Consider the following 56,400-nt stretch of genomic DNA (forward strand, 5'->3'; position numbering starts at 1 on the left):
TACTTTCCTCATGATGTGTATGGAGGTCGCGAAGTGGTGGACCAACGCTCGCGGCGTGGCGTTGTTCTGATGAACACCACTCGTATGGGTGCAAGAGGGCATGAGAGTGGAGGAGAATGGAGGAAATGGGGTGAGTACGGGCGAAAGTAGCCCTCTGTCGAGGTGTGATCACCCTCCGATCGGAGCGGTGTGATCTGCCTCTACTGCGCTGCCGAGGACGGGAGTTGAGGGTGGACGCAGGTCACCGATCGGTCTCGGTCGGTGTGTATAGTCGGGCGCCAGAGGTCCCCTACGTCAAGGAAAGACGAGGTCGCGCGGTGAAGAAGCTTCTCCTGGTCGCACTGGCCGCCATCGGCGGGCTCCTCGTGTACCGCCAGATCCAGGCGGATCGCGCCGAGCAGGATCTGTGGACGGAGGCTACTGACTCCGTGCCCACGGGTTCTTGAGTCGTACCGAAGACTGAGCAAACCCCGGCCGCCGCTAGCGGTCGGGGTTTTGTGTTGCGTGATCCCCGGGCTGCGTTTAGAGGCGCCCTTTTCCGGACGCTCGTAGCGGATACGCGGGTGACACGCGCGCGTGCGGGGCAGGATGGCCCACGTTCGGTCGAAGGCGAGGGGGCGGGGTCGATGGCCCGGCGGGCGGGGCGTACGAGGTGTGTGGGGTGTGGGGTGGCTGTGTGGCAGGCCGTCCTGCGGATCACTGCCGTGGGAGCGGTGCTCTGCGCGTCGTCGGCGGCGCTGCCCGGACCGGTCGCCGTCGCCGCGCCGGACGTCCCGTCGTACGCCTTCGCCGACGACGTCCGTAGCGCCCCGGCGGCGACGAGCACCTCCGACGCCGTACGTCTGGAACCCGGCGCGACATACCGGAGCTCCCTCCAGGGTTCGGGGCAGGGGCAGGAGAAGGGTGCTAAGGCTTACTTTCGGCTTGCGCTCGATGGTGTGTCGAACGTGTACGTCTCCGTGACGGCCATCCCGCGCGCGGGGGCCACTCTCGCCGTCGGTGACGGGATCAGCGTCTCCGTGCAGGACGCCGACGGCGCCCGGTGCTCCAATGACTCGGCGAGCGTGGGCGCGTCCACGAGCTCGCAGCCGATCACGGCGTGGGGTGCGCGCGAGTTCGCGCCGGGCAAGGGGCTGTGTCAGGACGCTGGGACGTATTACGTCGTCGTCGAGCGGACCAGCAGCAGTGGCGTCGGTACCGGCGGGGAGGACTGGGAGCTGGAGCTCGCGCCTGTTTCCGAGCCGCCGCTGAAGAAGGCGGCCGCCACGGGCGTGCCCGAGACGTGGGACTCCGCGACGCCGGCGCCGCCCGTCGACGAGCCGGTGGCGGTCCGGGGCGGGGCCGGCTTCGCCAAGGCGACCGGCGTGGAGCAGGGTGTGTGGAGCGACGAGATCGTTCCTGGGCAGACCCTCTTCTACAAGGTGCCCGTCGACTGGGGCCGGCAGGTGTCCGCCACCGTCGATCTGGGCAGCGCGGAGACGGACTCCGGGTCTGCCGGGTCCTCCGGTGGGTCTCCCGGGTATGTGGTCGACGCCCTGGACATGGCGCTCTACAACCCCGTGCGAGCAGAGGTCAAGGACGCGAGCGTCGGCTACGGCGGCACCCAGAAGTCGGCCTCGCTGCCACCCGTCCCGCCGGTCCGGTACGTCAACCGGTACGCGCTCACCGATCCGATGAACTCGCTGCGGTTCGCCGGCTCGTACTACCTCGTGGTGCACCTCGCCGCACAGGTGGCCGAACGTTTCGGCGAGGGACCCTACGGGCTCACCCTGCGCGTCCGGCTCGGCGGCAGCACGCAGGCCGGTCCGGGGTACGCGCAGCAGTCGGCGCCGCGCGGGTTCTTCGACGTCGGCGCACGGGACCAGGGGGTGTCGGTGGATGCCGGCGCGTCGAGGGGCGGTGTGTCGGGCGGTGACTCCACGATGACGGCGGTCGCCGTGGGCGGCATCGGCACCGGGAGTGTGCTGGTGGCGGTGCTCGGCGTGTGGACGCTGACCGCCCGGCGCAGGGCGACCGCTCAGATACGCGCCAACGCCCAGAACCCCACGGCGTAGCAGACCAGCGCGAGGAACAGCAGCGGCACCGCGACCTTTGCCGGTGGCCCGGGACGCACCCGGCGAGCGGCACGATGCCCACGCCGACCGCCCTGCCGTGCGCCTGGCTGTGCGACTGACTGTGCTGCAACCGCCTGCCGTGCGTGTGCCTGCGGGTCCTGGGCGGTGTACGAGGCGGTGGACTCGTACGGGGGCTGCGGGGGTGTGGGGGAGGGGAAAGACGTGGCCGTCGGTCGGGGAGGCGGCAGGTGGAAGGTTCCGGTGTCCGACATGGAGGAGCCGGCGTCAGAGCCGGAGCCGGAGCCGGAGCTGGAGTTCGCGTTGGCGTTGGGCGGGATGACGGGCCGTGCGGGAATCCCGGTTGCCCGGGAAGGCAGACCGCCCGTGCCCGGAGGGGCCGGATCGGGGAGTGTTTCCGGACGGGCGGGCAGGGAGCCGGTACGCCGGCTTGGTATGGGCGGGCCGTCGGGGCCGAACCCCTTGGGCAGCGGGCCGAGTTGGTCGAAGATCTCGATCGACTCGTCGTCCGGGCCGGGCTCGGGCAGGAGTTCGGCGGCTGCCGCGAGCGCCTTGCGCGCCCCCGTGGCCGTACGGAAGCGCGCCTGCGGGTCCGGCTGCAGCAGGGTCGCGACGACCTGCCACAGCGGTTCCGGAACGCTCTTCGGAGCGCCCGGCGTCCCGTGTTCCGTGAAGTACTGGACGAGCGCCTTGGCGTCCGGCTTGGCGCCCTCCAGCAGGAACAGGGCGACCAGGCCGACGGCGAACAGGTCGGCCGGGAAGTCCGGGTCGGCGCCCATCATCTGCTCGGGCGCGAGGTAACCGGGCGTCCCCACCACGAGGTTGGTCTCGGTCAGGCGCGGCTCGCCCAGCCGCATCGCGATGCCGAAGTCGGAGAGTCTCAGGCGCGGCCGGGCCGTTCCGGTGGGCTCCAGCAGGATGTTGGCGGGTTTGATGTCGCGGTGCACGACGCCTTCCGCGTGGACCGCGGCGAGCCCGGAGAGCAACTGGTCGAGCAGGGTGCAGACGAAGGCCGGGGGCAGCGGGCCGTAGTCGCCGACGAGATGGACCAGCGAACCGCCGCCGACCAGGTCCATGGTGAACAGGACCTTGTCGTCGTCCGCGGCCCAACTGGCGGGCGCGAGCACATGAGGGTGGTCGATCCGCAGCGCCTGCTCACGTACGAAGCGCAGCAGCGCGTGCGCGTCGCTCTGCTGGAGCACCTTGGCGGCCACGTAGCGGCGGCGGCGATGGTCCCAGGCGCGCCACACCGCGCCGACCCCTCCGCGGCCGATCGGGTCGGCCAGTTCGTACCGTCCGGCGAAGACCTCACCCATGGCAGTGCGTCGCTCCTCCCCCCTGGGCCCCTGGTCCTGCTGGTCTCCCTGCCCCCCTGGGTCCCCCCTGAACCTGCCGACTGCCCGGTTGCCGAACCCCCTTCGGCGACCGGGCCGACGGCTCAGCCCTGGTGGGACTGGTAGTGCGTGACCGCGTCGGAGGTACGGCCGGCGCCGTACACCCGGAGGAACTCTGCCAGTTCCGGGTGGGTCGGGGCGAGGGTGTCCGCGGCGTCGATGATGTCGCCGGCGGCGGCCACCGAGCGCAGCAGGGACTGGATCTCGCGGACGACCCGCTTGACCGTGGGCGCCCCCGAACTGCTCGTCGTCTGCGTGGTGTTGCTGAGCACCGAGCCCCCCTGCGACCGTTTGATCTCGTCCATGCGCTCGGTCGCCTCGGCGGCGCTGACGCTGCCGTCCGCGACCTGCGCCGCCAACTCCTGGAGCAACTGCACCCGCTGCACCACAGCCGGGTTGCCGATCTTCGCCCGCTGACCGCTCATCAGCTGCGACAGCATCGGCGCCGACAGTCCCAACACCCCCGCGAGACGAGCCTGGTTGAGACCAAGATCGTCGATGAGCTTACGGAAGAGCGCCCCCAGCGGCTCCCCGTACCAGTTCCGCTGCAGTTCCCGCGCTCTCGCGGTCGCTTCCTGCTGTGCGGCGTCCATTGCGTCTCCCCATCGCTTCCCCAGAAACCGCGGTTCGCGGTAGCGAACCACGTCCGAGCATCTTACGGAGAGTGGTCATCCGCGGGGACCCCAATCTTTTTGCGAGATACCCCCGGTGACCCGGTACTCTGGTCTGCGACGCCCGCCGGTGCGAGGTTTCTCCGGCCGGACGTCTCTTGCGGGGCCTTAGCTCAGTTGGTAGAGCGCTGTCTTTGCATGGCAGATGTCAGGGGTTCGACTCCCCTAGGCTCCACGCACAAGACCCCTCCCACCTGCGGAAACGCAGAGGGGAGGGGTCTTTTCGTGTGTGGTGTGTCTTGTCGTCGGGCCGTTCGGTCGCGCTTCAGCTGCCGTCGTTCAGCTGCGGTCGTCGCGGTTCGCGGCCTCGTTCTCGGCGTCCTTCTCGGCTTCCTTGGCCTGGACCTCGGGGTCGAGGACCGAGGGGTCGGCGCTGCCGTCCACCGAGGTCAGGCCGCCTGCGGCGGGGACCTCGGTGGCCGCCGGCGGCTCGACCAGCCAGTCCGGGTTCGCCTGCTTGTCCCACCACTTCCAGGCCGCGTAGGTACCGCCGGCGATGACTCCGAGCACGGCGAGGGCCTTGGCGAGCTTGCCCGCCTTGGCGTGCCGCCGGTGCTTGCGCGTCAGCTTCTGGATCTCCTTCGGCGTCACCTGGCCGCGCAGGGCGGCCAGCGCGGCGATGCCACGGGCGGCGGCCTCGTCCTTCACGGGGCCGGCCGCGGCCACCGCCTGTTCGATCCTCGGCCGGGAGTACTCTGCCGCCTGCCGTGCGGCCAGACGGGTACGGGCGGCCGCTTCCTGCGCGGCCAGGTCGACCTTCGGCGGGACGTGTGTCTTCGCCTGTTCCAGATAGGGGACGACATGGGCGTCGTACTGGACGCGGGCCTGTTCGGCGGCCTGGGACACCTTGGGCGCGAGCCGTACGCGGGCCTCATGCGCGTACAGCGCGGCCCGCTCCTTGGCCGTGTCGGCGTAGGGCGCCACCACTTCCGCGGCGTGCAGCACGCTGCCCTTCGCCGAGCCGGTCGCGGAGCGCACGCTGTCGATGCGGGTCACGGGATCCTCCTCCTCGGTGGCGTACGGTATTTCGACTTTCCACCCTTTTACGGATCATGCCTGCCGAGGGCCGTCACGGCATGTGTGGACGGGCATATGGTCGACAGGCTGACAAAGCCGACGATGCCACGGATCGGCCCCGACCGCCCCCGTCGCGGCCGACTCGGGTGCATTTCCGTACCGGTCCGGACCGTTCCGTTCCGTACAGGTCCGTACCGCTCGGGGACCAGAACCGTCGGTTCCGGTCCCGGAGCGGGCCGTCCGGCGTCGCACCCTGTGGGGCGTGCGAGGATCGTGGGGTTTCACAGGACGACGGAAGGCAGATCGTGGCCGAGCACCTGTACGCCACCCTGAAGACCAACCAGGGCGACATCGAGATCCGGCTGTTCCCGGACCACGCCCCGAAGACGGTCAAGAACTTCGTCGACCTCGCCACCGGCGGGCGGGAGTGGGTCAACCCGGCGACGGGCGCGAAGTCCGCGGACAAGCTGTACGACGGCACGGTCTTCCACCGGGTGATCAGCGGGTTCATGATCCAGGGCGGTGACCCGCTGGGCAACGGCACCGGCGGTCCCGGCTACCAGTTCGAGGACGAGTTCCACCCGGACCTGCGGTTCGACCGTCCCTACCTGCTGGCCATGGCCAACGCCGGGCCGGCCACCAACGGCTCGCAGTTCTTCCTCACCGTCTCCCCGACGGCCTGGCTGACCCGCAAGCACACCATCTTCGGCGAGGTCACCGACGCGGCGAGCCAGAAGGTCGTGGACGCCATCGCGACCACCCAGACCAACCCGCGCACCGACCGTCCGGTGAAAGACGTCGTCATCGAGTCGGTCGTCGTCGAGACCCGTCAGGTCTGAGACGGACGCCCCCGGCGCACCATGGGGAACCAGCGCCACGGGGAACAGCGTCATGGGGAACCAAACGCCCTGCTCGTCCGTAAGGATGAGCAGGGCGGTTCCTTTCCGACCCCACGACTCCGACCACGACTCCGGGTACGACTCTTTAGGGGAGCCCATGGACCAGGCGCCTGGCAGCCGGCAGGACGACGCGCACAGCGGCCTGCCCGTCTGCTACCGGCACCCCGGCCGGGAGACCGGCATTCGCTGCACCCGCTGCGAGCGTCCGATCTGCCCCGAGTGCATGGTCAGCGCCTCCGTCGGCTTCCAGTGCCCCACCTGCGTCCGCGAGGGTTCCGGTACGGGGCACGCGCCCGGTGCCTCGCAGCCCCGCACGATCGCGGGGGGCGCGATCGCCGCCGATCCGCACCTGCTGACCAAGATCCTCATCGGCCTCAACCTGGCGATGTTCCTGGTCCAGCAGGCAGTCGGCGACGGTTTCACAGACCGGTTCGACATGATCGGCCGTGCGATCATGCCGGCCCTCGGGTTCGGTGAGCTCCAGGGTGTCGCCGAAGGACAGTGGTACCGGCTGCTGACCTCGATGTTCCTGCACGGCAGCTACATCCACATCCTGTCCAACATGCTCAGCCTGTGGTGGATCGGCGGCCCTCTCGAAGCGGCCCTCGGCCGGGCCCGCTTCCTCGCGCTGTATCTGGTCTCCGGTCTCGCCGGCAGCGCGTTGACGTACCTGATCGCCGCGCCCAACCAGGCCTCGCTCGGCGCCTCCGGGGCCATCTTCGGTCTCTTCGGCGCGCTCGCCGTGCTGGTGCGCAAGCAGCGCTACGACATGCGGCCGGTCATCGCCCTGCTGGTGATCAACCTGGTCATCACGTTCGGGTGGAGCGGCATCGCCTGGCAGGCCCACGTCGGCGGTCTGGTCGCCGGTGTCGCCATCGGCGTCGCCATGGTCTACGCCCCGCGCGAGCGCCGTGCTCTCGTGCAGTACGGGACGTGCGCGCTGATGCTGGTCGCCGTCGTGGTCGTGACGCTCCTGAGGACCACCCAGCTCACCTGAGCGCGCTGTTGTCCACAGTCTGTGTCGAATCTTGTGCACAACGTGCGGGAACAACTGTGCCCCCTGTCACCGACCCGTGTTTGCGCAGGTCAGGCAGGGGGCGAACAGTCTTTCGGGTGAGGGTGACGGCCGGTAGTTACGTCACACCGGCGTCAACCTCCGATGAGTTATCCACAGATCGTCTTTCTTTTCCCCATGTGGAAAACTGCTGTGGATAACTCAGGGGATAGCCCTGGGCAGAGGTAGGGCGGAGCCCTACTTCCACTGCGTGGAGACGCCGAACCCGGCCGCGATGAACCCGAAGCCGACGACGATGTTCCAGTTGTCGAGCTTGTCGATGGGCATTGAACCGTCGGTGACGTAGAAGACGACGATCCAGGCGAGTCCGATGAGGAACATCGCCAGCATCACCGGCGCGACCCAGGCACGGTTGGTCAGCTTGATGGCGGTCGCCTGCTTCGCCGGAGGCGGCGTGTAGTCGGCCTTCTTGCGGATACGTGACTTCGGCACGAGGGTCTCTCCTGTCGATGCGCTGCGTGGCCGCGCAGGTGCTGGGTCGGGCTCGGGGGCTGTGTATGGGGGACTGAGGGGCTTCCCCGGGCGTCCGTTAGCGTAGTGCTTCTACGGCGCCGAAGGAGATAAGGGTACGTTGACCAATTCTGCCGACTCCTCCGGGACAGATACAACGGATTCCGGCTCCGACTCCGTCACGCTCTCTTCTTCCGGCACTCCCGACCCCGGCCGCAGGGGCCGCTTCCGGCCCGTTCGGGTGCTCACCGTGGGTGTCTTCGCCCTCGCCGGCCTCCTCTTCGTCACCAGCTTCAACACCGCCAAGGGCACCAATATCCGCACGGACGCCTCCCTGCTGAGGCTGTCCGACCTCATCGAGGAACGCAGCCAGAAGAACGGCGAGCTGGACGAGGCGAACGGGACCCTGCGCGACGACGTGGAGTCGCTGGCCGAGGCCGACGACGGCAGCACGAAGGCCCAGGACGACAAGCTCGCGGGCCTGGAGAAGAACGCGGGCACCCAGAAACTCAAGGGCGAGGCCCTCACGGTCACCCTCAACGACGCCCCGCCGAACGCCACCGCCAAGCTCCCCGGCTACCCGGAACCGCAGCCCGACTACCTCGTCATCCACCAGCAGGACCTCCAGGCCGTGGTGAACGCGCTCTGGCAGGGCGGCGCCCAGGGCATCAAGGTCATGGACCAGCGGCTGATCTCCACCAGCGCCGTCCGCTGCGTCGGCAACACCCTCATCCTCCAGGGCCGCGTCTACTCACCGCCGTACAAGATCCAGGCGGTCGGGGACCCGGAGAAGCTGCAGCAGGCGCTCGCGGAGGCCCCGGCGATCCAGAACTACATGGTGTACGTGAACGTGTACGGCCTCGGCTGGAAAGTCACCGAGGACGGGACGGTGACTCTGCCGGGCTACTCGGGCACAGTGGATCTGCACTACGCGAAGCCTGTGGAGTAGCCAGTCCGTCCTTATCGTCGGAGCCGCCGGTGCGGGTGATCGTCAGGACGTTCAGCGAGCTGTGCATCACCGTCGGCGCCGTCATCGTGCTCTTCGTCGTCTACGCCCTGTTCTGGACCGGCGTCCAGGCCGACCGTGTCATGGACGACCAGATCGACGACCTGCACGACCAGTGGGCGCAGCAGACCGCACCGCCCGCCCCGAGCGCGAGCCCCACTGCCGCCGCACCGTCGGCGCCGACGCCGTACAAGAGCGGCAGGCCCTTCGCGGTGATGTACATCCCGCGTCTTGGTTTCACGTGGAACAAGCCGGTGCTCGAAGGCACGGCGACCGGGACCCTGAAGAAGGGGCTGGGGCACTACACCGGGACGGCGCGGCTCGGGCAGACCGGGAACTTCTCCGTCGCGGGTCACCGCCGTACGTACGGCGACCCTTTCAAGGACTTTCCCGAGCTCAGGCGGGGGGACGCGGTGGTGCTGACGGACGGGACGACCTGGTTCACGTATCGGGTCGACAAAGGGCCCTACAAAACCGTTCCCTCGGACGTCGAGGTGATCGACGCTGTGCCACGTAAGTCGGGGTACACGCGTCCGGGCCGGTACCTGACGTTGACCACGTGCGATCCGGAATGGGGGCACAGTCACCGGCTGATCGTCTGGGCGCACCTGGACTCCACACAGCCCGTGGAGGCAGGCGAACCGAAGGCCCTACGCCGTTAGTCTGGTGGCGTACGGCGTGAGTCAGGTGCCGTGGTGCGACGGAAGGGACGGCATGTACGGCTGGATCTGGCGGCATCTGCCGGGAAACGCGTGGGTGAGGGCGCTGATCTCGCTCGTGCTGGTCGTCGCCGTCGTGTACGCGCTGTTCCAGTACGTCTTCCCATGGGCCGAACCGCTGCTTCCCTTCAACGATGTGACGGTGGACAACCAGTGAGCGCGCGCATTCTCGTCGTCGACAACTACGACAGCTTCGTCTTCAACCTGGTCCAGTACCTGTACCAGCTGGGCGCCGAGTGCGAGGTCCTGCGCAACGACGAGGTCTCGACGGCCCACGCCCAGGACGGCTTCGACGGCGTCCTGCTCTCCCCCGGCCCGGGGACGCCCGAGGAGGCCGGCGTCTGCATCGAGATGGTCCGGCACTGCGCGGCCACCGGCGTCCCGGTCTTCGGCGTCTGCCTGGGCATGCAGTCGATGCAGGTGGCGTACGGCGGGGTCGTGGACCGGGCGCCCGAGCTGCTGCACGGCAAGACCTCGCTGGTGGAGCACGAGGCCAAGGGCGTCTTCGCGGGCCTGCCGACCCCCTTCACCGCGACCCGCTACCACTCGCTGGCCGCCGAGCCCGCGACGGTCCCGGCCGAACTCGAGGTCACCGCCCGTACGCACGACGGGATCATCATGGGCCTGCGCCACCGTGAACTGCCCGTCGAGGGCGTCCAGTTCCACCCCGAGTCGGTGCTGACCGAGCACGGGCACCGGATGCTGGCCAACTGGCTGGTGGAGTGCGGCGACCAGGGCGCGGTGGCGAGGTCGGCGGGGCTCGCCCCGGTGGTGGGCAGGGCCACGGCGTGACCGCGCTGCGCCCCGAGCGCGAGGACTCGTACGGCACCGCGCCGTACGAGTCGTTCGGCGGTGATCAGTACGGAGCCGGCCCCTACGCGGGTGAGCGGTACCAGCCGCCCGTCGACGAGGAGACGGTGGCGCTGCGGATACCGCCGCCACCGGTGCCGTCGTCCGCGTTCGGCGGTGGGCCCATATCGGCCTCTGGCGTCCCGGGAGCCTCTCCCGCCCCTGGATCCCCGGCCGGTGGCCGTGCGGCCCGCAGGAAGGCCGCCAAGGGTCGTCATGGGCGCCATGGTGGTCCGGGCGAGGTGTCGGAGTCGTACAACGGGGCCGACGCGCCGGCGCAGGACGAGCGGCCGCTGTCGCGCGTCGAGGCCCGCCGCCGGGAGCGGGCCCGTAAGCCGAGCGCGGCCGTGCTCGCCAGCCGGGCGGTCGGCGAGGTGTTCATCACCACCGGTGTGCTGATGCTGCTGTTCGTCACCTACCAGTTGTGGTGGACGAACGTGCGGGCCCACGCGGCGGCGGACCAGGAGGCGAGCAGCCTCCAGGACGACTGGGCGAACGGCAAGCGCAACCCCGGGACCTTCTCGGCCGGGCAGGGCTTCGCGATGCTCCACATCCCCAAGCTGGACGTGGTGGTGCCGATCGCCGAGGGCGTCAGCAACAAGAAGGTGCTCGACAAGGGCATGGTCGGGCACTACGGCGAGGCCCCGCTGACGACGGCGATGCCCGACGCGAAGACCGGCAACTTCGGGCTCGCGGGCCACCGCAACACGCACGGCGAGCCGTTCCGGTACATCAACCGGCTCGAGCCGGGCGACGAGATGGTCGTCGAGACGCAGAGCGAGTACTTCGTCTACAAGATGACGTCCTCGCTGCCGGTGACCGCGCCGAGCAACACGAGCGTCCTCGATCCGGTCCCGCCGGACTCCGGGTTCACCGGGCCGGGCCGGTACATCACGCTCACCACCTGCACCCCGGAGTTCACCAGCAAGTACCGCTTGATCGTCTGGGGCAAGATGGTCGAGGAACGGCCGCGCAGCAAGGGCAAGCCGGACGCGCTCGTCGAGTAGACGGGCGGTCGAGTAGGCGTGCAGTCGAGTAGGGGCGGATTGAACGTGGCAGCGACCACCGGCGACACCGAGCACGAAGAGCACGCGCGCGTGGACGCGTCCGAGCCCGCGCCGCGGCGGCGCGGAGGCGGGCGGATCGCGCTGGCCGTCAGTGTCTTCGGGGAGCTTCTCATCACGGCCGGCCTGGTGCTCGGCCTGTTCGTCGTCTACTCCCTGTGGTGGACCAACGTGGTCGCCGACCGGCACGCGAACCGGCAGGGCGACAAGGTGCGCGACAACTGGGCCCAGGAGGACACCGGCCCCGGGGCGCTCGACACCAAGGACGGCATCGGCTTCCTCCATGTGCCGGCGATGAAGAACGGTGAGGTGCTGGTCGAGAAGGGCACCTCGTCGAAGATCCTCAACGAGGGCGTCGCCGGCTACTACGTCGACCCCGTGAAGGCCGCGCTCCCGACGAGCGGCAAGAAGGGCAACTTCACGCTCGCCGCCCACCGCGACGGACACGGCGCGAAGTTCCACAACATCGACAAGCTGGAGAAGGGCGACCCGATCGTCTTCGAGACGAAGGACGACTGGTACGTCTACAAGGTGTACGCGGTCCTTCCCGAGACGTCGAAGTACAACGTCGAGGTCCTCGGCCAGGTCCCGAAGGAGTCCGGCAAGAAGAAGGCCGGCCGCTACATCACCCTGACGACCTGCACGCCGGTGTACACGAGCCGCTACCGGTACGTGGTGTGGGGTGAGCTGGAGCGGGTGCAGAAGGTCGACGCGGACCGGACACCGCCGAAGGAACTGGGCTGAATTGACAGGCACCTTAGAGGGGGCCTGTCACCTAGCATGACGAAGGCCCGAAGCCGCAACTTGCCTTTGCGGCTTCGGGCCTTCTGCCTGCTGTCCTGGTTACCCGAGAACCGCCAGGGCCGCCCCAGCGCTCCACTCCTCCAACAGCCCACGGTGCACGGCGGTGATGCCGGTCTCGGCGGCGATGTTGAGGGCATCACGGGTAAAGGGACAGGTCGCCACGAACAGGGCCACCTCGGAGTCGTGCAGGACCTTGGCGGCCCCGACGAACTTCTGGAGCTCCGGGCTGGTGATGGAGGTGTGGGGCGCGAACCTCTTGCATTGGACGACGAGGCGTCGCCCGTGGGCCGTGAGGGCGGTGATGTCGACGCCCCGGTCCCTTCCACCGCCTTGCACGACGACGTTCGTGCAGCCGTCGCGGCGCAGCAGTGTGGCGATGTGTTCCTCGAACTCGCGCCCGTTCATGGCGTCCATGGAAGCCATGACTCCGGCGAGAGGCCGATCCTCGCGTGGGGCTTCCAGCCGCTGCAGCCTGGCGTGGTGCTGCCGGAGCCGCTTCTCGATCCGCTGGACGCCTGACCGGAGAGCGATCAGCTCCCGCTGGTGCGCGCCCGATGTTTCGATCAGGACGTTGAACATGGGTACGACGGTCTTTCCGAGGACGTGGGTGATGCGCTGGTCGATGCGGTCGTCGAGGGAGAGTGTGGTGCTGTGGACGGAGTTTTCCACAGGCTTTGGGCGGGATGCGTGCTCTACGTCCAAGAGATACACACGCACCTGACGTGCGACATCGCTGTCCCGGAGCAGCATGGCCACGTTGAGGACGGCTCGGCGGGAGAAGAGAGCCAGTGAGCGTGTACGTGACTGGATGCCACTGAGGTTCTTGAAGGACCTCAGTTGCTCGCCGGTCAGCGAGTGGTAGCCGTTGGCTTCCAGTTCGCTTCGGTGGTCCTTGACGAGTGACTTGATGGCTTCCAGACCCACCTCGAAGTACGCTGCCACCATCGCCGTGGTCACATGCATCCCGTCAGGCAGCAGCGACAGTGCCTTCACCCGGTCGAGTACGTCGGTCTGTTCGAGCACGCTGTCGCGCAGGCTCTTGGATTCAAGCAGTACCAATTCGTTGATCACGTCTGCCCCTCTGTTCGTGGTCGGGCCGTGTGGCCAGGGCGGCGCTGTGACATCACAGCTCACCCCAATGGATCAACGAGTCGGCAGATATGAAGACACGATCATTTTGTGGGCGTGGGCTGCGGTTGGTCGAAGTAAAAGGGTGGACCGTGCGGGACGCGTCCAGGGACACGTCGATCACTGTGCCCCTGGCGTCGGCCCCTCGCACCGCGACGGACACGGTGCGAAGTTCCACAACATCGACAAGCTGGAGAAGGGCGACCCGATCGTCTTCGAGACGAAGGACGACTGGTACGTCTACAAGGTGTACGCGGTCCTTCCCGAGACGTCGAAGTACAACGTCGAGGTCCTCGGCCAGGTCCCGAAGGAGTCCGGCAAGAAGAAGGCCGGCCGCTACATCACCCTGACGACCTGCACGCCGGTGTACACGAGCCGCTACCGGTACGTGGTGTGGGGTGAGCTGGAGCGGGTGCAGAAGGTCGACGCGGACCGGACACCGCCGAAGGAACTGGGCTGAGCCGACCGGAAGCCGAGTGTCCAGACCCGAAAGCGTGGGCCCCACCGGATTCATCCGGTGGGGCCCACGTCGTTCACCGTCGTTCACCGCGAACGGCTAGCCGTTGTTACCGCCGAAGAAGCCGTTGCCGTCGTCGCCGTTGCCGTTGTTGTTGCCGTTCTTGAAGGCGATCAGGTTGACCGTCTGCCCCTTGTTGACGGTGCTGCCGGGGGCCGGGTCCGAGCTGATGACCTGGGCGTCGTCGTCCGAGGATCCGGAGATGTTGCCGACGTTCAGGCCCGCGTCCTGCAGCGCCTTCTTGGCGTCCTTCAGGGACAGGCCCTGAAGGTTGGACGGCACCTGGGTCTGGGTGCTCCTGCCGATCTGGATCTGGACCGTGGAGCCCTTGTCGGCCTGGGAGCCGATGGCCGGGACGGTCTGGACGACCTTGCCGACCAGGTTCGGGTCCTGGGTGTCGACCTCGACGCAGTTGCCCTGCAGGTTGTTCTGCTGCATCTGGTTCTTGGCGTCGTCACAGCTCTTGTTGGAGACGTCCGGGACGGTCGCCTTCTCCTCGGCCTTGGCGATGGTGAGGGTGATGGTGGTGCCCTTCTCCACTTCCTTGCCGAGCTCCGGGTCCTGGTTCAGGACGGTGCCGGCTTCCTCCGTGGAGACCTCTTCCTTCGTCTTCACGGTGAACTGGTACTGGTCGCCCTCCAGCAGCGTCTTGGCCTCGTCCAGGGTCTTGCCCAGGACACTCGGAACGGCCACCTTCGGTGCCCCCGTCGACACGACGAGCTTGACGGTGTCGCCCTTGTTGACCATCTTGCCGGCCGCCGGGTCCTGCGAGCAGATGCTGCCCTTCGGCTGGTTCGCGCAGGCGCTCTCGGTGGACTCCACGGTCAGTTCCGAGTTGTCGGCCATCGTCTTGGCGCGATCCAGGGTCTGGCCGACGAAGATCGGGGCCGCGAAGGGCTTGTCCGCCGCCGCGTCACCGCTGAACACCCACTTGCCGATCAGCACCGCGCCGACCAGCACCAGCGCGGCGGCGACGACCAGCAGGATCGTCGAGGCGTTGGACTTCTTCTGGTTCTGGCGGCGCCGGGGACGGTCGTCGTAGCCGAAGCCGCCGTCGTCCGGGTTCATGGGCGGCAGCATCGACGTGGCGCCCGCGTCCGCGGAGCGCATCGCCGTGGTCGCCTGGTCGTCGCCGTAACCGCCGTAGCCGACCGAGCCCATGGACGCCGTCGCCGCGACCGGCTGGCCGTCGAGGCAGGCCTCGATGTCCAGGCGCATCTCGTCGGCCGACTGGTAGCGGTAGTCCGGGTCCTTGACCAGAGCCTTCAGGACGATGGCGTCCATCTCGGGGGTCAGCTCGGGGTCGAAGACGCTCGGCGGCTGCGGCTCCTCCCGGACGTGCTGGTAGGCCACGGCCACCGGGGAGTCGCCGACGAACGGCGGCCGTACCGTCAGCAGCTCGTAGAGCAGGCAGCCCGCCGAGTAGAGGTCGGAGCGCGCGTCGACCTGCTCGCCCTTGGCCTGCTCCGGGGAGAGGTACTGGGCGGTGCCGATGACCGCGGACGTCTGCGTCATCGTCATGCCGGAGTCGCCCATCGCGCGGGCGATGCCGAAGTCCATGACCTTGACCTGGCCGTTGCGCGTCAGCATGACGTTCGCCGGCTTGATGTCGCGGTGGACGATGCCGGCTCTGTGCGAGTACTCCAGGGCCTGGAGAATGCCGATGGTCATCTCCAGCGTCCGCTCCGGCAGCAGCTTGCGGCCGGAGTGGAGCAGCTCGCGGAGCGTGGAGCCGTCGACGTACTCCATGACGATGTACGGGATCGAGACCCCGTCGATGTAGTCCTCGCCCGTGTCATAGACCGCGACGATCGCGGGGTGGTTGAGCGAGGCGGCAGACTGGGCCTCCCGGCGGAACCGGGCCTGGAAGGAAGGGTCGCGCGCGAGGTCCACGCGCAGCGTCTTCACCGCCACGGTGCGGCCGAGGCGGGTGTCATGCGCGAGGTAGACCTCAGCCATGCCACCACGGCCGAGCACGTGGCCCAGCTCGTACCGGCCGCCGAGGCGACGTGGCTCTTCCATCAGAGTTCTTGCGCGGGTGCTACAGCCTTCGGGCCGGAGGGACAGAACGCTTCCGTCGTCTTCGATGCAGGCATCGCAGACCGATGGAACGCTCTGCTACCGCGCGTCCTCCTTCCTGGTGGTGTAGGCGTATCCGTCGCCTCGCTGAAGCAGGCGCAGGTTGCGATGGCTGGTATCCGCGTACCCGCCGGGAACGGAGATGCGATGAGTGCCGGAAGCGCGGACCGCCACGCGACCGGTGTACGTGCCTTGGTATTTGCCGCGCGGGATGTGGGCGTGTACCAGATCGCCGGTGGCGAAGCCATGATGCCGCTTCTGACGGGGCAGACGCAGTCGGGGAAAGCCGTGCTTGTCAGTGCGCGTGCGTGCGTAGGAGCCACGGCCGCACGCGGAGGCGACAAGTACCGTCTCCGGATGCCTGACGATCCGGGTGACGTCGTCGATCTCGCCGACCGCGAGTGCATCAAGGGTGTGGGTTTTCGCTAGCCCCTGCACGGCACGGTTGTACTTGGTACGCCCTCCGGACCAAGCGGACACTGGTAGTCCCAGGCTCTTGAGACGATGCCAGAGCTGCCAACGGGTGGCGTTCATGGCTGCCGCATCCTTGAACGGGGCCTTTGCTCCCACGAGGAGGCGCACAAGCAGCGCGGGCCTGTCTGCCAGGAACTCCTCCACCGACCTGGCGGCCTTGGCCTGGTTGCAGGGACCGCAGGCGAGGGTCAGGTTACTGATGCGGTCGGAGCCGCCCTTGGCGCGGGGATGGATGTGCTCGACCTGGAACGGAAGGTTCTCGCCCCCACAATAGGCGCAAGCACGTTCCCACTTCTCCAGCAGGAACTCACGGACCTCATACCCGGCAAGCGAGCCTTGCTGGTACTCCACACCGTCCAGTGCTTCACGGCCGAGGCTCAGTGCGTGGGTGTCGAATGCAACCCGTTCGACGTGGAGTTCGTTGACGGGGAACAGTTTCGTGAGCCGAGTGACGGTGCCCACCGTGGTGTCGACTCGATGCCGGAGAGACGGCGCGAGCCATCCTGCCGGGCGGGATCGGCTGTCGAACCTGGGCGAACGGTAGCGGAGATTCATGCCGCGTCGCCTACGACGGTAGTTCGCCCGCTTTTGCATGCTGACGCGAATAAGAGTGCCGCGATGCCGGAGTTCGATGGCGCAGAGGCCATGACGGCTGGCCGTGACCTCTCCAGTGACCGTGTCGATGTGATCAACATCGACAGTGACGGCGATACCTGTGCCTTTCGAACCCGGGTCGATCCGTACTGCGACCCCGGCCACGTCGGAGTCCTCGGTCACGCGATCTTTCAAGCGGATCGCGAACGGAGTGGCTTTCACGACAACGGCACGGCCCCGAGAGAGGAGCTTGCGGGCGCGGGCAGGATGGCAGGGCATCAGTGGATGCCCCTTCCGGTCGAGGACCGCGACCATCTGGGCTCCCGTCCCGACCGGGCTCATGTCGGTGTTCGGAATGCTGCTCTCACGAGCAGCGTTCACTCCCTCGACCACCGTGGATGCGGCGGTGTCGGGGTGTCGCCGTACGCCGGGAGGTGACGTGCGCACGGTCTCCCCTCGCCCATGTTCCATACCGGCTGCATCACGCTGACGGCTGATGCGCCCGCGGCCCGTTTCGCCCCTGCTCCCGGGGTTGTCTGCTGCCGCAGGTTCCAGAGCCTGCCGCTGAGGAAGCACGGCAGGGTGGGTCTGCTCACCTGTATGAAACGTAGTCACCAAACACCTCCATTCGCTGATGACTCAGGCTGGTCAACCATGGGCTTGACTGTGCGGGCAGGCAAGCCCCGACTTTGTAGGCCGGGAAGCGGCTGACAGCTACCTACCAGCCCTTTTGCAGGATGCTCTCCGCGCATACGGTACCTGGCTTGTCCTACGTGGCCGGGTCACATCCCTCACCCGATACAGGACCGGTATCGCAACGTGCACCTATGTGCAGGCGACGTGATGGGGGTCACTTCTTGCTGTCGATGACTGCCTTCATCACGTCCCTCGCGATCGGACCGGCCAGACCGCCGCCGGTGATGTCGCCGCGGTTGGCCGAGCCGTCCTCGACGACGACCGCGACGGCCACCGGCGCGCTGCCGTCGGACAGCTTCGCGTACGAGATGAACCAGGCGTACGGCTTCTCGCTGTTGTTCAGGCCGTGCTGGGCGGTACCGGTCTTGCCGCCGACCTTGACACCGCTGATCTTGGCCTTGCCGCCGGTGCCCTGCTGGTCGTTGACGACGGACTCCATCATCTCCTGCAGCGCCTGTGCGGTCTTGGCCGAGACGGCCTGGGACAGCTCCTGGGGCTCTGTCGTTTCCAGGGGGTCCACGCTCGGGGCCAGGATCTGGTCGACCATGTACGGCTTCATCAGCTTGCCGTCGTTGGCGACCGCCGAGGCGACCATGGCCATCTGCAGCGGGGTGGCCGCGTTGGAGCCCTGGCCGATGCCGTCCAGCGAGTTCTGCGGCCGGTTGTCCTTGGGGTAGATGCTCTTCGCGGCGCGCACCGGGGTGTCCAGTTCCGCCTCGTTGAAGCCGAACTTGTTCGCCTGCTCGATCATCTTGTCGTTGCCGACGTTGTCGGCCATCTTCGCGAAGACGGTGTTGCAGGACACCGTGAGCGCGTAGCGCAGCGTGGCGTTCTCGCAGGCGCCGTGCTCGTTGGTGAGCTTGTTCGTGGACTGCGGCAGCGGGAACGGGTCCGGGGTGTCGGTCTTGGAGTCGACGCCGTCGACCTCGCCGTTCTCCAGCGCCGCGGCGGCCGTGACCACCTTGAACGTGGAGCCCGGCGGGTAGGTCTCGCGCAGCGCCCGGTTGAGCATCGGGTCGTCGGCGTCCTTGCCCTTCTGGACCGCCTGCCACGCCTCCTGGTCCGCGTTGGAGGAGCCGGCGAACTTCGACGGGTCGTACGACGGTGTGGAGACCAGCGCGAGGATCTTGCCGGTGGACGGCTCGATCGCGGCGACGGCGCCCTTCTTGTCGCCGAGGCCGTTGTAGGCGGCCTTCTGTGCGGCGGCGTTGAGGGTGGTGACGACGCTGCCGCCCTCCTTCTCCTTGCCCGTGATCATGTCCAGGGTGTTGCGGAAGAAGAGCCGGTCGTCGTTGCCGCTGAGGATGCCGTCCTCCAGCTTCTCCAGCTGGTTGGCGCCGAACGCCTGCGAGGAGTAGCCGGTGACCGGCGCCCACATCGCGCCGTTGGACCAGGTGCGCTTGTACTTGTAGTCGCCGGTGGTCTCCACCGAGCCGGTGATGGCCTTGCCGTCGACGATGATGTCGCCGCGCGGGGTGGAGTAGCGCGTGATGTTGACGCGGCGGTTCTTGGTGTCGCTGGCGAGGCTGTCGGCCTTGACGTACTGCAGGTAGTTGTCGCGCAGCAGCAGTGTCAGCACGAGGAGGCCGCAGAAGATCGCGATCCGGCGCAGGGGCTTGTTCATGACGGGCGGACCACCTGGGTCATCTCGGCGTCGGGGTTGGAGGCGGGGGCGGGTGCCGGGCGGCGCGCCGTGTCGCTGATTCTGATCAGGATGCCGATCAGCGCCCAGTTGGCGATGACGGACGAACCGCCGTACGCCAGGAAGGGCATCGTCATACCGGTCAGCGGGATGAGGCCCATCACACCGCCGGCGACGACGAACACCTGGAGGGCGAAGGCGCCGGAGAGGCCGATGGCGAGCAGCTTGCCGAACGGGTCGCGGGCGGCGAGGGCGGTGCGCACGCCGCGCTCCGCGATCAGGCCGTACAGCAGCAGGAGCGCCATGATGCCGGCCAGGCCCAGCTCCTCGCCGAAGGTGGCGAGGATGAAGTCGGAGTTGGCGGCGAACTTGATCAGCTCGGAGTGGCCCTGGCCCCAGCCGGTGCCGAGGGTGCCGCCGGAGCCGAACGCCCACAGGGCCTGCATGGCCTGCTCGGAGTGACCGCCGACGCCCTGCTGGGAGAGCGTGTACTCCTTCATCGGGTCGAGCCAGGCCTGGACGCGCTGCTGGACGTGGCTCTCGAACTGGGCCACGCCGACCGCGCCGACCGAGGACATCAGCATGCCGAAGACGATCCAGCTGGTCCGCTCGGTGGCGACGTACAGCATGATGACGAACATGCCGAAGAACAGCAGCGAGGTTCCGAGGTCCGTCTCGAAGACCAGGATCAGGATCGAGATGATCCAGACGACGATGATCGGGCCGAGGTCGCGGCCGCGCGGCAGGTAGAGGCCGAGGAAGCGGCGGCTGGCCAGGGCGAGGGCGTCGCGCTTCACCATCAGATAGCCGGCGAAGAAGATCGCGAGCACGATCTTGGCGAACTCACCGGGCTGGATGGAGAAACCGGCCACCGAGATCCAGATCTTGGCGCCGTAGATGTTCTGGCCGAGGCCCGGCACGAGCGGCAGCAGCAGCAGGAAGATCGCGCCGACCATGGAGATGTAGGTGTAGCGCTGCAGGACGCGGTGGTCCTTGAGGAAGATCAGCACCACGATGAACAGCGCGATGCCCATCGCCGTGTAGAGCAGTTGCCGTGGCGCGGCCGTGCCGGCCTGCTGGGCCTGCTGCAGGTACTTCGACTGGTCGAGGCGCCAGATGGCGACCAGCCCGAGTCCGTTCAGCAGTGTGGCCAGCGGCAGCAGCAGCGGGTCGGCGTACGGCGCGAACTTGCGGACGACGAGATGGGCGACGCCGGCCAGCAGACCGAGGCCGAGCCCGTAGCTCAGGAGGCCGGACGGCACCTGCTCGTTGATGGCCAGGCCCACGTTGGCATAGGCGAAGACCGGGATGACGACGGCGAACACCAGCAGCGCGAGCTCGGTGTTGCGCCGGCTCGGCGTTCCGATCGAGCCGATCGTGGACGTGTGGTGCGTCGGCGAGTTGGTCGTACTGCTCATCGTGACGGGGCCTCTCACGGCTTGCCTACTGCTCACCGCACCGCGAGACGACCTTCTGCTCTTCCTCCGAAAGGCTGGGGCCGGTGGTGGGAGTGGCGGTCGCGGATACGGACGGGGACGCGGTTGCCGAGGGGCTCGGCGTTGCCTTGGACGTGGCCGACGGGGGGGTGGTTCCCGTGGTGCCGCCGGGCTTCGAGGGGGTCTTGCCCGCCGGAGCGGCGGCAGCCTGCTTCTTGCAGGCGGAGACCTGGACGGCCAGCTCGTCGATCTTCTTCTGGGCGGTGGGCAGGCTGCCCTCGGCGATCGTCGACTCGACCAGCTTCTGCTGGTACTCCGGGAGGTACTTGAGTTCGATCTCGGGGTGGTCCTTCTCGACCTTCGACAGCGACACCCAGGCCAGGTCCTGGCTGATGCCCCGGTACAGGGCGACGTGCTCGTCCTTGGTGCCGACGTAGTACTGCGTCTGCGTCCAGCGCCAGCCGCCGTACAGGCCGCCGCCGATCACGGCGAGCGCGAGCACGCCGTAGAAGGATCTCTTCAGCCACTTGCGCCCGGCCCGCGGTTTGACGAAGTCGTCGTCGGTGTAGTCGCCGAAGCCGTCGGTGGGGATGAAGCCGGTGATGTCGCCGCCGGAGCCGGGCGGGCCGAACTCGCCGCCCCCGCCGTGCCCGTGCTGCCTGCGGCCGAGGCCGGAGGCGCGGCCCGCGGGGGTCTGCATGATGCCGTTGTCGTGCGGTTGGAGCTGGTTCTCGGCGACCGCGCCGACCACGACCGGGACGTCGGACAACTGCCCGGCGAGGGTGTCCCCGGTGTCCAGGTCGAGGACGTCGGCGACGATGACGGTGATGTTGTCGGGGCCGCCGCCGCGCAGCGCGAGCTGGATCAGCTCCTGCACGGTCTCCTGCGGGCCCTGGTAGCTGGCGAGGGTGTCCTCGAGCGTCTGGTGCGAGACGACTCCGGACAGGCCGTCCGAGCAGATCAGGTACCGGTCGCCGGCGCGGACCTCCCGGATGGAGAGGTCGGGCTCGACGTGCTCGCCGCTGCCCAGCGCGCGCATCAGCAGAGAGCGCTGCGGGTGGGTGGTGGCCTCTTCCTCGGTGATGCGGCCCTCGTCGACGAGGCGCTGCACCCAGGTGTGGTCCTGCGTGATCTGCGTGAGCACGCCGTCGCGCAGCAGGTACGCGCGCGAGTCGCCGACGTGTACGAGACCGAGGCGCTGGCCGGTCCACAGCAGCGCGGTCAGGGTGGTCCCCATGCCCTCGAGCTGGGGGTCCTCCTCGACCAGGGCGCGCAGTTGGTCGTTGGCGCGCTGGACGGCGGTGCCGAGCGAGGTGAGGACGTCGGAGCCGGGGACGTCGTCGTCGAGGGCGACGATGGTGGAGATGGCCTCGGAGGAGGCGACCTCACCGGCGGCGGCGCCGCCCATGCCGTCGGCGATGGCGAGCAGGCGGGGACCGGCGTAACCGGAGTCCTCGTTGCCCTCCCGGATCATGCCCTTGTGCGATCCGGCGGCGAAACGCAGTGACAGACTCATGCGCACCTCGCCCGTCGGCCCCGGGTACAGCCGGTCGTGTCGAGCCACACTGCCCACCCTCCGGTCGGGAGCACACCGGGGCCCTGGGTGCCGGCCGCCGCCGCGTGCTCGCTCCGCTCGCGCTCAGTCATGATGTAGCACTACTTCCGCAGCTCGATGACGGTCTTGCCGATACGGATCGGCGCGCCCAGCGGGATCGGTGTGGGAGTCGTCAGCCGCGATCGGTCGAGGTACGTGCCGTTGGTGGAACCCAGGTCCTCGACGATCCACTGGCCGTCGCGGTCCGGGTAGATCCTGGCATGGCGGCTGGAGGCGTAGTCGTCGTCCAGCACGATCGTGCTGTCGTGCGCCCGGCCCAGACTGATGGTCTGGCCCTGGAGCGCGACGGTCGTGCCGGTGAGGGTGCCCTCGGACACCACCAGCTTCGTCGGTGCGTTACGGCGCGTGCGGCCCGCGGCGGCGGGCTGCTGGCGCTGCTGCGGAGGCGCCTGTTGGCGCTGTGCCTGCTGGGCCCGCCCAGCCTCCCGGCGCGAACCGCGCTGGGTGACCCGCGTACCGAACAGGTCGCTGCGGATGACCTGCACGGCCACGATCACGAACAGCCACAGTACGGCCAGAAAACCCAGCCGCATGACCGTGAGGGTCAGCTCTGACATTGCCCCCGCTTCACCCTTCGGCTTGCCGGTAAATGATGGTGGTGCTGCCCACGACGATCCGCGAGCCGTCGCGGAGCGTAGCGCGGGTGGTGTGCTGTCCGTCCACCACGATGCCGTTGGTGGAACCGAGATCCTGGATCGTCGAGGGCGAACCGGTCCGGATCTCACAGTGCCGGCGGGAGACGCCGGGGTCGTCGATCCGCACGTCGGCCTCGGTGCTGCGGCCCAGTACGAGCGTCCCGCGCGAGATCTGATGGCGGGTGCCGTTGATCTCGATCCAGTGCCGGGCGCGCGACCCGGGCTGCGGGGCCCCGGCCAGGCCTCCGCCCGCGCCGCCGGGACGCTGGGCGCCTGCGGCGGGCGGGTAGCCGTAGCCGCCGGGACGGCCGCCCGCGGCGCCGGGCGGCGGAGCGGACGGCATGGGCGGAGCGGCGGCGGCGCCGGCCCCGGGATACCCGGGACCACCCGGGCCGCCGGGCCGTTGCCGGCCGCCTGCGGCGGGCGCCTGATCCGGTGCCTGCGCCTGGCTGCTGGAGGAGGCGAGCGTACGGCTGCGCACCCGGTACAGGCCGGTGTCGAGGTCTTCGGCCTTCTCCAGGTTGACCTTGATCGGTCCCATGAAGGTGTACCGCTGCTGCTTGGCGTAGTCGCGCACCATGCCGGCGAGCTCGTCGCCGAGCTGGCCGGAGTAGGGGCTGAGCCGCTCGTAGTCCGGCGTGCTCAGCTCTACGATGAAGTCGTTGGGGACGACGGTGCGGTCCCGGTTCCAGATCGTCGCGTTGTTGTCGCACTCGCGCTGGAGCGCGCCGGCGATCTCCACGGGCTGGACCTCGGACTTGAAGACCTTGGCGAAGGTGCCGTTGACCAGACCCTCGAGACGCTGCTCGAACTTCTTCAGGACTCCCATGGGGCACCTCCTCCGTAGTGGCTGCCGTCGAGTGCCGTGCTGCTGACCGTGCTGACCGTGCTGCCTACCTGGTACTGCTTACTGATCGTATCCACGCGCCGGTGAATCGGCTGGTTCCCCCTGTCGGCCCCGTCGACGGGTGTCGACGCCCTCTTGCGCACCTGCCGCACACACTCGCTTCTGCCCAGGATCGTAAAGGCGGCCGTGGACCAGTGTCCCGCACCTGACTGTGCTCCTGGTCCGGCCCCTGGAGAGACGATCGCCATAGGTACGAGGTTGATACGTGAACCAGTCACCGCCGAGACGTACGACGTTCGCTACGAGGTTCCTACAGGTCCCGGACGCAGTTCGTGCGGTGCTCGCACGGGGCTGTCGACCGTCTCCCACCTGGTCCCTGCCCGCGAAAAAGGGATGTGAACGCACCCTGGACCGCGTGCTAATGTTCTGCATGTCGGAAGGCGCGCGGGCCGAAAAGCCCACAAACCCGAGGACACACCCAATGCGCGGGTGGCGGAATAGGCAGACGCGCTGGATTCAGGTTCCAGTGCCCGCAAGGGCGTGGGGGTTCAACTCCCCCCTCGCGCACCAGCTGAAAGCCCCACAGGTCTAGAACCTGTGGGGCTTTCGCATGTTCCGGTGCGGGTGGTTGGTCGAGCGGGCTTGGGTGGCTGCGGTCTCAGGCGGTCCTGGGTGGTCCCAGATGGTCCGAGGTGGGTGATCGCTGGCCATGGTTGCTCACGGTGTGTGAGGAACATCTCAGGGTTGTGGTGGCCGGGTGGCGGGCTGTGGTGGGCCGTGACGGTTGGGGGTGGCTGGGGGTGTCAGGGGGAGGATTGGTCGGGCCGGGTTGTGGGCGTGTTTCACGTGAAACGCCGGGGTGGGCATGTTTCACGTGAAACATGAGGGTCGGTGGTTGGTCGGCTCTGGGTGGTGGGTGGTGGTGGGCTGGACGAACCAACGTCGGCTGAAGGCCGTACGGCCCAGGTGGTGAAGGACAGTTGCCGTGGTGGGAGGGGCTGCGCAGCGGGGGACGGTGAACGAGTTGTCCACATGTGGGGAGTTGTCCACAGGGGCTGCCGCTATTCGGCCGCCGGGCTGTACGGTCTGCACGAGTTGATGATCGGCTCGTCGAGCCGACGTACGTACGTGTGCGGGGGAGGCGGTCATGGCGACCGAGGCAGTCGATGGTGCCGGTACCGGTGTTGGTGCAGAGGTGGGGATCGGCGAGGCGCGCAGGCTTCCTCGGGTGCGTGGATTTGCCGAGTGGCCCGTCGAGCGGTCGGCCGAGGGGGCGGGACCGCGGTCGCCCAAGGATGAGGGCAGGGCGCTGCGCGGCAAGGTCGCGCGGTCGGTGCACGCCGTACTCGACCTGGACGCGTCCCGGCCGGACGCGGTGACGGCGGTCGAGGAGTCCAGCCAGGGCCGCATTCCGGAGTTGACGCCGATAAGGGTCGGCCGGATGGCGGCGACACCGTTCGCGTTCCTGCGTGGCTCGGCGGGGCTCATGGCGTACGACCTGGCCCGCACTCCCATGACCGGGATCCGCGCCCAGATCTGTGGTGACGCCCACGCCGCCAACTTCGGCCTGTACGGGGACGCGCGGGGCGGACTGGTCATCGACCTGAACGACTTCGACGAGACGGTCGACGGGCCCTGGGAGTGGGACCTCAAGCGCCTCGCCGCGTCCCTGGTGCTCGCGGGCCGGGAGGCCGGCGCGGACGAGGACACCTGCCGCAAGGCGGCCCACGGCGCGGCCGGTTCCTACCGTCGCACCATGCGGCTCCTGGCCAGGCTGCCGGTGCTGGACGCGTGGAACGCCATCGCCGACGAGGAACTGGTCTCCCACACCGACGCCCACGACCTGCTGGGCACCCTGGAACGGGTCGCGGAGAAGGCGCGGGCCAACACCAGCGGCCGGTTCGCGGCGAAGTCGACCGAGCCGACGGAGAACGGCGGCCGCCGCTTCGTCGACGCGGCGCCGGTGCTGCGCCGTGTTCCGGACGCGGAGGCCGCCTCGGTGACCGCGTCCCTGGAGCAGTACCTGACCACCCTGTCCGAGGACCGCCACCCCCTCCTGGCCCGCCACGCCGTCCACGACGTCGCCTTCCGCATCGTCGGCACGGGCAGCGTGGGCATGAGGTCGTACGTGGTGCTGTTGCTGGACCACCGGGGCGAGCCGCTCATCCTCCAGGTGAAGGAGGCCCGCGCGTCGGCCCTGGTCCCGCACCTGCTGACGGCCGGTTTCGAGGCGCCGGAGGTGGACCACGAGGGCCGCCGGGTGGTGCTCGGCCAGAAGCGCATGCAGGTTGTCAGCGACGTCCTGCTGGGCTGGACGACGGTCGATGGACGTCCCTTCCAGGTAAGGCAGTTCCGCAACCGCAAGGGCAGCGTCGACCCGTCCGCGCTCGCCGCCGACCAGGTCGACGACTACGGCCGCATGACCGGCGCCCTCCTGGCCCGCGCCCACTCCCACAGCGCCGACCCGCGCCTGATCTCCGGCTACTGCGGCAAGAACGAGGAACTCGACGAGGCGATCGCGACGTTCGCCGTCGCCTACGCCGACCGTACCGAGGCCGACCACACCGACCTGGTCGCGGCGGTACGGGCGGGGCGGATCGCGGCGGAGACGGGGGTATGAGGAGGGTCCCCGGCGGACCGTGGACGGTGGGCAGCGTTGGTTCGGGTGGCGTTGGCCTAGGCTGGTCGGGTGACGACCCCCGAAGCTGAGCAGCCACGGCCCGAGGCGCGGCTGGAGCAGGCCGTGCGGGCCGCCGAGCAGGCGTTGATCGAGTTCGAGATCGCGGTGGAGACCTTCCGCGTCGAGGTCGAGAACTTCTCGCGGCTCCACCACCAGAAACTCGGTCCGATGTACGCCCGGCTCGACGAGCTGGAGGCGCAGATCGCCGAGGCCAAGGCTGCCCGCACCGGTGCCCCGGAGGACCTGCGCAAGGCCGCCGAGGCGCGGGCGCGGGTGCTGCCGATGCCCGGGGTCGAGGAGCTGTTCCACGGCTGGATGGACGGCGAAGGGCTGTTCCCGGAGGCTGCGGCGATGCTCACGGACCAGTCGGTCCGGCCCCCGGAGCGGGTGCGGCCCAGTGAGGGGGCTCGCAAGCTGTACCGCGAGCTGGCCCGCAAGGCCCACCCCGACCTGGCGCAGGAGGATGCCGAGCGGGCCCGGCGCGAGGAGTTCATCACCCGGGTGAACGCGGCCTACGCCCGTGGCGACGAGGTACTCCTGCGGGAGCTGGCCGAGGAGTGGGCGGCCGGTCCGGTGCCCGCGGAGCGCAGCCCGAGCCCCAGCGAGGAGCTCTACGCCCGCCTCGAGTGGCTCGCCCAGCGCAAGGAGATGCTCACGCTGGTCGCCCGGGAACTGGAGGACAGCGCGATCGGCTCGATGCTCCGGATGGCCCCGGACGACCCCGACCGTCTCCTGGACGAGATCGCCGACAAGCTTCTCGCCGACGTCGCCGCCCGCGAGACGGAACTCGCCGAGCTGGTGGGTTAGGTCCGAGCTGATGGGTTAGGGCTGCCGTGGTGGGTCGGCGGGGCCGTCTGGCCGTCCGTCCGGTCGGGTAGCGTCGGGGCATGAGTTTCGGAGCTGGTGTGCCCACGGTCGAGGTCGGGGACCTCAAGGACGGCGACTTCCTGCTGGACGTCCGCGAGGACGACGAGTGGCAGGCGGGCCACGCCGAGAAGGCACTGCACATCCCCATCAGCGAGTTCGTCGCCCGCTACGGCGAGCTGACCGAGGCGGCTCCGCAGGACGGGCGGGTCCATGTGATCTGCCGCGCCGGCGGGCGTTCGGCCCAGGTCACGATGTACCTCGTTCAGCAGGGCCTCGACGCCGTGAACGTCGACGGCGGCATGCAGATCTGGGCCGCCGCGGGACGCCCGGTCGTCACGGACGAGGGTCAGACGGGCTTCGTCCTGTAGTCAGGCGGCAGTCGCGCATCGCCGCGCAGGGCGGGTGCATGTGGCTGGGCGTGGGTCAGCCGAGGGGGTGGGCGGCGAGTAGGTCGCCCAGGCTCTCCTCGTGTGCCGCGGCCGGGCCGAGCGACAGTTCCAGGTGCTTGGCCCAGGCGTGGTACCGGTGCAGCGGGTAGTCGACGTCGGCGCCGAAGCCCCCGTGCAGGTGTTGCGCGGTCTGCACGATCCGCCGTACGCCTTCCGAGGCCCAGATCTTCGCCACGGCGACGTCTCCGGAGGCCGGCAGTGCGCCCGGTGCGCCGGAGGCGATCCGCCACGCGGCCTGCCACAGCGTGACCTCCATCGCGCGCAGGTCGATGTAGCGGTCGGCAGCCTGTACGGCGACGGCCTGGAAGCTGGCGATCGGGTGCCCGAACTGCTCCCGCTTGCCGGCGTAGTCGCTGGTCATCGCCAGCGCACGTTCGCCCAGACCGAGCGCCAGCGCGCAGGTCCCCGTGGTCACCAGGGCGCGCAGCCACTCCCAGGCGCCGTCGGCGGCGATGACGTTCCGGGCGGCGATCCGCGCCGATTCGAGGCGCACTTCGCCGAGCCGCTCGCCGGTGGTGGAGACCTGCTCGGCGAGCACGACTCCTTCGTGTCCGCGCGGGACGACGGCGAGGATGCTCCGGTCGTCCCCTGTGCGCGCCGGTACGACGACGAAGTCGGCGTCGTACGCCCACGACACCGCCGTCTGCACCCCGTCCAACACCCACTCGCCGCCGCTCGGGCTTCCCGCGCCGCCCAAGCCGCCCAAGCTGTCCGCTCCAGCCGGGCCGTTCTGCCGTGCGGTGACGGCGAGTTCGGCCGGGTCGTGGCCCGTGCGGCCGTTCGTGGCGACGGTCAGGACGACTTCGCCCCGGCCCGCCCGGGCGAGGAGAGACGACCTCAACTCCTGGCCGCCGTAGGCCTGTACAGCGGCCACGGCCGCGCTGTGCTCCAGCAGCGGTGTCCGCGCCAGCACCTTCGCCGACTCGCGCAGCACCAGACAGAGCGCGACCGCGTCGAGGCCCGCCCCGCCGAACTCCTCGTCCAGCAGCAGGCTCAGCAGGTCCGCCGCGGCGAGCCTCGCCCACAGCGCGCGGTCGAAGTCGTCGGCCACGGCGCCCCTGGTCAGCGCGGGGCTCGGCACGGCGTCGGGGGCGACCCCGGCGAACACTCCCCGCGCTGCCTCGGCCGCGGCCTGCTGCTCCTCGGTGAAGGTGAAGTCCACGGCCTGTCCTCCCGACGGGTCAGCTGATCTGACGGAGCGCCAAGATAGAACAGGTTCTAGAAGAAGGGAACGGTCGGTCACCCCCTCACCGGTCGAAGTCCACCTCCACCGCCTCCGTCAGCGGATGCGACTGGCACGCCAGCACGTACCCGGAGTCCGTCTCCTCCGGTTCCAGGGCGAAGTTGCGGTCCATGCGGACCTCGCCGGAGACCAGGAAGGCGCGGCAGGTTCCGCACACCCCGCCCTTGCAGGCGTAGGGCGCGTCGGGCCGGTTGCGCAGGACCGTCTCCAGGACCGATTCCCCGTCCCTCACAGGCCAGCTTCCGCCGCGGCCGTCGAGCCGGGCGGTCACCGTGCTGTGGGCGGGGGCCGCCGCGCGCGTCAGGGGTGCCGTGACCTCCACGTGGAAGATCTCCTCGTGGATCCGCGACCGCGCGACCCCGATCTCCCGCAGGGCCTGTTCCGCGCCCTGCACGAGTCCGAACGGCCCGCACAGGAACCACCCCGCGACCTCCTCCACCGGCAGCAGCGACGGCAGCAGCCCGGTGAGCCGCTCCCGGTCCAGCCGCCCGGAGGGAAGCCCCGCCTGCTGTTCCTCCCGGGAGAGCACGGTGACCAGGTGCAGCCGTTCGGGGAAGCGGTCCTTGAGGTCGGCGACCTCCTCCAGGAACATCGTCGACGCGGCCGTCCGGTCGCTGCGTATGAGGCAGAACCGGGCGGCGGGCTCGCGGGCCAGCAGCGTCGAGGCGATCGACAGCACCGGGGTGATACCGCTGCCGCCGACGATCGCCGCGTACAGGCCGGGCGCGGGGTCGAGGGTGAACCGGCCCGCCGGAGTCATCACGTCCAGCTCGTCGCCGACGTCGATCTCCTTCAGCGCGTACGTCGAGAACGCCCCGCCCTCGACCAGGCGCACGCCCACCCGCAGCGTGCGGGGTCCCGCGCCGCCGGGATCGGGCGCCGGCGAGCAGATCGAGTACGTCCGCCGGACCTCGGCCCCGTCGGCGGCGCGGCGCAGGGCGAGGTGCTGGCCGGGCGCGTGCCGGTACTCCTCGCGCAGTCCGTCGGGGACCGTGAGGGTGAGGGCGACGGAGTCGTCCGTGAGGCGGTCCACCGCGGCCACCTGGAGCGGGTGGAAGCGGGCCATCACAACTCCTTGAAGTGGTCGAAGGGTTCGCGGCAGGCGAGGCAGCGCCGCAGCGCCTTGCAGGCGGTGGAGGAGAAGCGGCTGAGCAGCTCGGTGTCGGCGGATCCGCAGTTCGGGCAGCGGACCGGGTCGTCCGGGCCTTCCGGCAGGCCGTCCGGTTCGCTGTGGCTGTGGAGGGTGTGCGTGGGGCCCAGCGTCACGGTCACCGGGCCCGGCGCGGACCGGGTGGTGCGCGGCGGCGCGATGCCGAACTCCCGCAGTTTGCGGCGCCCTTCGGCGGAGATGTCGTCGGTCGACCAGGCGGGCGAGAGCACGGTGCGCACGGTGACCTCCCGTACCCCGTGCTCGTGCAGCGCCCGCTCGATGTCCATGGACATCGCCTCCACCGCCGGGCAGCCGGTGTAGGTGGGGGTCAGCTCGACCTCGACGGCGTCCGTGCCGCGTACGTGCACCGCGCGCAGTACGCCGAGTTCCCGGAGGGTGAGCACGGGCAGCTCGGGGTCGGGCACCGAGCCGGCGACCGCGAGGAGTTCCGCCTCCAGCGGGGTGAGCGTCACCATGACGCCCCCGGGTGGCTGCGGTGCAGGTGCTGCATCTCGGCGAGCATCCGGCCGAAGGACTCGGTGTGCACGCCCTCGCGGCCCGCGCCGGCGCTCCAGGCTCCGGCGCGTGATCCCTCGGGCACCGCCAGGCCGGCCCGCCCCAGCACGTCCTTCACCGACTCCAGCCAGGCCGTTTCCAGCTCCGCCCCGTCGAGACCGAGGCCGTCCACCGGGCGGAACATCTCTCCGGTGAACCGCCACAGCGCCGTGCAGGCCCGCTGCATCCGCTCGTGGCTGACCTCGGTGCCGTCGCCGAGCCGCAGGGTCCACTGCTCGGCGTGGTCGCGGTGGTAGGCGACCTCCTTGACGGCCTTCGCCGCGAGCCCCGCGAACGGCCCCTCGCCGGCCGCCAGCCGCGCGTACAGCAGGTGCTGGTAGGTGGAGAAGTACAGCTGGCGGATGATGGTGTGGGCGAAGTCGCCATTGGGCTGTTCGACCAACTGGACGTTGCGGAAGGCGCGTTCCTCGCGCAGGTACGCCAAGTCGTCCTCGTCGCCGGCCATCGACAGCAGGATGCGGGCCTGGCCCAGCAGGTCGAGCGCGATGTTGGCGAGGGCGACCTCCTCCTCCAGCACCGGCGCGTGGCCCATCCACTCCCCCAGGCGGTGGGAGAGCACCAGGGCGTCGTCGCCGAGGGCGAGGGCGGCGCTGTTGGTGTGCGTGGTCGTGGTCACAGGTGCTTCACCCCCTCCGGGATCTCGTAGAACGTCGGGTGCCGGTACGGCTTGTCGCCGGCCGGCTCGAAGAACGAGTCCTTCTCGTCGGGCGAGGAGGCCGTCACCGCGGTGGACGGCACGACCCAGATCGAGACCCCCTCGCCGCGCCGGGTGTACAGGTCGCGCGCGTTGCGCAGGGCGAACTCCGCGTCCGGCGCGTGCAGGCTGCCGGCGTGGGTGTGGGAGAGGCCGCGCCGGGAGCGCACGAAGACCTCCCACAGGGGCCAGTCGGTGTTCGTCATGCCTGCTCCACTTCCCTCGGCGTCCCACTGCTGTGCTTGGCCGCGTGGGCCGCGGCCGCCTCTCGTACCCACGCGCCCTCTTCGTGTGCGCGCCTGCGTTGCGTTATCCGCTGCTCGTTGCAAGGGCCGTTGCCCTTGAGGACTTCCTTGAACTCGGTCCAGTCGATGGGGCCGAAGTCGTAGTGCCCCTGTTCCTCGTTCCACCGCAGGTCCGGGTCGGGGAGCGTGAGGCCGAGGGACTCCGCCTGGGGGACGCAGATGTCGACGAAGCGCCGGCGCAGTTCGTCGTTCGAGTGGCGCTTGATCTTCCAGGCCATCGACTGCGCGGAGTGCGCGGACTCGTCGTCGGGCGGGCCGAACATCATCAGCGACGGCCACCACCAGCGGTCCACCGCGTCCTGCGCCATCGCGTGCTGCTGCGGGGTGCCCCGGCTGAGGGCCAGCAGCAGTTCGTACCCCTGGCGCTGATGGAAGGACTCCTCCTTGCAGACGCGGACCATCGCGCGCGCGTACGGGCCGTAGGAGCAGCGGCACAGGGGGACCTGGTTGGTGATCGCGGCGCCGTCCACCAGCCAGCCGATCGCGCCGACGTCCGCCCAGGTCAGCGTGGGGTAGTTGAAGATCGAGGAGTACTTCTGGCGGCCGGTGTGGAGCTTGTCGAGCAGTTCTTCGCGCCCGGTGCCGAGGGTTTCGGCCGCGCTGTACAGGTAGAGCCCGTGGCCCGCCTCGTCCTGGACCTTCGCCATCAGGATGGCCTTGCGGCGCAGGGAGGGCGCGCGGGTGATCCAGTTGGCCTCCGGCTGCATGCCGATGATCTCGGAGTGGGCGTGCTGGGCGATCTGGCGCACGAGCGTCGCCCGGTAGGCGTCGGGCATCCAGTCGCGTGGTTCGATGCGCTCGTCGGCGGCGACGGTGGCGTCGAAGGCGCGCTGATACGCGTCGTCGGCGCTGCTCCCGCCGCCTCCGCTGCTTTGCGCGGTGTGCGGCTGTGTGCGGGCCGACTGGTGCGCGGCTGCTGTCGCCATGCGGTCCCCCTTGACCTTGGGCCCGGGCTGGGTGCCCTGGCCGCGGCTCTGCCCGAGCCTTCTCCCGACCGATCGTTCGGTCCGTGCGATTCCATGGTGGGACGGCCGTCGTAAGGTGTCAACCGCTGTGGATAACCTGCGGGCGTCCCCTGTGGACAACCCACCCCGTCCCCGGCCCGGCCCGGGCGTCGCGGGGGGAGGGCTGCGCCGAACGGGTGATGCTGAGTACCGTTCGCGATTGCGTGACGCAGCGCGAAGACGACCGGGATCGGGGAACGGGGCGGAATGGACGCGAACGACGGAGGCTCTGGCGCTCCGCACGAGCCGAACACGTCAGGGGAGGCGAGGACGGAGGCCGGGGCCGCCACCGGTGCCGGGGCCGAGACGCCACCCGTGAAGGACGTCGCTCCCGGGCCCCGAGCCGAATTCCCCAGCCCGGACCCCGGCCCCCCGGCCGAGCCCGGCAGTCCGTCCCCCGGCCTCCCGGCCGACCCCACCAGCCCTGTCGCCAGGCCATGGCCCCGCACCGGTGTGGCCGCCCTGTCCCCGCGCTACCAGATCGGCGCCGCGCTGGCGCTCGCCGTCGTCGCGGTCGCCGTCTGTGTGCATGTCGGGATGGTGTTCCTGCACGTCGCGCCGTCGAACACGGTCACCAAGGCGCACGGCAAGGCGATCGACGAATGGATCTACCCGGAGTTCGAGCAGAACTGGAAACTGTTCGCGCCGAACCCGTTGCAGCAGAACATCGCCGTCCAGGTCCGCGCCCAGGTCCGCACCGGGGACGGCGGGTCGAGGACCACCGGCTGGTACGACCTGTCCGCGCAGGACGGCCGGGCCATCGACGGCAACCTGCTGCCGAGCCACACCCAGCAGAACGAGCTGCGCCGCGCCTGGGACTTCTTCACCGCCACGCACAGCAACGACAACCGCTCCGTAGGCATCCGCGGCGCCCTCTCCGAGACGTATCTGCGCCACATCGTGGTGCTGCGTATGGAGCGTGGCGGCGCGGCCGGTGACGGCGGTGTCGTCGAGCGGGTGCAGATCCGCTCGCAGACCACGAACGTGACCCCGCCGAAGTGGAGCGACGAGAAGGTGTCGATGAACCCGGTGTACCGCGAGCTGCCCTGGTGGTCGGTGCCGGACGGCGAGACCGAGGGAGGCGCGAGGTGAACCGGTTCTCCTTGTCGGTGTCCACCGCCATCGCCCGCGTCACCGAGTCGGCGCTCGGGCCGTACCAGAGCGCCGTGGTCCGCATCGGCTTCAGCGCCACCTGGCTGCTGTTCCTGGTGCGCGAGCTCCCCCACCGGCAGGAGCTCTACGGCCCCGACAGCCCCTGGGACTGGGAGCTGGCCCGGCAGCTGATCGACACCAACGGCGCGTTCACGGCCCTGATGTGGTCGGACGGGCGGGGCTGGTTCGAGGTCGTGTACGCGCTCGCGCTGCTCTCCGGCGCGCTGCTGCTGCTCGGCTGGCGCACCCGCGCGATGTCGGTGCTGTTCATGGTCGGCGTGCTCTCGCTGCAGAACCGCAGCGTCTTCATGGGCGACGGCGGCGACAACGTCCTGCACCTGATGTCGATCTACCTGGTGTTCGTGCGCTGCGGTCAGGTGTGGTCGCTGGACGCGCGGCGGGCTCGGCGGGAGAACGAGGCACGCGCGCGTGGGGAGCGGGTCACCGACCGGGTCGGTCCCCTTCTGTGGGCCGCGTCAGGGTTCGTGCTGGTCACGGTGACCGTAGCTGGCCGGTTCCACAGCGAGTGGAGCATTCCGGCGCTCCTGTGGGCCGCGTGGGTCGCGCAGGGCCTGTGGTGGGCCGCCGGCCGTCTCAGGAAGACGGCGGAGCCCCGGATCCTGCTCGACGTGATCGGCAACATCCTGCACAACGGCGCCCTGGTCGTGATCATGACCGAGGCCTGTCTGATCTACGCGACGGCCGGCTGGTACAAGATCCAGGGATCGCGCTGGCAGGACGGCACCGCCGTGTACTACCCGCTGCAACTGGACTACTTCTCCCCCTGGCCCGTGCTCGGCGACCTGCTCGCCGCCAGCGGCACGATGGTCATGCTCGCGACGTACGGGACGGTCATCGTGCAGGTCGCCTTCCCGTTCACCCTGTTCAACCGGCGGCTGAAGAACGTCCTGCTGGCCGTGATGATGGTCGAGCACGCGGTGATCGCCGTGGTGCTCGGCCTGCCGTTCTTCTCACTGGCGATGATTGCGACGGACGCCGTCTTCCTTCCGACGCCGTTCCTGCACCGGCTGGGCCGCTGGGCGGCACGCGCGCGTGGACGGCTGTCCTCCGACGGCGCCCGTACGCAGGCGGCGGAGCCGCGGGACCAGGAGAAACCCGAGGAGACCCGCGTAGGGTTCACGGCATGACCGACCCCGTGACCCCCGGCTCGGACCCGCTCGGCCGGTGGCGCCGGATCGCCGACGCCTCCGTCCTGCTCGACGGCTTCCACGCCCTCAAGCACGCCGTGCGTTTCGGGGCGGAGGTTCCGGTGGCGGTCACCGTCGACCGGCGGGCGACGCTCGCCCTAGCCGACGAACTCGCCCCCGACGTACGCGAGGCGCTGGAGGCGCTGCTGACGGAGGTCCCGGAGGCGACGTACACGTCCCTGGTGCCGCGTCCGCATCCCACCGCGGTCGCCGCGCTGGCCGTACGGCCCTCCCGCGCGGCCAACCTGGAGCGGCTGGGGCACGCGCCCCGCAGCACTCCCGTCGTGGTCCTCGACAACCCGCGCAACCTGGGCAACGCGGGGGCCGTGATCCGGCTGGCGGCCGGTTTCGGGGCGACCGGGGTGGTCACCACCGGGACGCTCGACCCCTGGCATCCGACCGTCGTGCGCGGCGGGGCGGGGCTGCACTTCGCGACCGCCGTGGAGCGGCTGACCGTCGACGAGCTGCCGGCCGGCCCGGTCTTCGCGCTCGACCCGGAGGGGGACGACATCCGGGGCGTCAAGCTTCCGGACGACGCCCTCCTGGCCTTCGGCTCCGAGCGCAGCGGCCTCTCCGCCGAGCTACGCGCGCGTGCCGACCATCTCCTCGCCCTGCCGATGCGCCCCCAGGTCTCCAGCTACAACCTCGCGACCAGTGTGGCCATGACGCTGTACCACTGGAGCGTCACCGGGGGCGCACCGCACGTCCCTTAGGCGGGACTGCGGGACCGTGGGACTGCGGGACCGTGGGACTGCGGATCTCAGGCGTCCCTGCGGACCTCCACCACCCGGAAGCGGTTCGCGACGAACGCGCCGTCGGTGAGGGCCGCGTTGGCCGCCGGGTTGCCGCCCGAGCCGTGGAAGTCGGAGAACGCGGCCGTCTGGTTGACGTAGACCCCGCCGGTGAGGTTCAGGGAGAGCTGGGCGGACTCCTCCAGGCAGACCTCCTCGATCGCCTGCTCGACCTCCTCGTCGGTGGTGTACGCGCCGACCGTCATCGCGCCCTTCTCGCGCACCGTGCGCCGCAGCAGGGCGACCGCGTCGGCCGCCGAGTCGACCGCGACGGCGAAGGAGACCGGGCCGAAGCACTCGCTCATGTAGGCGGCCTCGTCGTCCGGCTTGGCCCCGTCCAGCTTGACGATCACCGGTGTGCGCACGACCGCGTCCGGGAACTCCGGGTTGCTGACCTCGCGGGAGGCGAGGGCGACCTCGCCGAGGCCCGCCGCGGCCTCCAGGCGGGCCTTGACGTCCGGGTTGACGATCGCGCCGAGGAGGCCGTTCGCGCGCGCGTCGTCGCCGAGCAGGCCGTCGACCGCGCGGGCGAGGTCGGCGACGACCTCGTCGAAGGTCTTCGGGCCCTGGTCGGTGCGGATGCCGTCGCGGGGGATCAGCAGGTTCTGCGGGGTGGTGCACATCTGGCCGCTGTACAGGGACAGCGAGAACGCCAGGTTGGCGAGCATGCCCTTGTAGTTCGCGGTGGACTCCACGACCACCGTGTTGACGCCGGCCTTCTCGGTGTAGACCTGCGCCTGGCGGGCGTTGGCCTCCAGCCAGTCGCCGAAGGCGGTCGAGCCGGTGTAGTCGACGATCCTGATCTCGGGGCGGGTGGCCAGGGTCTTGGCGATGCCCTCGCCGGGGCGCTCGGCGGCCAGCGCGACCAGGTTCGGGTCGAAGCCGGCGGCGGCGAGCACCTCGCGCGCGACGCCCACGGTCAGCGCGAGCGGCAGCACCGCGCGCGGGTGGGGCTTGACCAGGACCGCGTTGCCGGTGGCCAGGGAGGCGAACAGGCCCGGGTAGCCGTTCCACGTCGGGAAGGTGTTGCAGCCGATGAGCAGGGCGGTCCCGCGCGGGACCGGTGTGAAGCTCTTGGTCAGCGTCAGCGGGTCGCGCTTGCCCTGCGGCTTGGTCCACTCCGCTGTCCCGGGCGTGCGGACCTGCTCGGCGTAGGCGTAGGCCACCGCCTCCAGGCCTCGGTCCTGCGCGTGCGGGCCGCCCGCCTGGAAGGCCATCATGAAGGCCTGGCCCGAGGTGTGCATGACCGCGTGCGCGAACTCGTGCGTGCGGTCGCTGATCCGCTTGAGGATCTCCAGACAGACCGCCGCGCGCAGCTCCGCGCCCGCGTCCCGCCAGGCGCGCTGTCCGGCCCGCATGGCGGGCAGCAGCGTGTCCACGTCCGCGTGCGGGTACGTCACGCCCAGCTCGACGCCGTACGGCGAGACCTCGCCGCCCACCCAGTCGTCGGTGCCGGGCTGGCCGAGGTCGAGGCGGGTGTTCAGCACGGCGTCGAACGCGGCTTTGCCCGCCGCCGCGTCCAGGCTGCCGTTCTCCCCGTAGGCCTTGGGGTGTTCCGGGTGCGGGGACCAGTACGCGCGCGTGCGGATCGCTTCCAGGGCCTCGTCGAGGGTGGGCCGGTGCTGGGCGATCAGATCGTGCGCGGTCAGTTCGGCGGTGGCCATGCGGGACCAACTCCTCGTCGTGAGAACTCTTCTTCGCGCCCATGAGCTGGCGGAACCCTGGGCAGGAACGGCCAGTCAGGGCTAGAGTAACCGAACGATCGGTCGGGACAAGGGGGCCTGCCGCATCTGTGGAAAACCCCGTGCGGGAGGATCGCGCACATGACAGCACACGACCTCAACAGCCCCGTGGCCGTCGTCGGCACCGGCACCATGGGCCAGGGCATCGCCCAGGTCGCGTTGGTGGCGGGCCACCTCGTGCGGCTGTACGACGCCGTACCCGGGCGCGCCCGGGAGGCGGCCGCCGCGATCGGCGCCCGCCTCGACCGGCTCGTCGAGAAGGGCCGCCTCGCCGCCACCGACCGGGACGAGGCACGCGCCCGCCTGGAGGCCGCGGAGAGCCTCACCGACCTCGCGGACTGCACCCTGGTCGTCGAGGCCGTCGTCGAGCTCCTGGAGGTCAAACAGGAGCTGTTCAGGCAACTGGAGGACATCGTCGGCGAGGACTGCCTGCTCGCCACCAACACCTCCTCCCTGTCGGTGACCGCCGTCGCTGGCGCCCTGCGCAACCCCGGCCGCTTCGTGGGCCTGCACTTCTTCAACCCCGCGCCGCTGCTGCCGCTGGTCGAGGTCGTCTCCGGGTACGCCACCGACGTCACGTCGGCCACGCGCGCGTACGAGACCGCCCGCTCCTGGGGCAAGACGCCGGTCGCCTGCGCCGACACCCCCGGCTTCATCGTCAACCGCATCGCGCGGCCCTTCTACGCCGAGGCCTTCGCCGTCTACGAGGCGCAAGGCGCCGACCCGGCCACCATCGACGCGATCCTGCGCGGGTCGGGCGGCTTCAAGATGGGCGCCTTCGAGCTGACCGACCTGATCGGGCAGGACGTCAACGAGTCCGTCACGCACTCCGTGTGGCGGTCCTTCTTCCAGGACGTGCGTTTCACGCCCTCGCTCGCCCAGCGCCGCCTGGTCGAGTCGGGCCGCCTGGGCCGCAAGACCGGCCAGGGCTGGTACGACCACCGCGACGAGGCCGAGCCCGCCGAACCGCACACCGCGGAGCCCGCCCAGCCGCCCGCGTACGTCGTCGCCGAGGGCGACCTGGGCCCTGCCTCGGAGCTGCTCGCGCTGATCCGCGAGGCAGGCATCCAGGTCCGCGAGGACGACGAGGACCACGGCAGCCGCCTGGTGCTGCCCGGCGGCGGCCAGCTCGCCCTCGCCGACGGTCAGACCTCCGTGGAGTTCCGGGACGTCGTCTACTTCGACCTCGCCCTCGACTACCGCAAGGCCACCCGCATCGCCCTGTCCGCCTGCCAGGACACCTCCGCGCAGACCATGTCCGAGGCGATCGGCCTGTTCCAGGCGCTCGGCAAGGACGTCAGCGTCATCGGCGACGTCCCCGGCATGATCGTCGCCCGTACGGTCGCGCGGATCGTCGACCTCGCGCACGACGCCGTGGCCAAGGGCGTGGCCACCGAGGAGGACATCGACACCGCGATGCGCCTGGGCGTGAACTACCCCCTCGGCCCCTTCGAGTGGTGCCGCAGGCTGGGCCGCACCTGGGCCTGCTCCCTCCTGGACGACCTGCACGAGCGCGACCCCTCCGGCCGCTACGCGCCGTCCCTCGCGCTCTACCGGCACTCCTACGCGACCGAGAAGCGGGAGGGCGCCTCGTGACCACCGCCAAGCGCGACACGTACACCCCGGAGACCCTGCTCACCGTCGCCGTCCAGGTCTTCAACGAGCGCGGGTACGACGGCACGTCCATGGAGCACCTCTCCAAGGCGGCCGGCATCTCCAAGTCGTCGATCTACCACCACGTCGCCGGCAAGGAGGAACTGCTGCGGCGGGCCGTCAGCCGGGCGCTGGACGGCCTCTTCGCGATCCTCGACGAGGAGCACGCGCGCGTGGGGCACACCTCGGAGCGCCTGGAGTACGTCGTACGGCGCATGGTCGAGGTGCTCATCGGCGAACTGCCGTACGTGACGCTGCTGCTGCGCGTGCGCGGCAACACCGACACCGAGCGGTGGGCCCTGGAGCGGCGCCGCGACTTCGACCACCGGGTCGCCGACCTGCTGAGGGCGGCCGCCGCCGACGGGGACGTCCGCGGCGACATCGACGTGCGGCTCGCGACGCGGCTGGTCTTCGGGATGATCAACTCGATCGCCGAGTGGTACCGGCCGGGCGGCCGGGGGATGGTCGAGAGCGAGGTGGCCGACGCGGTGGTGCGGCTGGTCTTCGAGGGCCTGCGCACGGCGGACTGAGACCACCGGCCCGGCGAGCCCGGTCAGCCCTGCGGCTCCAGGTCCTCCTCCTCGAACACCAGCAGCGTGCGCGTGCTGAGCACCTCGGGGATCGCCTGGAGCCGGGTGAGCACCACTTCGCGCAGCGCCCTGTTGTCGGGCGTGTGCACCAGGAGCAGGACGTCGAAATCGCCCCCGACGAGGGCGATGTGGGAGGCGCCGGGAAGCAGTCTGAGCTGCTCGCGCACCGTCCGCCAGGAGTTCTGCACGATCTTCAGCGTGATGTAGGCGCTCGTCCCCTGGCCCGCGCGCTCGTGGTTCACCCGGGCGCCGAAACCGCGGATGACGCCGTCCTCGATGAGCCGGTTGATGCGCGCGTAGGCGTTTGCGCGCGAGACGTGGACCCGCTCGGCGACCGACCGTATCGAGGCGCGGCCGTCCGCCTGGAGCATCTGCAGGATGTCCTGATCGATGACGTCGAGCGGGCGCGGCGGCTGGGGCGGGGGACCGGGCTCCGGGCCAGGCGCCCCTTCGGCCATTTGTTCAGGTGCCATGTCCCCCCGCCTCCCTACCATGGACGTACTGCACCCATCTCAGGCTGTGCAGAACCGTTTGTCCACAGCCTGAGGGGGCCTGTAGCCAAAATGTGCTGACGACCGAACAATCGGTAGGTGAGGCGCATCACAACCGACGCGCCTCCCGTAGCCGCTTCCACGAGGAGGTGCCGTCATGACGGTCCTGGACCAGCGGGGCACGTACCGGCCCACGCCGCCGCCCGCCTGGCAGCCCCGTACCGACCCCGCGCCGCTGCTGCCCGACGCGGAGCCGTACCGCGTCCTCGGCACCGACGCGGCCACGCAGGCCGATCCCGAGCTGCTGCGCCGGCTGTATGCGCAACTGGTGCGCGGCCGCCGCTACAACGTCCAGGCCACCGCCCTCACCAAGCAGGGCAGACTCGCCGTCTACCCCTCCAGCACAGGCCAGGAGGCGTGCGAGGTCGCCGCCGCCCTCGCCCTTCAGGAGCGGGACTGGCTCTTCCCCAGCTACCGCGACACCCTCGCGGTCGTCGCGCGCGGGGTGGACCCCGTCGAGGCCCTCACCCTGCTGCGCGGCGACTGGCACACCGGCTACGACCCCTACGAGCACCGTGTCGCGCCCCTGTGCACGCCGCTCGCCACCCAGCTCCCGCACGCCGTGGGCCTCGCGCACGCCGCCCGCCTCAAGGGCGACGACGTGGTCGCGCTCGCCATGGTCGGCGACGGCGGCACCAGCGAGGGCGACTTCCACGAGGCGCTGAACTTCGCCGCCGTCTGGCAGGCGCCGGTCGTCTTCCTCGTGCAGAACAACGGCTTCGCGATCTCCGTCCCGCTCGCCAAGCAGACCGCCGCCCCCTCGCTGGCCCACAAGGCCGTCGGGTACGGCATGCCGGGCCGCCTGGTCGACGGCAACGACGCCGTCGCCGTGCACCAGGTGCTGGCCGACGCCGTACGCCGCGCGCGCGAGGGCGGCGGCCCGACCCTGGTGGAGGCGGTGACCTACCGCATCGAGGCGCACACCAACGCCGACGACGCCACCCGTTACCGGGGCGACGCCGAGGTCGAGACCTGGCGCGAGCACGACCCGATCCAGCTCCTGGAGCGTGAACTGACCGCGCGCGGGCTGCTCGACGACGACCTGCGCCAGTCCGCGCGGGACGCCGCCGAGGCGATGGCCGCCGACCTGCGCGCCCGCATGAACCAGGACCCGGTCCTCGACCCGATGGACCTGTTCTCCCACGTGTACGCCGAAGACACCCCCCAACTGCGTGAACAGCGCGCCCTGCTGCGGGCCGAGCTCGCGGCCGAGCACGCCGACCAGGGCAGTGACCAGGGGAGCGCGCACCGATGACCACCGTCGCCGTCAAGCCGGCCACCATGGCGCAGGCGCTCACGCGCGCGCTGCGCGACGCGATGGCCGCCGACCCGTCCGTGCACGTCCTGGGTGAGGACGTGGGCACGCTGGGCGGCGTCTTCCGGGTCACCGACGGGCTCGCCAAGGAGTTCGGCGAGAACCGTTGCACGGACACCCCGCTCGCCGAGGCGGGCATCCTCGGCACCGCCGTCGGCATGGCCATGTACGGCCTGCGTCCGGTCGTGGAGATGCAGTTCGACGCCTTCGCCTACCCGGCGTTCGAGCAGCTCATCAGCCATGTCGCCAAGATGCGCAACCGCACCCGCGGCCGGATGCCGCTGCCGATCACCGTCCGCGTGCCCTACGGCGGCGGCATCGGCGGCGTCGAGCACCACAGCGACTCCTCCGAGGCGTACTACATGGCGACCCCGGGCCTCCACGTCGTGACGCCCGCCACGGTCGCCGACGCCTACGGCCTGCTGCGCGCCGCCATCGCCTCCGACGATCCGGTCGTCGTCCTCGAACCCAAGCGCCTGTACTGGTCCAAGGACTCCTGGAACCCGGAGGACCCGCAGACCGTCGAGCCGATAGGCCGCGCGGTGGTGCGGCGCTCGGGCCGGAGCGCCACACTGATCACGTACGGGCCGTCGCTGCCGGTCTGTCTCGAAGCCGCCGAGGCGGCGCGCGCCGAGGGCTGGGACCTCGAAGTCGTCGACCTGCGTTCCCTGGTGCCCTTCGACGACGAGACGGTCTGCGCCTCGGTACGGCGGACCGGCCGCGCGGTCGTCGTCCATGAGTCGGGCTCCTTCGGCGGGCCGGGCGGGGAGATCGCGGCCCGCGTCACGGAGCGCTGCTTCCACCACCTGGAGGCACCGGTGCTGCGCGTCGCCGGGTTCGACCTCCCGTACCCGCCGCCGATGCTGGAGCGCCACCATCTGCCCGGCGTCGACCGCATCCTGGACGCCGTGGCGCGGTTGCAGTGGGAGGCCGGGAACTGATGGCACAGGTGCTGGAGTTCAAGCTCCCCGACCTCGGGGAGGGACTCACCGAGGCGGAGATCGTCCGCTGGCTGGTCGAGGTCGGCGACGTGGTCGCCGTCGACCAGCCGATCGTCGAGGTCGAGACGGCCAAGGCGATGGTCGAGGTGCCCTGCCCCTACGGCGGCGTGGTCACCGCCCGTTTCGGCGAGGAGGGCACGGAACTGCCCGTCGGGGCCCCGCTGGTCACGGTGGCGGTCGGCCCGCCGACCTCCGGCGATGAGACGGTTCCCACCGAGGGCTCGGGCAACGTGCTGGTGGGCTACGGCACTTCGGAGGCACCGGCGCGGCGCAGGCGGGTGCGGCCGGTCCAGCCGACGTCCGTTGCTCACGCGACACCCGTTGCTCACGCGACCGCAGTAGCGCCCGCCCCGGCGGCCACAGTGGTCCCGGCCTCCCTGGCTGTTCCGGTCACCCCGGCCGCCCTGGCTGTTTCGCAGGAGGCGGCGGACGGTCCCGTCCCGGTGATCTCCCCGCTGGTCCGCCGCCTCGCCCGCGAGAACGGCCTGGACCTGCGGGAGGTCGCCGGTTCCGGGCCCGAGGGGCTGATCCTGCGGGCGGACGTGGAGAACGCGGTGCGGGCGGCTTCCGTTCCGCAGCCCACACCGGTCTCCGCGGCGACGCCTCCTCCCGCCTCCTCCGCTCTCGCCGGAAGCCATCGCATCCCCCTCAAGGGCATGCGGGGTGCCGTCGCCGACAAGCTCTCCCGCAGCCGTCGGGAGATTCCCGACGCGACCTGCTGGGTGGACGCCGACGCGACGGAACTGATGCGTGCCCGTGCCGCGATGAACGCGGCCGGTGGGCCGAAGATCTCCCTCCTCGCGCTGCTGGCCCGTATCTGCACCGCGGCCCTGGCCCGCTTCCCGGAGCTCAACTCCACCGTCGATCTGGCCGCCCGGGAGGTCGTCCGGTTCGACCATGTCCACCTCGGCTTCGCCGCGCAGACCGAGCGGGGACTCGTCGTGCCCGTCGTCCGCGACGCGCACGCCCGGGACGCCGAGGGACTCACCGCCGAGTTCGCCCGGCTCACCGAAACCGCCCGCGACGGGCGTCTCACCCCCGGTGAACTGACCGGCGGCACCTTCACGCTGAACAACTACGGCGTGTTCGGCGTCGACGGCTCCACGCCGATCATCAACCACCCCGAGGCGGCCATGCTCGGCGTCGGCCGCATCATCCCCAAGCCGTGGGTGCACGAAGGCGACCTGGCGGTGCGCCAGGTCGTGCAACTCTCCCTCACCTTCGACCACCGGGTGTGCGACGGCGGCACGGCGGGAGGCTTCCTGCGCTACGTGGCGGACTGCGTGGAACAGCCGGCGGTGCTGCTGCGCACGCTGTGAGTCCGGACAGGCTGCACGGGTTGGCACCCGCCCTCGCCCCGACCCCCGTGTTCCCCGCGTTTCCGGTGATCGCGGGGGCCCGCATCGCCGGTGCGGCCCGCATACTCGGGGGGTGACCTCGAACCCGCCTCCCGGACCGGCTTACGACGCCGTCGTGCTCGCCGGTGGCGGTGCGCGCCGGCTCGGCGGCGCCGACAAGCCCGGTGTGCGGGTGGGCGGGCGCGCGCTGCTCGACCGGGTGCTCGGGGCCTGCGCCGACGCGCGCGCCACCGTCGTCGTCGCCGACCCCCGCCCCACCCTCGCCGCCCGGCCCGTGCGCTGGGCGCGCGAGGACCCGCCCGGCGCGGGACCCGTCGCCGCGCTCGACGCCGGACTGCGCCACGCCACGGCGGACGACGTCGTCGTCCTCTCCGCCGACCTGCCCTTCCTCGCGGCGCACACCGTACGGCGGCTGCTGGCCGCCCTGCGCGCCGGCGGAGCCGAGGGCGCGCTGCTCACCGACGCCGACGGCCGCGACCAGCCGCTCGTCGCCGCGTACCGCACGGCCGCCCTGCGCCGCGAACTGGCGGTGCTCACCACCGACCACGGTGGCCTCACCGGGCTGCCCCTGCGCCGGCTGACCGCCGGGCTCGACCTCACCCGCGTCTCCGACCCGGTCGCGTCCTTCGACTGCGACACCTGGGACGACATCGCCACCGCCAGGGCACGTATCAGGGAGCATGGCCACGTGTTGGATGAATGGATTTCCGCAGTCAAGGACGAGCTGGGCATCGACCTCGACGTCGACACCGGCACCCTGCTCGACCTCGCCCGTGACGCCGCCCACGGGGTGGCCCGGCCCGCGGCCCCGCTGACCACCTTCCTGGTCGGCTACGCCGCAGCGCAGGCCCAGGGCGGCCCCGAGGCCGTCGCCGAGGCCGCCCGCAAGGCCGCCGCACTGGCCCTGCGCTGGGCACAGGAGGCCGAGCAGGACAAGGCCGCCCAGCAGGACAAGCCCGTCGAACCCGGCGGCTCAGGACCGGACGCCGGATGACCCCCCGCGGCACCCGGCAGGGCCTCGACGCCGAGGACCTTGATGTCGAGGAGGCGCTCGCCCTCGTGAAGGACGGCAACGGCCCCGCCCGACCGGCCGGCGACCACGGCTCCGCGCAGCGCGAGGGCAGCGGCAACGGCAACGGCACCCCGTCCACCCCCGCCCCGGAGACCGGTCACCGGGCCGCCGCCGCGGAGCACCGCCACCGGGCCGTCCCCTGGCCCGAGGCCCGGACGATCGCCGCCCGCGCCGCCCGGTCCGGCGCCGCCCGCCGCACACCCGTCTCCGTCACGCTCGGCGATGCCCTCGGCCTCGTCCTGGCCGCCCCCCTCACCGCCCTCACCGATCTGCCCTCCTTCGACACCTCGGCGATGGACGGATGGGCGGTCGCCGGCCCCGGCCCCTGGCACGTACGGGACGAAGGAGTGCTGGCCGGAAGCGCGGCGCCCGCGTCCCTCGCCGACGGCGAGGCCGTCCGGATCGCCACCGGCGCCCGGATCCCCGCGGACACCACCGCGGTGCTGCGCAGCGAGCACGGCCGCACCGACGACAACGGCCGGCTGCACCCGACCCGCGAGATGCAGCACGGGCAGGACATCCGCCCACGGGGTCAGGAGTGCCGTAGCGGGGACCAACTGCTGCTCGCCGGAGCGGTGGTGACCCCGGCCGTGCTCGGGCTCGCCGCCGCCGCCGGATACGACACGCTGACCGTCGTTCCCCGCCCCCGGGTCGAGGTGCTCGTCCTGGGCGACGAACTGCTCACCGAGGGCCGCCCGCACGACGGCCTCATCCGGGACGCGCTCGGCCCGATGCTGCCCCCGTGGCTAAGGGCGCTGGGCGCCGACGTCATCGCCGTACGCAGGCTCCGCGATGACGCGAAGGCCCTGCACAAGGCCGTCACCGCGTCCGGCGCCGACCTGATCATCACCACCGGAGGCACCGCCGCGGGTCCCGTCGACCACGTTCACCCCACCCTGCGCCGCATCGACGCCGAACTCCTCGTCGACAGCGTCAAGGTGCGACCCGGGCACCCCATGCTGCTGGCCCGCCTCAAGGACGACCAGCACCTCGTCGGCCTACCCGGCAACCCCCTCGCCGCCGTCTCCGGCCTGATCACCCTCGCCGAGCCCCTGCTGCGCACCCTCGCCGCCCGCCCGGCTCCCGAGCCGTACGCGCTGCCGTTGAGGGAGACGGTGCACGGGCACCCTTACGACACCCGGCTCGTCCCGGTCGTGCTGCGGGGCGACCATGCCGTGCCGCTGCACTACAACGGTCCGGCCATGCTGCGGGGCATCGCGGCGGCCGATGCCCTCGCCGTCGTGCCGCCGGGCGGTGCACGGGCGGGTCAGGAGGCCGAACTACTCGACCTGCCGTGGGCGACGGCCGGGATCGGCGCCTGTTTCACGTGAAACATGGTGTTCGTCGCGTCCGTGGAGTCTGTGTCGTTCGTGGAGTGTGTTTCACGTGAAACACACTCCCTGTTTCACGTGAAACATCGTCACGCCTGTTCGGTGGCCGGGGCCGCTCGGCTGACCGTGATCACGCGGTCCCCCAGTTGCAGACGGGTGAGCCGGGGGTCGGCGTAGTTCAGCAGTTCCTTGCCCCGGACGACGGCCACGACCAGGTCCGCGCAGGTGCGGGGTGCCTGTCCCGCCTCCGCCCTGGTGATCGGGCGCTCGATGAGGTCCAGGCCGCTGCCGAGGGTCATCAGGTCCTCCAGGGTCCTGGCCACGGTCGGGCTGACCATCGAGACGCCGAGCAGACGGCCGGCGGAGCTGGAGCTGGTGATCACGGTGTCCGCGCCGCTCTGCTTGAGCAGCGGTACGTTCTCGTCCTCGCGGGCGGCGACGACGATCGTGGCGCGCCGGTTCAGCTGGCGGGCGGTGAGGGTGACCAGGGCGGCCGTGTCGTCGCGCTGCGGGGCGACGATCACCCGGGAGGCGCTCTGGACCTCGGCCTTGAGGAGGGTCTCCGAGCGGGTGGCGTCCCCGGTCACCGCCACCAGCCCGTCGTCGCCGGCCAGGTCGGCGTACTTGCGCTGGGCGTCCACGACCACGATCCGGTCCTTGGCGATGCCCTGCCCGACGAGGGTCTGCACCGCGTGGCGGCCCTTCGTGCCGTAGCCGACGACCACGATGTGATCGCTGGTACGGGCGCGCCAGCGGTGGATGCGGACCTGCTGGCGGGTGCGCTCGGTGAGCACCTCCAGGGTGGTGCCGACCAGGATGATCAGGAACAGCACGCGCAGCGGTGTGATGACGAGGATGTTGACGAGCCGGGCCATGTCGCTGACCGGGGTGATGTCGCCGTAGCCGGTGGTGGAGAGGGTGACGGTGGCGTAGTAGGCGGAGTCGAGGAGGTCGACGGAGCCGTCCGAGTTGTCGTTGTAGCCGTCGTGGTCGGCGTAGACGATCAGCGTGGTGGCGGCCAGCACCAGCAGGCCCATGGCGAGGCGCCGCAGCACCTGCTGGAGCGGGGGAACGCCGGTGCGCACGGGCATCGTGATGGAGCGGCCCGCTTCGGCGTCGTCCCGGGCCTCGGAGCGCGAGCGGTACCAGAGGGACCGGAAGAGCGAGAACCTGGCCGGACCGCCGGGCTGTCGTGGGTGGTCCTTCATCGCGTGCCCCCTGTGGTGGTGATCCGATCGGTGGGCACCATGGTTCCCGGCGGCTTCGTGCCCGTCACGAAGCAACACGTGTCCATGAGTCCGCACCCGTCCATGATCCCGGAGGTCCCCTTGCGTGACCACACTGTCGTTGTCGGATTCGGTACGAAGGGGCGGTCCGCGATCCGGACGGCCTGCGCGGCGGGTCTGCGCAGGGAACAGGTCATGGTGATCGACCCGAGCGCGAAGATGATCGAGGCGGCGACGGCCGAGGGCTACGAGGGTGTCGTCGGGGACGCGACGCGCAGTGACGTGCTGCGGCGGGCCGAGGTACAGAGGGCGGGGCGGATCGTCATCGCGACGCAGCGTGACGACACGTCCGTTCTGGTGGCGCTGACCGCCCGCCAGCTCAACCCGGGGGCGAAGATCGTGGCGGCGGTCCGCGAGGAGGAGAACGCGCCGCTGCTCAAGCAGTCCGGCGCCGACGAGGTCATCACCAGCGCGGGTGCGGCCGGCCGGCTGCTCGGCCTTTCCGTGCTCAGCCCGGCCGCGGGCAGGGTCATGGAGGACCTCATCCAGCAGGGCGACGGGCTCGACCTCGTCGAACGGCCCGTCACCAAGGCAGAGGCGGGCCGCGGCCCGCGCGAGACGGACGACCTGGTGGTGAGCGTTGTGCGAGGGCACCGCGTCCTGGCCTACGACGACCCGGCGATCGGCGTGCTGGAACCGACGGACCGGCTGGTGACGATCACGCGGATGGGCCCGGACCGCGGACCGGCCATCCTCGGGACACCTGGCATGCCCGGCGTCCCGCCCCTCCCGCCGGCCTGAACACCCACCCGTCAGGCCGGTGTGTCGCGCCGCGCTACTTGCGGTTGTACAGCCGCATCGTCACCGGTCCGAAGACCAGCACGAACAGTGCTGCCCACCCCAGCGACCAGGCGATCTCGGTGCCCGGCCAGTCGCCCGCCATCAACCCCCGCACCGCCGACGCCAGATGGGTGACCGGGCTGTTGTTGACGAACGCCTGCAGCCAGCCCGGCATGGTGCGCGGATCGACGAACACGTTGGACAGGAAGGCGAGCGGGAAGATCACCATCATGCTGACGCCCATCACGGACTTCTCGGTGCGCAGCAGCAGCCCGAACATCGTCCAGATCCACGAGAAGGCGAACGAGAAGACGACCAGCAGGGCGATCCCGGCGACCACGCCCGCGAACCCGCCGTCCGGCCGGTAGCCGAGCAGGACGCCGACGACGAGCATCACGACGGACGCGATCGTGTAGCGCAGGGCGTCGCCCAGCAGATAGCCGACCATCGTCGACGGCCGCCAGATGGGCAGCGAGCGGAACCGGTCGAAGACGCCCTTCTCGATGTCGGTGTTCACCGAGACACCCGTGTACATCGTGATCATCACGACCGACATCACCAGGATGCCCGGCAGCAGGAACTGGATGTACTCCTCCGGGGACCCGGCCAGGGCGCCCCCGAAGAGGTACGTGTACATCAGCACCATCATGATCGGGAACGCGGTGACGTCGAAGAGCTGCTCCGGCACGTGTTTGATCTTGAGGATCGCCCGCCAGCCGAAGGTGAGGGAGGCCGACAGGGCGCTCGGGCGCGGTGGCCGCTCCTGCGCGACGAGCAGCGCGGCCAGCGACTCGGCGCTGACCGGGGCGAGTTCCTGGACGTCCGTGCTGGTCACGGTGCTCATGCCGCCACCTCGCCTCTCTCATCGTCGGCCGGCGTGTCGGCGGCGGCGTTCGTGTCGTGTCCGGTGAGGGCGAGGAACACCTCGTCCAGGCTGGGGTGGCCCAGGGAGAAGTTGTCGACGGTGACGCCGGCCCGGGCCAGCTCGGCGAGGGCCCGCGCGGCCTGCTCGGCCGCCGTGTCCTGCGCCGCCGCGCTCAGCCGGGCGGTCAGCGCCACCGGGTCCGGGGCCGGCTGGACGTCGGCGTCCAGGGTCAGCCGCAGCACCTGCTCGGCCGCCGGCCGCTGCTCGGCGTCGCGCAGCCGCAGGTGGACGGTGCCGGCGCCGACGGACGCCTTCAGCTCGCCCTTCGTGCCCTCGGCGATCACCCGGCCGTGGTCGATGACGGCGATCCGGGACGCCAGCTGGTCGGCCTCGTCCAGGTACTGCGTGGTCAGCAGCACGGTGGTGCCCTGCGCGACCACCGCCCGCACGATCTCCCAGACCTGGTTGCGGCTGCGCGGGTCGAGCCCGGTCGTCGGCTCGTCGAGGAAGAGCAGGTCGGGGGTGCTGAGGATGGACGCGGCGATGTCGATCCGGCGCCGCATGCCGCCCGAGTAGTGCTTGACCTGCTTTCCGGCGGCGTCCGTGAGCCCGAACGCTGCCAGGAGCTGCGCGGACCGCTCGCGGGCCGCCTTCCTGCCGTGCCCGAGGAGCCGGCCGAGCAGCACCAGGTTCTCGGTGCCGGTGAGATCCTCGTCCACGGACGCGTACTGGCCGGTGAGGCTCACCCGGCCGCGCACCTCGTCGGCCTCCCGGACGACGTCATGGCCGAAGACATGGGCCTGGCCGCCGTCGGGCCGCAGGAGGGTGGCGAGCATCTTGACAGTGGTCGTCTTGCCCGCGCCGTTCGGGCCGAGGACGCCGTAGACCGTACCGACGGGGACGGCGAGGTCGACGCCGTCCACGGCCCTGGTCCGGCCGAACGTCTTCACCAGACCTGCGGTCTCGATCGCCAGGCCGGCGTGGTGCTGGCTCATGGGGGTTCCTTCCGCGTACTTGGGCTACGCATGGGGAGACCTTTACTGTCGCGCGAACTCATCGGTGATCGCACATCGATTTCCCGGGTGATCTCCGGCCGGGGGCGGGGAGTAGCGTCCCCCTCATGCATGCGATCACGATTCCCGAACCTGGTGGTCCCGAGGCGCTGGTGTGGGACGAAGTCCCCGATCCCGTAGCCGGCGAGGGCGAGGTCCTGGTCGAGGTGGTGGCCAGCGCCGTCAACCGCGCCGACATCCTCCAGCGGCAGGGCTTCTACGACCCGCCGCCCGGCGCCTCCCGCCACCCCGGACTGGAGTGCTCCGGCCGGATCGCCGCGATCGGCGCCGGCGTCACCGGCTGGGCCGTCGGCGACGAGGTGTGCGCGCTGCTCGCGGGCGGCGGATACGCCGAGAAGGTCGCGGTGCCGGCCGGCCAGTTGCTGCCCGTGCCGGCGGGCGTCGGCCTCCGGCAGGCCGCCGCGCTCCCCGAGGTGACCAGCACCGTCTGGTCGAACGTCTTCATGATCGCCCACCTCCGCCCCGGCGAGACGCTGCTCGTGCACGGCGGCTCCAGCGGCATCGGCACCATGGCGATCCAGTTGGCCAAGGCCGTCGGCGCGAGGGTCGCCGTCACCGCGGGCACCAAGGAGAAGCTGGAGCGCTGCGCCGAACTGGGCGCCGACATCCTGATCAACTACCGCGAGCAGGACTTCGTCGCCGAGCTGAAGCAGGCCACGGACGGCGCCGGCGCCGACGTCATCCTCGACAACATGGGCGCCAAGTACCTGGACCGCAACATCCAGGCCCTCGCCGTGAACGGCCGGCTCGCGATCATCGGCATGCAGGGCGGCATCAAGGCCGAGCTGAACATCGCCGCGCTCCTCGGCAAGCGCGCCGCCATCAGCGCGACCTCGCTGCGGGCCCGCCCTCTGGAGGAGAAGGCGGCCATCGTCGCGGCCGTACGCGAACACGTCTGGCCCCTGCTCGCCGCCGGCCACGTACGTCCCGTCGTCGACCGCGAACTCCCGATGAGCGACGCACCCGCCGCCCACCGGGTCGTCGAGGACAGCGGCCACGTCGGCAAGGTGCTGCTGGTCGCGCCCTGACCGGCGCCTGGACGCACAGCTGACAGCACCCCTAGCCGCGGCGCAGGCGCAGGGCGGCGAGGGCGAGGGCGATGCCCAGGCCGATGAGGACGAGGCCGCTGCCGAGCGGCAGGATCTGGAGCACGGGGCCGTCGGCCCGCTCCCCCGGCGCGACCGCCTGCCGTACGGCGTTGTGCGGCGTCGCCGGGGTCGCGGGAGCGACGACGGCCTGCGGCGACTCGGACTCGCCGGTGTCGTCGCCGAGGTCGCCGTCACCGGCCTCCGCGTCCTCGCCGCCCGAGTCCTGCGCCTCCTCGTCCCCGTCCTCCCCCTCGTCGCCGTCCCGCCCGGGCCGCTGGCGGCCCTCGCCCGCGCGGCTTCCGGCCCGGTCCGGTTCGGGGGAGGAGGGGGCCGGGGTGACGGACGCCGACACGGTGACGTACGTCGGGGCGGGGCCGTACGCCGTTATGGCCGCGTACGCCGAGACCGCCCCGTAGGGCAGCACGACCACTCCCGCCACGCCCATCGCGCCCACCCGCATCCCGCGCAACGCCCGCTGCCATGGAGTCACGTCCGTGACCCCCTCCCGGTACCAGTCGCCAAGAAAAAGACGTGACAAGCCTCACATCAGGGAAGTTCCGCCGCATTTCGGACTCCGCCGAACGGAAACGGTGGATCACCCTTCATGGGGGGCACCACGGTGATGAGGTGGGGACGTGCGAGAGAATGACGGCATGGAGATGCCGAGGAACGAAAGGTCGCCGGAGAACGCCCAGAGGATCCTGGTCGTAGGTCAGGACGGCATGGCGCTCGGCGGCATCGACGCTGACGAGGACCCCCGTGAGATCCCGGTGACGGACATGGTCGAGCAGCCCGCGAAGGTCATGCGCATCGGAAGCATGATCAAGCAGTTGCTCGAGGAGGTGCGCGCGGCTCCCCTGGACGAGGCGAGCCGGGTCCGGCTGAAGGAGATCCACGCGAGTTCGGTGAAGGAACTGGAGGACGGCCTGGCGCCGGAGCTGGTCGAGGAACTGGAGCGGCTGTCCCTGCCGTTCAACGAGGACTCGACGCCGAGCGACGCGGAACTGCGGATCGCGCAGGCCCAGTTGGTCGGCTGGCTGGAGGGCCTCTTCCACGGCATCCAGACCACGCTCTTCGCCCAGCAGATGGCCGCGCGCGCCCAGTTGGAGCAGATGCGCCGTGCGCTGCCGCCGGGTGTGGGCCACGAGGGCGCCGACGACCCGCGTTCGGGCGGCCGTTCGGGCGGACCGTACCTGTAGAAGCCCGGTAAACACACGGAGAAGGGGCCCGGCGTCCGAGACGCCGGGCCCCTTCACACGCTCGACTTCACCTGTCCGGCCAGGCGTCCGGCGTCGTCCGGCGTCAGGACGCCGGGTTGCCCGAGGAGACCCTGAGCTCGATCTTGGGCATGTCGTCCGGGTCGACGTCCGTCCCGGCGGAGGGGAACTGATCCATGATCGCCCCTTCGCCGTACGTGTTCTCGTCCACCTTCGTGATCTTCATCTTCCAGCCGGCGGACTGGAAGCACGCCTTGACCGAGTCGATGTACTTGAACTTGAAGTTCGGCACCCGGATCTTGTCGGGGTCGTTGTACGACTCCTGCGGCTCGGAGCACTCCTCCGCCTCGATCGTCTTGGACGGGTCCGGGGCGCGGTAGCCCGCCGCCTTGGTCGCCGCAGGCGAAGCGCTGGTCCCGCCGGTGCCGCCCTTGGCGTCGCTGCCGCCGCCCCTCATCGAGAGGGTGATGACGAGGCCGCCGACCGTCACCACGGCGACCAGGGCCGAGCCGATGAGCATGGCCTTGCTGCCCTTGCGGCTGCCGCCGCCCGAGGACACCGCGGTGGACGGCTGCGGGCTGAGGTTGTACGCGGGCGGAGTGTGCGGCGCCTGCTGGTGGCCGTACGCCGGAGCGGGCGTCTGGTAGCCGCCCTGCTGCGGGTAGCCGTAGGAGGGGGACGGCGTCGGGGTGCCGTACGGGTTCGGGGTCGGGGCGGGCTGGTAGGGCGTCTGGACGCCCGCCTGGGGCGCCGGGGTGCCCTGGCCGACCGGCGGGAACACCGCGGAGCCGACGCCCGCGCCGCTCGACGTCTGCGCGCCCGGGACGATGCTCGGCGGGGCCGGCTGGAAGGAGGCGGCGACGCGCAGGCACTCGTCGCGCATGGCGACGGCGGTCGGATACCGCTCGTTCGGGTTCTTCTTCAGCGCGCGGGCGATGAGCGCGTCGACGGCCGGCGGCAGCGCCCGGTTGATCGAGGAGGGAACCACCGGCTCCTCCTGCACGTGCGCGTACGCGATCGCAAGCGGCGAATCCGCCTCGAACGGCAGCCGCCCGGTGACGAGCTGGAACAGCATGATGCCGACCGAGTAGAGGTCGGACCGGGCGTCCACGCCACGCCCCAGGGCCTGTTCGGGCGAGAGGTACTGCGGGGTGCCGACGACCATGCCGGTCTGCGTCATCGAGGTGACCCCGGACTGCATAGCCCGCGCGATGCCGAAGTCCATCACCTTGACCACGCCGCGCTTGGTCATCATCACGTTGCCGGGCTTGATGTCGCGGTGGACGAGCCCCATCTCGTGGCTGATCTCCAGCGCCGCCAGCACGTCCGCGGTGATCTTCAGCGCCTTGTCGGCGGGCATCGCGCCCTGCTGCCGTACGTCCTCGTCGAGCACGGAGCCGAGCGGGCGGCCCTCGATGTACTCCATGACGATGTACGGCGTCGTCAGCCCCTCGACGTCGTCCTCGCCCGTGTCGAAGACGGAGACGATGTTGGTGTGCGTGAGCTTGGCCACGGCCTGGGCCTCGCGGCGGAAGCGCTCGCGGAAGGCCTGCTCGCGGCCGAGTTCGGTGTGCAGGGTCTTCACCGCGACCTGACGGTCGAGCACGGCGTCGTAGGCGAGGTGCACCGAGGCCATGCCGCCCTCGCCGAGCAAGTCGCGCAGCTGATAGCGGCCGGCTGCGAGCGCCCGCCCCGCGTACCGGCCCTGCGCGCCGTCCTGGCTCATGTTCTGCGTCCCCCGTAGGCCCTCAGGCGCCATTGACTTGTCGTTGATCGACAGTGCTATTCCCGGCCAAGTCTGCCGTAGGGCACTGACACGTCAAGCTCGGTGCCCGTTCCGTGACCCTACGAGAAAGAAGCGTCGCGGAAGCGTTACAGGTGCCGTACCGGCGGTACACGGAATTTGCACGCCGGTACGGCGTACGGGTTTCATGGCCGGTCCGTCTCGGACCGGCGCCCGGGTCCGTCCGGGGCGTCGATCCGGGGATCGCTCCGGACCGGCGGCTTGCGCGGAGGCTGTAGCGTGGCCGACGGAGACCGTGACAACACCGCGCGCACCGCGGGCAGAAACGACGGCGAGGACTGATGGCACAGCAGCGCGCTCAGGGCCCGTCCGACCCCGAGGCGACTGGCGGCGGTATGTCAGATGCGCCGGAGAACTGGGGCAACGGCGGGCTGGTCGGGGACGGCCGATACCGGCTCACCCACAGACTCGGCCGGGGCGGCATGGCCGAGGTGTTCGCGGCGGAGGACGTACGCCTCGGACGCACCGTGGCGGTCAAACTGCTGCGCGCCGATCTGGCCGAGGACCCGACGTCCAAGGCCCGCTTCACGCGCGAGGCCCAGTCGGTGGCCGGCCTCAACCACCACGCGATCGTCGCCGTGTACGACTCCGGCGAGGACTTCGTGGGCGGCCAGAGCGTGCCGTACATCATCATGGAGATCGTCGAGGGACGCACGATCCGCGACCTCCTCCTCAACGCCGAGGCGCCCGGGCCCGAGCAGGCCCTGATCATCGTCTCCGGCGTCCTGGAGGCGCTCGCCTACTCGCACCAGCACGGCATCGTGCACCGCGACATCAAGCCGGCGAACGTGATCATCACGCACAACGGCGCGGTCAAGGTGATGGACTTCGGCATCGCGCGCGCCCTGCACGGGGCGTCCACGACGATGACGCAGACCGGCATGGTCATGGGCACCCCGCAGTACCTCTCCCCGGAGCAGGCGCTCGGCAAGGCCGTCGACCACCGCTCCGACCTGTACGCCACGGGCTGCCTGCTGTACGAACTCCTCGCACTGCGGCCCCCGTTCACCGGCGAGACGCCGCTGTCGGTGGTCTACCAGCACGTGCAGGACATCCCGATGCCGCCTTCGCAGACCTCCGGCGGGGAGTGCCCGCCGGAACTCGACGGCCTCGTCATGCGTTCCCTGGCCAAGGACCCGGACGACCGGTTCCAGACGGCGGAGGAGATGCGCGGCCTCATCCAGTACGGGCTGCAGATGCTGTACGACCAGGGCGCCCACACCGGCACCTGGAACACCGGGCCGGTCGGCCCGCACGACGGCCGCGGCATGCCCGCCGGCGGCTTCGCGAACACGACCGTGCTGCCGCACGGCGCCGACGGCTCCAGCACGTCGCAGATCCCGCAGCCGATCCTGCCCACGGGCTACGGCGGCGGTGACGACGGCGGCTTCGAGGGCCACGGCAACAGGGGCAGCGGTCGCGGCAAGCTGTGGATCCTCGCCGTTTTCGCGGTGATCGCCATCGCCGCGGGTGTCGCGCTCGCGCTGAACACCAAGGGGGCGGGCACCGGCGACGACACCAAGACGTCGAACTCGCCGACCGCCTCGCCGTCCGCGACGGGCGAGACCTCCACCGCGACGCCGACCGCCGAGCCGACCGACACGTCCACGGACGGCAACACTGACGACAACAGCGGTTCGAACTCCGGATCGAACTGGACACCGACGTACACGCCGTCGTACACGCCGTCGGACACCCCGTCCGAGTCGATCACCTCCTCGCCGTCGGCCGAGCCGACCGACACCCAGCCGTCGGACGAGCCGACCGACACGGAGACGGAGCCGAGTACCCCGTCCTCCGACAACCCGACGGGCGGGACGGACCAGGGCAACGCCGGCATCGGCGGCACCGGCCTCGGTGGCTGACTGACCG

General features: G+C 70.5%; 51 protein-coding genes, 2 tRNA genes and 2 pseudogenes. 30 read left to right on the top strand and 25 right to left on the bottom strand.

What is annotated here, in order from left to right; all coding sequences use genetic code 11:
- The first annotated feature begins 317 nt into the window (after positions 1–317).
- Positions 318–446 (top strand): DLW-39 family protein, encoded by a 129-nt coding sequence (locus OG352_RS21865; protein WP_003999697.1) that lies wholly within the window; start codon positions 318–320, stop codon positions 444–446.
- 228 nt (positions 447–674) lie between these two features.
- On the top strand, positions 675–2,054 hold the full coding sequence (locus OG352_RS21870; protein ID WP_443072491.1) for a hypothetical protein: 1,380 nt from the start codon (positions 675–677) through the stop codon (positions 2,052–2,054).
- Here OG352_RS21870 and OG352_RS21875 read toward each other — a convergent pair.
- The gene (locus tag OG352_RS21875) at positions 2,018–3,388 is read right to left on the bottom strand and encodes a serine/threonine-protein kinase (protein WP_329219098.1); all 1,371 of its coding nucleotides are present in this window, start codon (positions 3,386–3,388) and stop codon (positions 2,018–2,020) included. The genes OG352_RS21870 and OG352_RS21875 overlap by 37 nt on opposite strands.
- A gap of 122 nt (positions 3,389–3,510) precedes the next feature.
- Positions 3,511–4,059 carry a helix-turn-helix domain-containing protein gene (locus OG352_RS21880; RefSeq protein ID WP_329219099.1) on the bottom strand — a complete coding sequence of 183 codons (549 nt, stop codon included), beginning with the start codon at positions 4,057–4,059 and terminating at the stop codon, positions 3,511–3,513.
- Positions 4,060–4,239: 180 nt separating this feature from the next.
- Here OG352_RS21880 and OG352_RS21885 point away from each other — a divergent pair.
- Positions 4,240–4,312 (top strand) — tRNA-Ala (locus OG352_RS21885).
- Between the two features lie 104 nt (positions 4,313–4,416).
- On the opposite strand, the gene OG352_RS21890 is transcribed toward OG352_RS21885, so the two are convergent.
- Positions 4,417–5,133 carry a DUF5324 family protein gene (locus OG352_RS21890; protein WP_329219100.1) on the bottom strand — a complete coding sequence of 239 codons (717 nt, stop codon included), beginning with the start codon at positions 5,131–5,133 and terminating at the stop codon, positions 4,417–4,419.
- 326 nt (positions 5,134–5,459) lie between these two features.
- Here OG352_RS21890 and OG352_RS21895 point away from each other — a divergent pair, with 326 nt between their 5' ends.
- Complete coding sequence (locus OG352_RS21895; RefSeq protein WP_329219101.1) at positions 5,460–5,993, top strand: peptidylprolyl isomerase; 534 nt, start codon at positions 5,460–5,462, stop codon at positions 5,991–5,993.
- Between the two features lie 157 nt (positions 5,994–6,150).
- Entirely contained in the window at positions 6,151–7,050 is a 900-nt protein-coding gene (locus tag OG352_RS21900) for a rhomboid family intramembrane serine protease (RefSeq protein WP_329219103.1), read from the top strand.
- A gap of 255 nt (positions 7,051–7,305) precedes the next feature.
- On the opposite strand, the gene crgA is transcribed toward OG352_RS21900, so the two are convergent.
- Positions 7,306–7,560, bottom strand: a complete 255-nt coding sequence (gene crgA, locus OG352_RS21905; RefSeq protein WP_329219105.1) for a cell division protein CrgA — start codon at positions 7,558–7,560, stop codon at positions 7,306–7,308.
- A 139-nt stretch (positions 7,561–7,699) separates the two neighbouring features.
- Here crgA and OG352_RS21910 point away from each other — a divergent pair, with 139 nt between their 5' ends.
- Genes OG352_RS21910 through OG352_RS21935 form a run of 6 tightly spaced genes read left to right on the top strand, consistent with a single transcriptional unit; the run spans position 7,700 to position 11,960 of the window.
- Positions 7,700–8,527, top strand: coding sequence for a DUF881 domain-containing protein (locus tag OG352_RS21910; RefSeq protein WP_329219107.1), 828 nt, complete (start codon positions 7,700–7,702; stop codon positions 8,525–8,527).
- 29 nt (positions 8,528–8,556) lie between these two features.
- Entirely contained in the window at positions 8,557–9,246 is a 690-nt protein-coding gene (locus OG352_RS21915) for a class E sortase (RefSeq protein ID WP_329219108.1), read from the top strand.
- A gap of 16 nt (positions 9,247–9,262) precedes the next feature.
- The gene (locus tag OG352_RS21920; RefSeq protein WP_329219109.1) at positions 9,263–9,460 is read left to right on the top strand and encodes a hypothetical protein; all 198 of its coding nucleotides are present in this window, start codon (positions 9,263–9,265) and stop codon (positions 9,458–9,460) included.
- The gene (locus OG352_RS21925; protein WP_329219110.1) at positions 9,457–10,095 is read left to right on the top strand and encodes an aminodeoxychorismate/anthranilate synthase component II; all 639 of its coding nucleotides are present in this window, start codon (positions 9,457–9,459) and stop codon (positions 10,093–10,095) included. Before OG352_RS21920 ends, OG352_RS21925 begins: the two co-directional genes overlap by 4 nt.
- Positions 10,092–11,159 carry a class E sortase gene (locus OG352_RS21930; protein WP_329219112.1) on the top strand — a complete coding sequence of 356 codons (1,068 nt, stop codon included), beginning with the start codon at positions 10,092–10,094 and terminating at the stop codon, positions 11,157–11,159. The genes OG352_RS21925 and OG352_RS21930 overlap by 4 nt, the downstream gene beginning before the upstream one ends.
- A gap of 45 nt (positions 11,160–11,204) precedes the next feature.
- Positions 11,205–11,960 carry a class E sortase gene (locus tag OG352_RS21935; protein ID WP_329219114.1) on the top strand — a complete coding sequence of 252 codons (756 nt, stop codon included), beginning with the start codon at positions 11,205–11,207 and terminating at the stop codon, positions 11,958–11,960.
- A 99-nt stretch (positions 11,961–12,059) separates the two neighbouring features.
- Here OG352_RS21935 and OG352_RS21940 read toward each other — a convergent pair whose 3' ends face one another.
- Positions 12,060–13,154 carry a restriction endonuclease gene (locus OG352_RS21940; protein WP_329219116.1) on the bottom strand — a complete coding sequence of 365 codons (1,095 nt, stop codon included), beginning with the start codon at positions 13,152–13,154 and terminating at the stop codon, positions 12,060–12,062.
- Positions 13,155–13,293: 139 nt separating this feature from the next.
- On the opposite strand from OG352_RS21940, the pseudogene OG352_RS21945 reads away from it, so the two are divergent.
- Positions 13,294–13,608: pseudogene (locus OG352_RS21945) on the top strand (sortase domain-containing protein); the annotation flags it as partial.
- Positions 13,609–13,704: 96 nt separating this feature from the next.
- On the opposite strand, the gene pknB reads toward OG352_RS21945, so the two are convergent.
- The 7 genes from pknB to OG352_RS21980 form a co-directional block, all read right to left on the bottom strand.
- A complete protein-coding gene (gene pknB, locus OG352_RS21950) occupies positions 13,705–15,687 on the bottom strand; it encodes a Stk1 family PASTA domain-containing Ser/Thr kinase (protein WP_329219117.1) in 1,983 nt (660 codons plus the stop codon).
- 96 nt (positions 15,688–15,783) lie between these two features.
- Entirely contained in the window at positions 15,784–17,259 is a 1,476-nt protein-coding gene (gene iscB, locus OG352_RS21955; RefSeq protein ID WP_329219119.1) for an RNA-guided endonuclease IscB, read from the bottom strand.
- Between the two features lie 403 nt (positions 17,260–17,662).
- A complete protein-coding gene (locus tag OG352_RS21960; RefSeq protein ID WP_329219120.1) occupies positions 17,663–19,132 on the bottom strand; it encodes a peptidoglycan D,D-transpeptidase FtsI family protein in 1,470 nt (489 codons plus the stop codon).
- Positions 19,129–20,568, bottom strand: a complete 1,440-nt coding sequence (locus OG352_RS21965; RefSeq protein WP_329219121.1) for an FtsW/RodA/SpoVE family cell cycle protein — start codon at positions 20,566–20,568, stop codon at positions 19,129–19,131. Before OG352_RS21965 ends, OG352_RS21960 begins: the two co-directional genes overlap by 4 nt.
- A gap of 25 nt (positions 20,569–20,593) precedes the next feature.
- Positions 20,594–22,102 (bottom strand): Stp1/IreP family PP2C-type Ser/Thr phosphatase, encoded by a 1,509-nt coding sequence (locus OG352_RS21970; protein ID WP_329219123.1) that lies wholly within the window; start codon positions 22,100–22,102, stop codon positions 20,594–20,596.
- Between the two features lie 140 nt (positions 22,103–22,242).
- Positions 22,243–22,758, bottom strand: coding sequence for an FHA domain-containing protein FhaB/FipA (locus OG352_RS21975; RefSeq protein ID WP_093780442.1), 516 nt, complete (start codon positions 22,756–22,758; stop codon positions 22,243–22,245).
- Between the two features lie 10 nt (positions 22,759–22,768).
- Positions 22,769–23,665, bottom strand: a complete 897-nt coding sequence (locus OG352_RS21980; protein WP_329219124.1) for a DUF3662 and FHA domain-containing protein — start codon at positions 23,663–23,665, stop codon at positions 22,769–22,771.
- 501 nt (positions 23,666–24,166) lie between these two features.
- On the opposite strand from OG352_RS21980, the gene OG352_RS21985 reads away from it, so the two are divergent.
- The 4 genes from OG352_RS21985 (at position 24,167) to OG352_RS22000 (ending at position 27,598) form a co-directional block, all read left to right on the top strand.
- Positions 24,167–24,253, top strand: a tRNA-Leu gene (locus OG352_RS21985).
- A 577-nt stretch (positions 24,254–24,830) separates the two neighbouring features.
- Positions 24,831–26,303 carry a DUF2252 domain-containing protein gene (locus OG352_RS21990; RefSeq protein WP_329219125.1) on the top strand — a complete coding sequence of 491 codons (1,473 nt, stop codon included), beginning with the start codon at positions 24,831–24,833 and terminating at the stop codon, positions 26,301–26,303.
- 69 nt (positions 26,304–26,372) lie between these two features.
- On the top strand, positions 26,373–27,170 hold the full coding sequence (locus OG352_RS21995) for a J domain-containing protein (protein WP_329219126.1): 798 nt from the start codon (positions 26,373–26,375) through the stop codon (positions 27,168–27,170).
- A 98-nt stretch (positions 27,171–27,268) separates the two neighbouring features.
- On the top strand, positions 27,269–27,598 hold the full coding sequence (locus tag OG352_RS22000) for a rhodanese-like domain-containing protein (protein ID WP_329223914.1): 330 nt from the start codon (positions 27,269–27,271) through the stop codon (positions 27,596–27,598).
- Positions 27,599–27,653: 55 nt separating this feature from the next.
- Here the strand turns inward: OG352_RS22000 and OG352_RS22005 are convergent, their stop codons facing one another.
- The 6 genes from OG352_RS22005 to paaA form a co-directional block, all read right to left on the bottom strand.
- Entirely contained in the window at positions 27,654–28,841 is a 1,188-nt protein-coding gene (locus OG352_RS22005) for an acyl-CoA dehydrogenase family protein (protein ID WP_329219127.1), read from the bottom strand.
- Positions 28,842–28,926: 85 nt separating this feature from the next.
- Entirely contained in the window at positions 28,927–29,988 is a 1,062-nt protein-coding gene (locus tag OG352_RS22010; RefSeq protein ID WP_329219128.1) for a 2Fe-2S iron-sulfur cluster-binding protein, read from the bottom strand.
- On the bottom strand, positions 29,988–30,548 hold the full coding sequence (gene paaD / locus OG352_RS22015; RefSeq protein WP_329219129.1) for a 1,2-phenylacetyl-CoA epoxidase subunit PaaD: 561 nt from the start codon (positions 30,546–30,548) through the stop codon (positions 29,988–29,990). Before paaD ends, OG352_RS22010 begins: the two co-directional genes overlap by 1 nt.
- Positions 30,542–31,264, bottom strand: a complete 723-nt coding sequence (paaC, locus tag OG352_RS22020) for a 1,2-phenylacetyl-CoA epoxidase subunit PaaC (RefSeq protein WP_329219130.1) — start codon at positions 31,262–31,264, stop codon at positions 30,542–30,544. The genes paaD and paaC overlap by 7 nt, the downstream gene beginning before the upstream one ends.
- Positions 31,261–31,548 carry a 1,2-phenylacetyl-CoA epoxidase subunit PaaB gene (gene paaB / locus OG352_RS22025; RefSeq protein ID WP_329219132.1) on the bottom strand — a complete coding sequence of 96 codons (288 nt, stop codon included), beginning with the start codon at positions 31,546–31,548 and terminating at the stop codon, positions 31,261–31,263. Before paaB ends, paaC begins: the two co-directional genes overlap by 4 nt.
- Positions 31,545–32,573 (bottom strand): 1,2-phenylacetyl-CoA epoxidase subunit PaaA, encoded by a 1,029-nt coding sequence (paaA, locus tag OG352_RS22030; protein WP_329219134.1) that lies wholly within the window; start codon positions 32,571–32,573, stop codon positions 31,545–31,547. The genes paaB and paaA overlap by 4 nt, the downstream gene beginning before the upstream one ends.
- 285 nt (positions 32,574–32,858) lie before the next feature.
- Here paaA and OG352_RS22035 point away from each other — a divergent pair, with 285 nt between their 5' ends.
- From OG352_RS22035 to OG352_RS22045, 3 genes are read left to right on the top strand one after another with little or no spacing between them, the layout of a single operon-like run.
- Complete coding sequence (locus tag OG352_RS22035) at positions 32,859–33,743, top strand: DUF5819 family protein (protein WP_329219136.1); 885 nt, start codon at positions 32,859–32,861, stop codon at positions 33,741–33,743.
- Positions 33,740–34,951, top strand: a complete 1,212-nt coding sequence (locus OG352_RS22040) for an HTTM domain-containing protein (protein WP_329219137.1) — start codon at positions 33,740–33,742, stop codon at positions 34,949–34,951. The genes OG352_RS22035 and OG352_RS22040 overlap by 4 nt, the downstream gene beginning before the upstream one ends.
- Positions 34,948–35,724: a TrmH family RNA methyltransferase gene (locus tag OG352_RS22045; protein ID WP_329219138.1), complete on the top strand. Its 777-nt coding sequence runs from the start codon at positions 34,948–34,950 to the stop codon at positions 35,722–35,724. The genes OG352_RS22040 and OG352_RS22045 overlap by 4 nt, the downstream gene beginning before the upstream one ends.
- 47 nt (positions 35,725–35,771) lie before the next feature.
- On the opposite strand, the gene paaN is transcribed toward OG352_RS22045, so the two are convergent.
- Positions 35,772–37,466 (bottom strand): phenylacetic acid degradation protein PaaN, encoded by a 1,695-nt coding sequence (gene paaN, locus OG352_RS22050; RefSeq protein WP_329219140.1) that lies wholly within the window; start codon positions 37,464–37,466, stop codon positions 35,772–35,774.
- 159 nt (positions 37,467–37,625) lie between these two features.
- Here paaN and OG352_RS22055 point away from each other — a divergent pair, with 159 nt between their 5' ends.
- Both OG352_RS22055 and OG352_RS22060 read left to right on the top strand, forming a co-directional pair.
- Positions 37,626–39,140: a 3-hydroxyacyl-CoA dehydrogenase gene (locus OG352_RS22055; RefSeq protein ID WP_329219142.1), complete on the top strand. Its 1,515-nt coding sequence runs from the start codon at positions 37,626–37,628 to the stop codon at positions 39,138–39,140.
- Complete coding sequence (locus tag OG352_RS22060; protein WP_329219144.1) at positions 39,137–39,727, top strand: TetR/AcrR family transcriptional regulator; 591 nt, start codon at positions 39,137–39,139, stop codon at positions 39,725–39,727. Before OG352_RS22055 ends, OG352_RS22060 begins: the two co-directional genes overlap by 4 nt.
- A gap of 23 nt (positions 39,728–39,750) precedes the next feature.
- Here the strand turns inward: OG352_RS22060 and OG352_RS22065 are convergent, their stop codons facing one another.
- The gene (locus OG352_RS22065; RefSeq protein ID WP_329219145.1) at positions 39,751–40,260 is read right to left on the bottom strand and encodes an Lrp/AsnC family transcriptional regulator; all 510 of its coding nucleotides are present in this window, start codon (positions 40,258–40,260) and stop codon (positions 39,751–39,753) included.
- A 175-nt stretch (positions 40,261–40,435) separates the two neighbouring features.
- Here OG352_RS22065 and pdhA point away from each other — a divergent pair, with 175 nt between their 5' ends.
- The 5 genes from pdhA to OG352_RS22090 all read left to right on the top strand — a co-directional run bounded on the left by pdhA (position 40,436) and on the right by OG352_RS22090 (position 46,415).
- Entirely contained in the window at positions 40,436–41,593 is a 1,158-nt protein-coding gene (gene pdhA / locus OG352_RS22070) for a pyruvate dehydrogenase (acetyl-transferring) E1 component subunit alpha (RefSeq protein ID WP_329219146.1), read from the top strand.
- Positions 41,590–42,594, top strand: coding sequence for an alpha-ketoacid dehydrogenase subunit beta (locus OG352_RS22075; protein ID WP_329219147.1), 1,005 nt, complete (start codon positions 41,590–41,592; stop codon positions 42,592–42,594). Before pdhA ends, OG352_RS22075 begins: the two co-directional genes overlap by 4 nt.
- On the top strand, positions 42,594–43,973 hold the full coding sequence (locus OG352_RS22080; protein WP_329219149.1) for a dihydrolipoamide acetyltransferase family protein: 1,380 nt from the start codon (positions 42,594–42,596) through the stop codon (positions 43,971–43,973). The genes OG352_RS22075 and OG352_RS22080 overlap by 1 nt, the downstream gene beginning before the upstream one ends.
- A 112-nt stretch (positions 43,974–44,085) precedes the next feature.
- Positions 44,086–45,006, top strand: coding sequence for an NTP transferase domain-containing protein (locus OG352_RS22085; RefSeq protein ID WP_329219150.1), 921 nt, complete (start codon positions 44,086–44,088; stop codon positions 45,004–45,006).
- The gene (locus OG352_RS22090; RefSeq protein WP_329219151.1) at positions 45,003–46,415 is read left to right on the top strand and encodes a molybdopterin molybdotransferase MoeA; all 1,413 of its coding nucleotides are present in this window, start codon (positions 45,003–45,005) and stop codon (positions 46,413–46,415) included. The genes OG352_RS22085 and OG352_RS22090 overlap by 4 nt, the downstream gene beginning before the upstream one ends.
- A gap of 89 nt (positions 46,416–46,504) precedes the next feature.
- Here OG352_RS22090 and OG352_RS22095 read toward each other — a convergent pair whose 3' ends face one another.
- Complete coding sequence (locus OG352_RS22095) at positions 46,505–47,623, bottom strand: potassium channel family protein (RefSeq protein WP_329219153.1); 1,119 nt, start codon at positions 47,621–47,623, stop codon at positions 46,505–46,507.
- Positions 47,624–47,743: 120 nt separating this feature from the next.
- Between OG352_RS22095 and OG352_RS22100 the strand changes: the two are divergent.
- A pseudogene (locus OG352_RS22100) lies at positions 47,744–48,442 on the top strand (potassium channel family protein); the annotation flags it as partial.
- A 34-nt stretch (positions 48,443–48,476) separates the two neighbouring features.
- Here OG352_RS22100 and OG352_RS22105 read toward each other — a convergent pair.
- Both OG352_RS22105 and OG352_RS22110 read right to left on the bottom strand, forming a co-directional pair.
- Positions 48,477–49,325 (bottom strand): ABC transporter permease, encoded by an 849-nt coding sequence (locus OG352_RS22105; protein ID WP_329219154.1) that lies wholly within the window; start codon positions 49,323–49,325, stop codon positions 48,477–48,479.
- The gene (locus OG352_RS22110) at positions 49,322–50,341 is read right to left on the bottom strand and encodes an ATP-binding cassette domain-containing protein (protein WP_329219155.1); all 1,020 of its coding nucleotides are present in this window, start codon (positions 50,339–50,341) and stop codon (positions 49,322–49,324) included. The genes OG352_RS22105 and OG352_RS22110 overlap by 4 nt, the downstream gene beginning before the upstream one ends.
- A 125-nt stretch (positions 50,342–50,466) precedes the next feature.
- Here OG352_RS22110 and OG352_RS22115 point away from each other — a divergent pair, with 125 nt between their 5' ends.
- On the top strand, positions 50,467–51,447 hold the full coding sequence (locus tag OG352_RS22115) for an NAD(P)H-quinone oxidoreductase (RefSeq protein ID WP_329219157.1): 981 nt from the start codon (positions 50,467–50,469) through the stop codon (positions 51,445–51,447).
- 31 nt (positions 51,448–51,478) lie between these two features.
- On the opposite strand, the gene OG352_RS22120 is transcribed toward OG352_RS22115, so the two are convergent.
- The gene (locus OG352_RS22120; RefSeq protein ID WP_329219159.1) at positions 51,479–51,997 is read right to left on the bottom strand and encodes a hypothetical protein; all 519 of its coding nucleotides are present in this window, start codon (positions 51,995–51,997) and stop codon (positions 51,479–51,481) included.
- Between the two features lie 163 nt (positions 51,998–52,160).
- On the opposite strand from OG352_RS22120, the gene OG352_RS22125 reads away from it, so the two are divergent.
- Positions 52,161–52,706, top strand: coding sequence for a bacterial proteasome activator family protein (locus OG352_RS22125; protein ID WP_329223915.1), 546 nt, complete (start codon positions 52,161–52,163; stop codon positions 52,704–52,706).
- Positions 52,707–52,809: 103 nt separating this feature from the next.
- Here the strand turns inward: OG352_RS22125 and OG352_RS22130 are convergent, their stop codons facing one another.
- Complete coding sequence (locus OG352_RS22130) at positions 52,810–54,450, bottom strand: protein kinase domain-containing protein (RefSeq protein WP_329219161.1); 1,641 nt, start codon at positions 54,448–54,450, stop codon at positions 52,810–52,812.
- Between the two features lie 359 nt (positions 54,451–54,809).
- On the opposite strand from OG352_RS22130, the gene OG352_RS22135 reads away from it, so the two are divergent.
- A complete protein-coding gene (locus OG352_RS22135) occupies positions 54,810–56,393 on the top strand; it encodes a protein kinase domain-containing protein (protein WP_443072311.1) in 1,584 nt (527 codons plus the stop codon).
- Positions 56,394–56,400: the final 7 nt, after the last annotated feature.

This window comes from Streptomyces sp. NBC_01485, from assembly GCF_036227125.1.
Classification (GTDB): Bacteria; Actinomycetota; Actinomycetes; order Streptomycetales; family Streptomycetaceae; genus Streptomyces.

What these genes read in the sequence shown, in the direction of transcription:
- OG352_RS22065 (WP_329219145.1), bottom strand. Translation starts at nt 40,260, where the DNA reads ATGGCACCTGAACAAATGGCCGAAGGGGCGCCTGGCCCGGAGCCCGGT.
- OG352_RS21875 (WP_329219098.1), bottom strand. Translation starts at nt 3,388, where the DNA reads ATGGGTGAGGTCTTCGCCGGACGGTACGAACTGGCCGACCCGATCGGC.
- OG352_RS21970 (WP_329219123.1), bottom strand. Translation starts at nt 22,102, where the DNA reads ATGAGTCTGTCACTGCGTTTCGCCGCCGGATCGCACAAGGGCATGATC.
- OG352_RS22130 (WP_329219161.1), bottom strand. Translation starts at nt 54,450, where the DNA reads ATGAGCCAGGACGGCGCGCAGGGCCGGTACGCGGGGCGGGCGCTCGCA.
- OG352_RS22115 (WP_329219157.1), top strand. Translation starts at nt 50,467, where the DNA reads ATGCATGCGATCACGATTCCCGAACCTGGTGGTCCCGAGGCGCTGGTG.
- pknB (WP_329219117.1), bottom strand. Translation starts at nt 15,687, where the DNA reads ATGGAAGAGCCACGTCGCCTCGGCGGCCGGTACGAGCTGGGCCACGTG.
- paaD (WP_329219129.1), bottom strand. Translation starts at nt 30,548, where the DNA reads ATGGTGACGCTCACCCCGCTGGAGGCGGAACTCCTCGCGGTCGCCGGC.
- OG352_RS21990 (WP_329219125.1), top strand. Translation starts at nt 24,831, where the DNA reads ATGGCGACCGAGGCAGTCGATGGTGCCGGTACCGGTGTTGGTGCAGAG.
- OG352_RS21960 (WP_329219120.1), bottom strand. Translation starts at nt 19,132, where the DNA reads ATGAACAAGCCCCTGCGCCGGATCGCGATCTTCTGCGGCCTCCTCGTG.
- paaB (WP_329219132.1), bottom strand. Translation starts at nt 31,548, where the DNA reads ATGACGAACACCGACTGGCCCCTGTGGGAGGTCTTCGTGCGCTCCCGG.
- OG352_RS22080 (WP_329219149.1), top strand. Translation starts at nt 42,594, where the DNA reads ATGGCACAGGTGCTGGAGTTCAAGCTCCCCGACCTCGGGGAGGGACTC.
- OG352_RS21965 (WP_329219121.1), bottom strand. Translation starts at nt 20,568, where the DNA reads ATGAGCAGTACGACCAACTCGCCGACGCACCACACGTCCACGATCGGC.
- OG352_RS22045 (WP_329219138.1), top strand. Translation starts at nt 34,948, where the DNA reads ATGACCGACCCCGTGACCCCCGGCTCGGACCCGCTCGGCCGGTGGCGC.
- OG352_RS22010 (WP_329219128.1), bottom strand. Translation starts at nt 29,988, where the DNA reads ATGGCCCGCTTCCACCCGCTCCAGGTGGCCGCGGTGGACCGCCTCACG.
- OG352_RS21900 (WP_329219103.1), top strand. Translation starts at nt 6,151, where the DNA reads ATGGACCAGGCGCCTGGCAGCCGGCAGGACGACGCGCACAGCGGCCTG.
- OG352_RS22075 (WP_329219147.1), top strand. Translation starts at nt 41,590, where the DNA reads ATGACCACCGTCGCCGTCAAGCCGGCCACCATGGCGCAGGCGCTCACG.
- OG352_RS22055 (WP_329219142.1), top strand. Translation starts at nt 37,626, where the DNA reads ATGACAGCACACGACCTCAACAGCCCCGTGGCCGTCGTCGGCACCGGC.
- OG352_RS21975 (WP_093780442.1), bottom strand. Translation starts at nt 22,758, where the DNA reads ATGTCAGAGCTGACCCTCACGGTCATGCGGCTGGGTTTTCTGGCCGTA.
- pdhA (WP_329219146.1), top strand. Translation starts at nt 40,436, where the DNA reads ATGACGGTCCTGGACCAGCGGGGCACGTACCGGCCCACGCCGCCGCCC.
- OG352_RS22090 (WP_329219151.1), top strand. Translation starts at nt 45,003, where the DNA reads ATGACCCCCCGCGGCACCCGGCAGGGCCTCGACGCCGAGGACCTTGAT.
- OG352_RS22095 (WP_329219153.1), bottom strand. Translation starts at nt 47,623, where the DNA reads ATGAAGGACCACCCACGACAGCCCGGCGGTCCGGCCAGGTTCTCGCTC.
- OG352_RS22110 (WP_329219155.1), bottom strand. Translation starts at nt 50,341, where the DNA reads ATGAGCCAGCACCACGCCGGCCTGGCGATCGAGACCGCAGGTCTGGTG.
- OG352_RS22035 (WP_329219136.1), top strand. Translation starts at nt 32,859, where the DNA reads ATGGACGCGAACGACGGAGGCTCTGGCGCTCCGCACGAGCCGAACACG.
- OG352_RS22135 (WP_443072311.1), top strand. Translation starts at nt 54,810, where the DNA reads ATGGCACAGCAGCGCGCTCAGGGCCCGTCCGACCCCGAGGCGACTGGC.
- paaN (WP_329219140.1), bottom strand. Translation starts at nt 37,466, where the DNA reads ATGGCCACCGCCGAACTGACCGCGCACGATCTGATCGCCCAGCACCGG.
- OG352_RS22125 (WP_329223915.1), top strand. Translation starts at nt 52,161, where the DNA reads ATGGAGATGCCGAGGAACGAAAGGTCGCCGGAGAACGCCCAGAGGATC.
- OG352_RS21880 (WP_329219099.1), bottom strand. Translation starts at nt 4,059, where the DNA reads ATGGACGCCGCACAGCAGGAAGCGACCGCGAGAGCGCGGGAACTGCAG.
- OG352_RS22105 (WP_329219154.1), bottom strand. Translation starts at nt 49,325, where the DNA reads ATGAGCACCGTGACCAGCACGGACGTCCAGGAACTCGCCCCGGTCAGC.
- OG352_RS21980 (WP_329219124.1), bottom strand. Translation starts at nt 23,665, where the DNA reads ATGGGAGTCCTGAAGAAGTTCGAGCAGCGTCTCGAGGGTCTGGTCAAC.
- paaA (WP_329219134.1), bottom strand. Translation starts at nt 32,573, where the DNA reads ATGGCGACAGCAGCCGCGCACCAGTCGGCCCGCACACAGCCGCACACC.